The organism is Flavobacterium sp. 2755 (assembly GCF_031455715.1).
GTDB lineage: Bacteria > Bacteroidota > Bacteroidia > Flavobacteriales > Flavobacteriaceae > Flavobacterium.
On record NZ_JAVDTG010000004.1, the window covers coordinates 346,029 to 403,699 of the forward strand.

A 57,671-nucleotide genomic window follows, 5' to 3' on the forward strand; every position below is an offset into this window, starting at 1 on the left:
GTGAATTTTTAATCTTCTTCGGAATCATATTATTGTTTTTAACGCCTGTTTTCAGGGTTTTACTTTCTCTTTTCTCTTTTTTAATCGAGAAAGATTATTTATATGTTGTTATCACACTGATTGTTATTCTGATTATTATAACCAGTATTTCATTTGGGTTCTCACATTGATCGGCTGTAGGCTTTAAGCTGTAAGCTATAGGCTTTCCCAAAAAAGCTTAAAGCCTATTGTCTAAAGCTTAAAGCAAAAAAAATATTACTATACGCTTTATGCTGTAAGTTATACGCTTTTCAAAAAGCTTAAAGCCTACTGCCTAAAGCCTAAAGCTTTAAAAAAATTTATGGAAATAGGAATTGATAGTTTTGCTTCGGCAATGTACGGCGACAACAATACTTTGAGCAGTGTTGACGCGATGGAACAACTGCTGCAGAGAATTGAGTTTGCAGATCAGGTTGGATTGGATGTTTTTGGTATTGGGGAACATCATAAAAAAGAATTTCTGGATTCGGCAACAGCGGTAATTTTGAGTGCGGCTGCGGCTCGAACAAAAAATATTCGTTTGGCAAGTGCGGTAACAGTTTTAAGTGCTGCAGATCCTGTACGAGTTTATCAAAGTTTTGCCACTTTAGATTTAATTTCAAAAGGAAGAGCCGAAATTGTTGTGGGGCGTGGATCTGCTATTGAAGCTTATCCTCTTTTTGGATATGATCTTAAAGATTATGATGCACTTTTTAAGGAAAAACTCGAATTGCTTTTGCAGGTTAGAGATAATGAGTTTATAACGTGGTACGGAAAATTTCGTCCCGAACTGAATAATCTTCCGGTTTATCCGAGAGCTTTACAGGAAAAAATGCCGATTTGGCTTGGCGTTGGCGGAACTCCGGAATCTTTTGTAAGAGCCGGAAGTTTGGGCTTACCTTTAATGGTTGCCGTTATTGGCGGACAAACACACCGTTTTAGACCTTTAATCGATTTGTATCGTGAAGCCGGAAAAGATGCTGGTTTTAAACCTCACGAATTAAAAGTCGGATTGCATTCGCCGGGATATGTTTCGAATACAACCGAAAAAGCTATCGAAGAATATTATCCGGGTTATGCTGAATTGTGGACAAAATTAGGATATGAGAGAGGCTGGCCTCCAGTAACAAAAGGTAAATTTGATGGATTAATTGATGATCTTGGTGTTTTAATTGTGGGAAGTCCGGAAAGAGCTGCAGAGAAAATTTTACGTCACAGTGAAGCACTTGGAGGTGTTGAAAGATTTACGTTCCAAATGGACAACGCGGGATTAACGCATTCTCAATTAATGAACGCCATAGAACTCATCGGAACAAAACTAATTCCTTTGATTAAGAAAGGGTAATACTTTGTGTGTTTTTTTTGGCCACAGATTACACAGATTAAACGGATTTTCACAGAGATTCTTTTAACATATCGAAAAAATAAAACTGTGTAAATCCGTTTAACCTGTCAAATCCGTGGGCAAATTTTCAAAAAAACTTTGAACCTTTGCCGCTCTGAACCTTTGAACTTATAAAAAAGAAAGCATCCGTTTTAGCGGATGCTTTCTTTTTTAATTGTAATTTTTCAACTAGAACAATTAAATATTTTTAGAATTTGTATGTTACGCCAAATCTGAAGTTTCTCGGTTGTTCTGTCTGCCAATAGTAAGCATTAATATTAGTTGAAGCATAATAAGAACCACTGTAAAGATATTTATCTAAAATATTAAATACATTCGCTGTAAATTTCATTTTTCCAATCTCATAAGATAAACCACCATCAAGTTTAAAATATTCTGGAAGTCTTTCGAGTCCAGCAGCCCAAGTATCTGTTTGTCTTCCTGCAAGGTATGTACCTCCAATAGACGCTCCAAATCCTTTTAACTTACCATTTACAAGAGTATAATTTAGCCATGCATTTGCAACATGTTTAGAGAAACCCGGTACAGTAGAACCTTGTATAATACTTGGAACATTAGAATCTGTAACTATAGATTCTGTAAAAGCATAATTTGCAATTAAATCAAGACCGTCAATGATTTTTCCTCTAAGATCAACTTCTATACCTTGTGCTCTTTTTTCTCCTAATACAACTTTAAATACATCATTAGGTCCATTAGTAGGATCAGAAGTCAATTCATTTTCTTTCAAAATTCTATAAGCAGCAACTGTAGTACTCCATGATCCGTCAAACCAATCTTTTTTAATTCCAAACTCGATATTATTTCCAGTAAGAGGTTTAATTGGATCTCCATTTTGAATAATTCCTGATTGAGGCGTAAAAGCCTGATCATACAATCCGTAAACCGATGTACTTGGCGTTATAGAATAACTAATACCAACACGAGGTGTAATGTGAGTATCTTCTTGAACATCACCCCAGTTTGTCTGATTAATCCATGTATATCTTGCCGCAAGAGTCAATCTCAATTTATTTTCAAAGAAACCTAATTCATCCTGAATGTAAGCAGCCGTATATTTTGAAATCATACCTCCAAAAGATCTCTCCTTAAGCGGCGTATCACGATCAAAAACAGGCAGTCCGTTTGACGGCAATCCGTAATTTGGTGCAAAAATATTAAACGGATTATCGAAAGTATCTAAATCATGTGATTGGTAAAAATCTGCATAGTATTCTTTATTTCCTGCATCTATTCCTCCTAATACTTTATGAGAAACAGGTCCTGTATTGAATTTACCATTAACAAAAATCTGTCCTAAAAACATGTCGCTTTCCGCATCCCAAATACCAACATTTCGTATAATTTCACCATACCTAAGAGTTCCGTCAGGTATCTCATCATAATCTAAATCCACTGGTCCGGGCCCCACGCCTGTTGGCCATGAGCTGTATCCTTTTTGCAGATATTTAAAATATGATGTTTGTGCAGTAAGTTTCCAGTTGTCATCAAATTTATGTTCAAATGTAAAATATCCACTGTGATCATTCATTTTTGTATCTGGCAGACCCGGCTGTGTCATAGTAAAATTTCTTGGCAAAGTTGCGTATCCTCCAGCGTCAGCTCCAAAAATATAATAAGAACCAACCTCAGTCATATTAGCCATTTGGTAGTTGTACTCTAAAGTAACTTTTGTTTTATCATCAATTTGATACGAAAGTACCGGAGCAATTACATAACGATCATTGTGTTCAAACGGTCTGTGAGAACCTTTCTTTTGAAAAGCAGCATTAAAACGATATAAAAACTTCCCTTCTTTATCAAATTTTCCATCAAGATCAATACTTGCTCTGTAAAAATCAAAACTTCCTGCCATAACAGTAGCTTCTCCTTTGGTAATCCCTGTTGGTTTTTTAGTCACAACATTATAAAGTCCGCTTGGATCACCACTCGAAAGCATAAATCCTGCTGGCCCTTTCACAAATTCGATATGATCCACAAAACTCATATCTTCTGTCAATGGTCCCCAAAAAGAAGTAACTACATTAAATCCGTTACGGAAAGCCTGGATTTGTGAACCACGCATTGTAATATTCGTATACATATCTCCCCAGTGTTCTAAGCGTACAGCACCACTCACATTACGAATCACTCCATCGCTCATACTGATAATCTGCTGGTCTTTTAAAGTTTGTCCGCTTACGATTTGAATATTCTGTGGGATTTCAAGTACCGGAGTCTGAAGACGTAATGATAATGAAGGTTTGTCTTGTTTGTATTTATTTTTTGTAATGACAACTTCATCAAGATCTTCCTGACTTTCAGAAAGTGTAAAGTTTTTGATAGTAGTCTGTTTTGCCGTTACTACGATTGTGTTTTCAACGGCATGAATTCCAACTGCACGAACACTAATAGTGTAAGAACCCGGTTTAACATTTTTAATTTCATATTGACCGTTGTCATTTGTAACTGCCGAATATCTTGTTCCTTTTAGAACTATTGAAACACCCGGCACTGGTTCGTTACCGCTTAAAGAAATCTTTCCGTTTACTTTTCCTAATTCCTGACTTATTGCATTTATTGAAGTCAAAAGAACCATCAAAAAACAAACTTTCTTAATGCTATTTATACTCATTTTAGTAATTATTTAAGTTTTGTTTGGCAAAAGTAAACGGTAATACTGGGTTTTCCAAATTATTTTTAATTATTCTAAATAAATATAAAATATTAAGATCGTTTAGTGATATTTTTATACTTATAACTTTATAAACTTGAGGAGAAAGCAAATAATTGAGGAAGTATACTTATCTTTAATCCGCAAAATAAATTTCCACAACGAAAAACATAAATCAATGAATACCACAAAAACAGTTAGAAAAGTAGCTATTGTAGGTTATAATCGAATTCCGTTTGCAAGAGCCAATACCGCTTATGTAAATGTTGGAAATCAGGAAATGATGACCGCAGCCTTAAACGGGCTTATTGATAAATATAATTTAAAGGGACAATTATTAGGTGAAGTTGCTGGTGGCGCCGTAATAAAACATTCTTATGACATGAATATGATAAGAGAATGTGTTATGAAAACCGCTCTCGATCCCGCTACCCCAGCCTGCGATTTGCAGCAAGCCTGTGACACGGGAATTGAAAGCGCTGTTTATATTGCCAATAAAATTGCGCTTGGTCAGATCGAATCCGGAATTGCCGGAGGTGTCGACTCCATTAGTGACATGCCAATTGCGGTAAGTGAAAATTTGAGAAAAACATTGCTTAAAGCCAGACAGGCAAAATCATTGGGAGAAAAAATTAAGGCGTTTTTAAAATTACGTCCAAAAGATTTTTCTCCATTAGTTCCAAGAAATGAAGAAACACAAACCGGCCTTTCTATGGGCGGACATACGGAGATTACAGCAAAATATTATAAAATTTCAAGAGAAGATCAGGACAATCTAGCACTTAAAAGTCATTTGAATATGGCAAAAGCGTATGACGAAGGTTTTTTTGCTGATATGATAACGCCTTTTAATGGACTTGACAGAGATAATAACCTGAGAAAAGACAGCAATATAGAAAAACTGGCTAAACTAAATCCTGCTTTTGATAAAGCAAACGGAACTTTAACCGCTGGAAATTCAACTCCTTTAACTGACGGTGCATCCTGCATACTTTTAGCCAGCGAAGAATGGGCAAACGAACGCGGATTACCAATCCTGGCGTATATTACTTTTGCAGAAATTGCAGCGATTGAATATGTAAAAAATCAGCAGAATCTTTTATTGGCACCTTTATTTGCTGCCAGCAGAATGCTTGAAAAAGCCGAATTAAATCTACAGGATTTTGATTATTATGAAATTCACGAAGCTTTTGCCGCTCAGGTTTTGGCAACTTTAAAAATTTGGGAAAGTCCTGAATTAAGCGCCGAGTTAGGCTTGAAGAAAACGCTTGGTGCAATTGACAGGGAAAAACTAAATGTAAAAGGAAGCAGTCTTGCAGCCGCGCATCCTTTTGCCGCAACCGGAGGAAGAATAATTGGTGTTATGGCAAAATTATTAAATGAAAAAGGTTCAGGAAGAGGATTTGTTTCTATCTGCGCTGCCGGAGGACAAGGCGTTACGATGATTATTGAAAAATAATAAATTCAATATTTACACTTTACAACAAACCCGACAGGTTTTAAAAACTTGTCGGGTTTACTTATAAGATTTAGAATAGATAATTTTATATCTAATTAAAAAGCAAATTCTTCAACAGAAGATAAAGCTTTTGGTAAAGCTTTTTCGGCAAAGTCAGGAATTGCAGTTCCTTCCACACGGAAAGTCGTAACATCAGTCATTCCCAAAAAGCCTAATACAGTTCGAAGATAGGATTCAGAGAAATCGTAGCTTTTGTATGGCCCTTCAGAAAATATAGCTCCGGAAGCGATTGACAAATACACTTTTTTATCGGTAACTAATCCTTTTGCCCCTTCTGGACTATAGCTAAAAGTCTTTCCTGCTCTCGCAACCTGATCAATCCAACCTTTTAAAACTGCCGGAATTCCGAAGTTGTATAAAGGCACTCCAATCACGATTATATCCGATTCTAATAATGTTTTTATTGCTGCATCAGAATATTTCAATGCGTCTGTTTGTTCTGGCGTATGTGCTTCTGCAGGCGTATAAACGGCATTAATATGCGAACCCGTTAAGTAAGGTAAAGGTGTTTTTGTAAGATCAAGTGTTTGAACTTCTGTTTCTGTTTGTGTTGCTAATCTTTCAATAATAGCATTTGATAATTGATTACTAAACGAAGTATCTCCGTTTGTACTAGTAATTATGCGTAGAATTTTTTGGCTCATGATTTAAATTATTTGTTTTACGATACAAACTTATCTACATTTGCTATCTCTTTTATAGTACTATCCCCGAGGATAGCGCTACCCTTGAGGATAGTAATGTGATATATATATGGAAACAGAAGTAAAAACAGCAATAAGAACATTCAAAAAAGAAGATAAAGATTGTAAACCACAAGAATGTATGGCGGCTTTATTGCCTGTAAGAGATGCTTTAGAGGTTTTAAGCGGAAGATGGAAATTACCCATTTTAATTGCTTTATCGAACCGGCCAAAACGATTTAAAGAAATTTCTAAAGATATCAACGGAATTACAGACAAGATGCTTTCGAAAGAATTAAAAGATCTTGAAATAAATAAACTTGTTACCAGAACGGTTTATGATACTTTTCCGCCAACGGTCGAATATTCACGAACCCAGCACAGCCAATCTTTAGGAGACGTAATTATGGCTCTAAAAGACTGGGGAACTTTACACCGAAAAGAAATTATCGGCAAATAAAAGTTTTTTAGCCACAGATTAAAAGGATTAAAATGATTTTAAAATCTACTTAACCTGATCCCGATAATTATAAGGATTGTGTAAAAAAAACTTTGTGCCTTAGTGCCTTTGTGGCATTATCACTAAATCGATATCGTAAAGAAATTTTAGTAAACTAAATAATTATACAGAAAAAGTTTAAATTTGGTTACCCAAATCACTAAAAATTCTGAATAATTATGAGAAAAAATCTACAATTTAACATTAAAAATAAATTGCTTAGTCATCTAATAATAGCTTTTGCTTTATTGATTTCTTCACAATCCTATTCGCAATACATCACCCAAAACGTTGCTCCTACTGCAGTTATCAAAGAAGGACTTTCGCTGGAACAATCTTCTGATGGAAGGATTTTTATAGCAGAACGCGGCGGTATTGTAAAAGTGTTTCAAAACAATACGGTTACAAATGTATTTACCGTTCCTACCGTAACAGATAACGAACAAGGGTTACTGGGCTTAACCCTTCACCCTGACTTTGCAACAAACGGTTATATTTATGTTTTTTATTCTATAGAACCAGCAGGAGAAAAAGTCAGACATAAAATTGAAAGAATCAAAATTGACAATGCTAACCAAGTAGTAAGCAGACAGGAAATTTTACTTTTAGAGCCTATTGGAAACGGATTTCATAATGGCGGGGATTTAAAGTTTTTTAACGGTTTTCTTTATGTAACTGTTGGAGATAGTCAGGATAATACCAATTCGCAGAATTTAGACACTTATAAAGGAAAAATTCTTCGTCTTACAGAAGACGGACTTCCTGCACCGGGAAATCCATTTTACGGAAGCGGTTCTATACAAAGACAAAGCATCTGGGTTTACGGGTTTAGAAATCCGTGGAGATTGGTTCCAAATGCAAAAGTCAATAAATTATTTGTTTTAGATGTTGGAACTTCATGGGAAGAAATTAATGAAATAAGCAATCCAACCATTCGCAATTATGCCTGGGGACATCCGCAGGGAGGAGACGGAATGAAAACCCAAACGGATTTATTTACAAATCCAATATTTACCTATGCAACCGGAAGTATCGGAAATGCTTTAACCAATGGAGTTTTGTATAATCCAACGATCTCACGTTATCCTAATTTAGACGGAAAATTTATTATTAAAGATTTTGTTCGAAATGCCATTCGCTGGTTTGATCCCAATGTTGCGAATCCAGTTTCGACTGAATTTTATTCTGCACCACAATTTCAGGTATTGGGTATGATGTTAGGCAATGACGGCTATATTTATTACTGTGAATATGGAAATAACGGTTCTTTAATCAAATTAGACTATATAGCAACCGCTGCACCAACAATTGTAAATCATCCAGTTTCTCAAACCATAATGGAAACAGATCCGGTAACCTTTGCAGTTTCAGCAAGCGGAATAGGTTTAACCTATCAATGGCAGTTTAACAATGCTGATATTAACGGAGCAACCGGAGCGAGTTATACAATTCCTAATGTAACAAATGCAAATGCAGGCGATTACAAAGTTATTGTAACCAATACAGCCGGAAATGTAACCAGTAATCCGGCAACATTAACGGTAAAACCTTTCAGCAATAAACCAACAGTAACAATTGTTTCTCCGCTTCCATCATTAAAATGGAATGCTGAAGATGTTGTTCATTTTGAAGCCACAGCAACAGACGTTGAAGACGGAACTTTACCTGCAAGTGCCTTTTCATGGAGTATTGATCTTTTTCACGAAGATATTCCGGGAGCCGGACACTCGCATCCGGGTGCAAGTCCGCAAGGTGTAAAATCAGGAAACTTTACAGCATCTAACCAAGGTGAAAAAACGCCAAATGTTTGGTACAGATTTACGGTAAAAGTAACCGACAGCGATGGTTTAACCGCTACAACTTTTGTTGACATTAAACCTAATTTAGTTGATGTTACTGTGACAAGTTCACCAGTTCCTCTTAATTTAGAGTTCAATCAAAAACCTGTTACGGCGCCTTCTACAAAACAAGTTGTGGCAAATGCTGCGGTACAAACTTTAAATGCACCAACGCCTCAGTATATTGAAAATACGCGTTACGATTTTGACCATTGGAGTCAGGGCGGAGCTGCAAATCAAACTTTTACAGCACCAGCAACAGGAACGATTACTTATACGGCATTTTATACGGCAACTGTACTTCAAAATGCTCCATATCAAGGATTATTTGCTCAGATTCCGGGAACTATTGAAGCAGAAAATTACGATGTTGGCCCGGGTGCTTTTCTGGATAAAAACGGCGGTGGAGATAATGTTTACAGAGCTGGCGACGGCGTAGGAACTGAAGCTTGTAACGAAGGCGGATTTAACCTTGCGTATGTAGCAAAAGATGAATGGCTGAAATATTCTGCAAGAGTAAGTACCAGCGGAAATTACACGATCAATTTAAGAGTATCTACACCTTATCTTAACCGAAAATTACATCTTGAAGTAGACGGTGTAAACGTTACAGGAATTCTTAATATCCCAAATACTGGAGGTTTTCAGGCATGGCAGACTGTTGCAGTTCCAAATATTCCTTTAACGCAGGGTAATCATGTCATTACTTTATATTTTGATGAGAATGACATTAACGTAAACAAAATGGAATTTGTATTGTCTGGAATTACCAGCCCAGTCGCCGATTTTGAATTTACACCACAAATGGGATGCGAAAATGAACCTGTTACCTTCACTTCTGTTTCTATTGGTACAATTGATAATTATTTATGGAATTTTGGCGCTGGCGCACAACCTGCAACCGCAACCGGAGTTGGTCCTCACACTGTAACTTATTCTACAGAAGGTGATAGTGAAGTTTCACTTACCGTAAGCAATTCAGAAGGAAGCAACACGAAAACAGTTACATATATGGTTCACGACTGCCACCTTGGTGTTGAAAATCCAAATGCAGAACCAAATGCAATTGTAGTTTATCCAAATCCATCAAAAGGAGTATTTCATTTGTCAAAAGAACTGGAATGGACTGTGTTTTCTGCTGCGGGAAGTAAAATTAAACAAGGTAAAGGAAATGTGATTTCAATATCTGAACAAGCAACGGGAATTTATTTTATAAAAACTAATGCTTCGAGTAAAGCAATTCCAGTAAGCAAACAATAATTTTATTTTTTAAGTTTAGAAAATAATCTAAATAATAAACCCGACAGATTTTAAAAACCTGTCGGGTTTTACTTTTCAGGAAATAACAATTTTCTATTTATCTTCAAAAAAAGAGTTATCCCAAGAAGAATACTTTTCATTTTTGCGGGTTATATTTGTAGTTAACTATCCCAATACAATACCACGCAATTATGAGAAAAAGTCTAATGCTGCTTTTATTAGTAATTCCTTTCATTAGCAGTAAAATAACCGCACAAAGCAAAAACCAAAATTCAAAACCTAATATCGTTATTATCAATATGGATGATATGGGTTACGGAGATACTGAACCTTACGGAATGACGGGAATCCCAACTCCACACTTTAATCAGGTGGCGAAGGAAGGAATGCGTTTGACTAATTTTAACTCGGCTCAGGCTATTTGTACGGCATCTAGAGCGGCTTTATTGACAGGATGTTATCCAAACCGAATTGGAATGTCGGGCGTACTGCTTCCGGGGGCTAAACATGCCCTTAATCCAAAAGAAGAAACAATTGCTTCACTTTTGAAAAAATCAGGCTATAAAACCGCTAATTACGGAAAATGGCATTTGGGAAATAATTTACCGTACTGGCCTACAAATTATGGATTTGACGAGTTTTTCGGGATTCCGTATTCTCATGATGTATGGCCAATTGATTACGACGGCTATTCATTGGTAACAGATCCTAAAGATCTGCGTTCTACCTTTCCTCCTCTTCCATTAATCAGTAATACAACTGTTATAGATACGATTAGAAACATAAAAGAGGCGTCTAAATTAACTACACTTTTTACAGAAAAAGCAGTGGGTTTTATCAAGAAAAACAAAAAGCAGCCGTTCTTTTTATATCTCACACATCCGCTTCCGCACGCGCCTTTAGCTGTTTCAGACAAATTTAAAGGCAAAAGTGATTTAGGTTTATTTGGAGATGTTATTATGGAAATTGACTGGTCTATAGGCGAAATATTAAAGACTTTAGACCAAGAAGGATTGACCAAAAATACGGTTGTAATTGTAACCAGCGATAATGGCCCGTGGCTCTTTTTTGGTGATAATGCAGGATCTTCAGGAGGTTTTAGAGAAGGAAAATCAACTACTTGGGAAGGCGGAACCAGAGTTCCGTTTTTGATTCGCTGGCCCGGAAAAATAGAAAGCGGTACTGTAAACGGATCACTTATAACTAATATGGATCTTTTACCAACAATTGCAGACATAACTGGAGCTGCTTTACCTGAAAATAAAATCGACGGTCTGGATTTTCTTTCTTTACTGACAGGAAAAACGAATAAAGGCCCTAGAGATACTTTCTATTATTATTTTGGCGTTGGAAGCAATAATCTTGAAGCCATTCGTTACAAACACTGGAAACTGGTTTTCCCGCACAAAAGCACATCATACAATAAAAACCTTCCCGGAAAAGGTGGTTTACGAGGCAAAGGTGCTGTAGTTGAAGTTCCGCTTGCTTTGTATGATTTGGCGCATGATCCGGGCGAAGTTCGTGATGTTCAGGAATTATATCCTGAAATTGTAGCAGAGATTCAAAAAATAGCCGAAACCGCCAGAGAAGATCTTGGCGATGATTTGACTAATAAGATTGGAAAAAATGTTAGAAAGCCTGCGATTGTTGAATAAAGTTTCTTGGTAAAATCTTAGAAGTGCAATCTCTCGCAAAGTCGCAGAGTCGCAAAGTTTTTTAATTTAAGTATTAATTGCCTCCAGCTTTAGCTGGAGGTTTTTATTTAAATAGGAAAAAGGCTTTAGCCAAACTAGTAAAGTTTCGGCTAAAGCTTTTCTTTGCCTATATTTTTACATCCAGCTAAAGCTGGACGCCATTGATTACTTTTCATTAAACTAAAACTTTGCGACTCCGCGACTTTGCGAGATTAAAAACTTTGTTCCTTTGTATCTCTGCTCCTTTGCACCTCAAAAAGATCTAAACCACAAAATAAGGCGATAAAATATCTTCAAAATTATACAATCCCTTTTTCTTATCTTTTAAATTCTCGGCGACAAAAACAACACCATTTCCAAAAGCTTCCCTTGAAATCGATTCATGAATTAACCGAACCGTTTGATACGGAAAACCAAAGATAACTTCATGTTTTCCAACGATTCCTCCCGCCCTTACCGAGTTGATGTTTTCTGCTTCAACATCTAGCGCTTCGGCAATTTTTATGGCAGTTCCAGATGTTCCTTGTTTTTTCTTAAAATGCTCTTCGTTTACTTCGATATCAACCCACGGTGCAATTTTCTTTAAAAACTTAGCGGCAAACAATAAATAATTTACACCCAAAGTAATATTAGGAGACCAAAAAACAGTTGTTTTATCAGCCAGTTTTTTAAGCAGTTTCAGCTCTTTATCTTTATAATGCGATATGGCAGAAATAATCTTTACATTTTTCTTCGCAGCAGACTCTCCGTAAATATAAATTCCTTCATTTGAAGAAAAATCAATAATAGCATCAACAGGATGTTTCTCCAGCAAATCGTCAATACTTGTAGTTGAACTTGAATAAATTAAACCAGGTTCTTTAGACTCAATTCCAAAAAATTCCGGAACAGATCTGTGTTCTAAAACCTTACTTTGTCTTAAAACCCATTCCAGCGAGAATTTTTTATTTTCCAGTAATATTGATGCTACTGATTTTCCAGTCTTTCCGAATCCGATTAATCCTATTTTCATATTTTATTTTTTAATTTGAGTATGAAACTCGTTAGCAGAAATTGGGCATTGCCAGAAAGAAATACAATTGAAGAAATTGCTTAAAAAATATCCTGACAAATAACCCTGTTTCATAAAAATAGAAAAATTATAACAAGGCATCTAGTAAAAATTGGCATTTATAACATTTAATAAGCTTGTTAACAGGAAATATTTTGTTATTTGATTTTTTATCCGAATAAAATTTGGATGAACCTTTAAATTGCCGCTTTACCTTTTTGCAGCTAAATTTTTACGGTATTTTTTTCAACAATTTTTGTTCGTAATATTCAAAAAAAATAGCAGTAAAAAAAGGATTTAGTAATGTACAACTAAACATATTTTCTGTAGTTTTATGATCTGATACCCCCAAATCAATTAAGTAAAGAATGGCTTACAACAATAATGAATTACTTCGGTTTTTAGATGCTCAAAATAAATTGTATCTAACTGCTCTTAATGAAATTAAGAAAGGCAAAAAGGAATCTCCGTGGATGTGGTGTATTTTTCCGCAGATAAAAGGGATGGGTTCCAGCGACACATCAAAATTCTATGAAATTAAAAATGCTGATGAAGCAATCGCTTTCCTGGAGCATCCCATTTTAGGAAAACACCTTATAGAAATAACAGAAGAATTGGTCAAAAAAGACGAATTAGAAGCTGTAGATATATTTGGTACGCCCGATGTTGAAAATTTGCAATCGTGTATGACACTTTTTGCAAGCATTCAAAATACAGAACCGGTTTTTCAGGAAGTATTGCATAAATATTTCGACGGATCTTCTGATTTTCATACGCTGCAACTATTATACAGTAATTTGTAAAATCAGTAAATACACCGACTTTACAATATAATCAGCAAAAATATAAAGCTTAAATTAGTGCATTTCTAAATTAAGTATTTATATTTGCAACACTGTTGCGTTTATTTACTTCATAATTAAACAGTTAATATCGCAGCAGAAATACCACCGAATGAAAAAGAAAATCGTAGTTGTAAATTTACTGATGTCTTTTGCAGTATTGTTCGCCATGCTGTTTCAGACGGTTCACTCCTACGAGCATATTTTAAGGCAGGCTTCAGAGAAACACTGTGAGCATAAAACTACCGCCGGACAAAAGCAAATAACGCACAGCCATTCGGTCGATGCCAATTGTCATATTTGTCATTTTGCCTTTAGTACCTTTATTCCGAATTCATTTCAGGCATTATCATTTCATAAAATAACAGTTGAAACCTCTTATACATTCTTTTATTCGAAGGTTTATACAGCATTTTTTAAAGGCAGTCTCTTTGCACTGCGCGCGCCTCCCGCATTCATTTAATTTACTACATTTTACTTATTTAAATAAAAACAGCTTTTTACCTATATAATAAATTGGGTAAAAAGAAATACTGTTTTACAGCTATTTTGGTTCCTTTATTTGGAACTCAAGTAAGCCTTTTAACTCTTGTAGTAAATTACCACTTCTCAAAATTAGAAATTCATAATCAAGCCTTTACAAATCAAGTAAAAGCCTGGGACTTCCATATCATTTCCAAAATCAATTTACCCAAAACATAAAAACTATGCTTACAGCAAAAAATCTCACCAAAAAATATGGTGATAATATCGCTTTGAATTCTTTAAACTTAACCATAAACGAAGGCGAAATTTTTGCGCTTTTAGGACAAAACGGCGCCGGAAAAACAACTACAATTAATCTTTTTTTAGGCTTTATTGAACCAACATCGGGAGAATTGGAAATCAATAACATTTCGGTTACTCAAAACAATCAGGAAACAAAAAAACACGTTGCTTACATTCCCGAAACTGTAATGCTGTATCCCAATTTAACGGGTCTGGAAAACTTAAAATTCTTTTCGTCACTGGCCGGATTCAAATATTCTGCAGGAGAATTAACTTATTTTCTAAATAAAGCCGGTTTACAGGCAGCAGCGCACGATCAAAACTTAGACGGATATTCTAAAGGAATGCGCCAAAAAGTGGGAATTGCAATTGCGATTGCCAAAAAAGCTAAAGTGCTTTTATTAGATGAACCTACGAGCGGTTTAGATCCAAAAGCTTCTAACGAATTTTCGCAGATTTTAAAAGAGCTTTCTGCCGATGGAACAGCTATTTTAATGGCAACGCATGACATTTTCAGAGCCAGAGAAGTCGCTTCGCACATTGGCATTATGAAACAGGGAAATTTAGTCACGGTAATCGAAGCCGATAAAATCTCAGCAAACGAACTCGAAGACTTGTATTTACAAACCGTTTAAAGGAAAAAAATTTCCAACCAAAGTATAAAATGAAACCTATAATTCTCTTTTTATTTTTAATAATCGCCACACATTCCATACAATCGCAGACTAATAAAAGAAATACAGACAGTATTGTTCAGGACTCTGTTAAAATGGCCAGAACCGAATTACAAACCGTTGAAATCGTGGGGCGTTCGACAAAAAAGTACACCAGCGATTATTCATTTGCCGCTACAAAAACTGCTGCTTTAAATAAAGATATTCCGCAGTCTATCTCAACCATAACCAAAGAACTTATTACAGATAAAGGCGCTTTTTATCTTGCCGATGCCGTAAAAATGGCAAGCGGTGTGATTCCGGCAAGTTATTACAATCAATACACGATTCGAGGTATCAGCCAAAACGAAGAAGGTCAGATTATCAACGGAATGCGAACACGTCAATATTATTTTTTGCAGCCTTTAACAAGCAATATTGAACGTGTTGAAGTGATAAAAGGCCCGTCGAGTGCGACATTTTCATCTGTAGATCCGGGCGGAAGTATCAATATGGTAACAAAAAAACCTTTGGCAGTTGACCGAAAAGAAATCAGTATGAGCGTGGGCAGTTTCAGCACTTTGCGCGGAACACTTGATTTTACAGGCCCTTTAAACGAATCAAAAACACTTTTGTATCGTGTAAACGGTGCGTATCAGCAGGCAAAATCATTTCGTGATTTAGTGAATAATAAATCATTTTTGATTTCACCTTCCTTCAGTTATATCCCAAATGAAAAAACTGCCATTAATACGGAGTTGATTTTGAGCGATATGAACGGAAATCTTGACAGAGGCCAGCCAATTTTTGGTGCCGTTGCCGGAAAAACAAGTTTAAATAAAACTCCAATCAGCTTAAATCTGGGAGCTCCGAGTGATTTTTTTAAGTCGAAAGAAATGATTTTGATGACCAATTTTGCCCATAAATTCAGTTCAAAAATTGGTTTTAATGCATCATATATGAAACAAACCTGGACAGAAGATCTTCAGGAACACAGAACTACAAATGCATTTGCGGTCGATATAAACAATCAGCCTGTAACAAGTCTGGCGATGATGCAGTTTGTGCAGCGTCAGCAAAACTGGGATATCGACAATTTGAGTGCTTTTTTAAACTTCGATTTCAAAACCGGAAAGCTTAAACATAAATTACTAACAGGTTACGATTTAAGCAGCTGGAATAAAAATAAAGGCGGCGGACAAAATGCGGCGAGAGGTTATTTATTAAAAGATGGTACCGTTGCGAGTTCATTTGTTTTGGCGAATGCCTCAAATTACCAAACCATTACGGTTGACGGCGTTGTATTGCCAAAACCAAATGTCGAATATTTCAACTTAAACAATCCCATTTATAAAATCACAAGCCCCGAAGATTATACGCTGAATGTTCGAACTGCACTTCCATCGGCATTAACGACTACAAATGCGGTTTATATTCAGGATCAGATTCAATGGGAAAAATTCACTTTTTTATTGGGTTTGCGAAACGAATGGTTTGAGGATATTACGAACTACGAAACCAGCAACGAACTGAAAGTAAAAAAATCGGCTTTGCTGCCAAGAGTTGGAATTACTTATGCCATAAATAATGCTATAAATGTCTACACAACTTATCTCGAAGGGTATCAGCCGCAATCGAATACGGTTACTTTAATGCCCCAAACGGGTTCATTGCCAGCCGGAAGTTTGTTTGATCCGCTTGAAAGTGATTTGAAAGAAGTAGGAATAAAAACGACTTTTTTAGACAACTCGATGAGTTTTAATGCTGCAATTTATGAAATCAGACAGCGCAATATTTTGATGAATGCAAATGATCCTGTAAATCCGGATTTATTGGTTACAAGAGGCGCAGAACGAAGCCGTGGTTTTGAGTGCGATTTAGCAGGTTATATTACGCCTGACTGGCAGATAAATGCTTCGTACAGTTATATAGATGCCGAAATTATCAAAGACAATAACCCTGCTTTAATTGGCGCCAGAAAACAAAACACACCAAAAAACAGCGCCAATTTATGGACACGCTACAACTTTGCTTCGGATTCTGCTTTGCAGGATTTAGGAATTGGTCTTGGGATGCAGTATCAAAGCTCGAAAGTTCCATGGTTTACAAGAGATTTTACACTTCCTGATTTTACCATTTTTGACGCTGCTTTATTTTACAAACCAAGCAAAAGTAATGTGCAGATTGCTGTAAATGCCGGCAATTTATTAAACAAAACGTATTGGCTTGGCGCGCAGAATTACTTACGATTATTTCCCGGAAGTCCACGAAACGTAAGCCTTACCGTAACTTATAAATTTTAATTCGTTGATGTGAAAAACATTTAAACACATAGAAAAATAGGTTTTTTAGTAGTGAAAGAAGAATGTAAAAGAAACTAGTTTCCACACATAGTTACCACAATCTTGTCATTCCGAGGAACGAGGAATCTTCGCAAGAAACTCTACAAAGATTAACAACTCACTATGCGGAGTTACTTACGAAGATTCCTCGTTCCTCGGAATGACAAGATTGTGCAAGTGGAACGTTTTTTTTTGAGCCTTAAATTCTATGTTTCTATATGTTTAAACAATTACACTCAACAGATAAATTTTAATCAATATGAAATTATTACATAAAGAAATCCTTATAGCCAGGCATTTTAAAGATTCGGTTTTTAAAAATTCGGCAGTTTATATTATTACACTTTTTATTGGTGCGCTGCTTTTATTTGCTGCGTTTTCGGGTTGGGATAATTACAAAAGCCAAAACGAAACCAGTGAAAAATATCAGCACGAATCCCGCGAAGACTGGCTGAAAAATCCAGACAAAAATCCACATAGAATGGCGCATTACGGGAATTTCGCTTTTAGAAAAAGTACTTCTTTAAGTGTTTTTGAATTTGGGATGGAACCGTTTTTCGGAAATGCGATTTTTCTCGAGGCTCACAAACAAAATACAGCCAATTTCTCTGAAGCCGGATTCTCAAACAGTATGCTTCGTTTTGGAGAAATCAGTATTGCGATGGTTTTGCAGGTTTTACTGCCATTATTGATCTTTTTTGTGGGCTTTAATTCAGTCGCTTATGAAAGAGAAAACGGAACTTTAAAAATTCTTTTAAGTCAGGGAATTAACTGGAAACAGCTTTTGTTTGGTAAAATCTTTGGCATTGCAAGTGTTGTTATGCTGCTTTTCGTCCCTACGATTATTGTTTTGGTTTTGATTTGGTTAATTCTTCAGGACTTTAGTATTTCAGCAGATGAAACGATTAAAATGCTATTGTTTATTGGGTTTCATTTTATTTATCTGATGTTCTTTTGTGTCGTTGCTGTTTTGATTTCGGCATCAAGCAAAACTTCAAAAAAAGCTTTAGTTTCTTTAATTGGAATCTGGTTGATTTTGACCATTATTCTGCCGAGAACAACGCAGGCAATTGGAGCTTATTTATATGAAGCGCCTTCGAAAATCCGTTTTAACAGCGATATTGAAAAAGACATCCTGAAACAAGGTGACAGTCATAACCCAAATGATGTGCATTATAAAGCCATAAAAGATTCTTTATTACGTCTTTACAAAGTCGATTCGGTACAAAAACTTCCTTTCAATTATTCCGGATTTATTATGACCGAAGGCGAAAGAATCAGTTCAGATATTTATAATAAACATTTAGAAGATCTGCTGAAAATTTACGAAAGACAAAACAGTTTTTCTAAAGCAGTTTCGTTCGTAAATCCATATATCGCTATGAAAAACTTATCGATGGGATTATCGAATACAGATTACGATTCGTACATCGATTTTCAGCGGCAAGCCGAAAATTACCGCTACAATATGGCGCAGAAAATGAATGCGTTACAAATAAAATACATCAGTAACAAAAAACCCGAACCAAAGGATAAACCTTTAACAATTGACAAAAGACATTGGTCTATTATTGGAGAATTTCATTATGAACCAAAACCAGTTTGGGAAGTCTTAAAGGCCGAAATCACTGCTATCATCTCCATATTGCTATGGATAATTCTGCTGTTTGTTTTGATCAAAATTGCTGCTAAAAACCTAAAAGCCATTTAATATGTTAGTTCTCTTATTTAAAAATTTCATCCGCTCAAAAGGTACCAAAATTGGCTTACTTTTTTTATTAATCATTGGCTTTATAAGTCTTTTAATTGGCCGTCAGTATCAGGAAAAACAGCAAAATAATATTACCGAAGCGGCAGTTTACCAAAAAGAACATATTGCCAGAAATGCTGCTTTTCATAAAGACGAAATTGGACTCCTGCTCTATTACATAAAGTTTTCATTCGTCAATACTACTTTACCAATCAGCAGTTTAGCAATCGGACAGCGTGATGTAAATCCATCGATTCAAAGTGTTACCATTCGGGGTCTGGAAGCGCAGAAATACGATTCGGAACTCAACAACCCAAGTAACCTTTTATCCGGAAATATCGATTTTAGTTTTGTGCTTTTGTATCTGTTTCCGCTTTTGATTATTGCTTTTTCGTATAATATTATTTCCGAAGAAAAAGAATCAGGAACCTGGAAAATAGTGGCAACACAAAGTCCGAATACCTTTTTATATATTTTAAAACTGTTTTATGTTCGTATTTTAAGCTTAATTGGCCTTTTGTCTTTTATACTTTTAATTGCGGTTTTTCTTCTGCAAATTCCGATTGACAAAGCGTTTATCCTATTTTACGGAATCGCAGTTTTATATATCTTATTTTGGTTTGCGGTTTGTTTTTTTATTGTTTCTCTTCAAAAGAATTCAAACTTCAATGCTGTTATTTTATTAACGATCTGGCTATTTCTAATTATTATTCTTCCGGCTGGAATCAATACCTATATAATCAACAAATATAAAGTTCCCGAAGCTTTAGAATTAACGCTTACGCAGAGAAATGCCTACCACGAAAAATGGGATATGGATAAACAGCAAACGCTGGATAAATTCTACAAACATTATCCGCAGTTTAAACATTATAATTTACCGGAAACCGAATTCAGCTGGCTGTGGTATTATGCCATGCAGCAAATGGGCGATGATGAATCTGCTGTGCAGTCTAAAGAATTAGAGTCAAAATTAGAACAGCGAAATAATGCCAGCGAATTAATTGCGCAGTTTATCCCAACGCTTCATACGCAGATTCAATTGAATGAAATCGCAAAATCTGACTTGCGAAACCAGCTTTTATTTCTAAAAGAAACCAACCAATTTCATGAACAATTAAGGCTGCATTTTTATCCGAAGATATTTGATAATGCGGCAGTTAATCAGCAAAAATGGGAAATTTTTAAAGTAGAAACGTTTCATGATAAATCAGAAACAAGTTATGTGAAAGCGTTTTTACCGTTGCTGCTTTTTAATTTACTGTTGATTGGTTTTGGATGGAGGAATTTTAAACGCTAATTTTTTTTTATAACGCAGAGTTTTTTTAACGCAAAGAGCGCGAAGGATTTTCGCAAAGTTCGCTAAGGTTAATAAAAGAAAAAGTCTTTTTGCAAAGTTCACAAAGCTATATGTATACTCATAGCTTTGTGAACTTTGAGTTTGTAAAACTCTCCTATACAAAATCTTTGCATCTGCGAAAATGCTTTGCGCTCTTTGCGTTAAAAACTGCATTTCAATAAAAAACCTAGCGAACTTTGCGAAAAACCTTAGCGAACTTTGCGGTAAAATTTCATAAACCTAGCAATAAAAAATAACAGAAAAATATTTTCATTTTTTAAAGAAAGATGTTAGTATTTTACTATTTTTAGCGAAAATTTAGAAATAAAACTGTTAAATATAAGCCCCAAATTATAATTAATGAAAAAACTACTTTTAATAAGTATATTAGTTCTTGCTGTTTTTTATGCCTTTAGAGAAATCGTTTATAAACCCTATATGTGGAAAAAAGCGATGAACACCCCAGAACATCGATTGCAAATGGGAAGTTTCCTTTTTAGCAAACAAACGGGTTCAAATGGAAGCCAGAGTTCACAATTCAATTATCTTATTTTTAAAGTAGTCGAAATAAACGGCGATTATGTTCGTCTTTCTCCTATTCGGCAATTATCTGAAAAAGGAAAACTAAAATCTTCCGACTTTTCCTTTACAAGAGAAACTTACCGCAGTTTAAAACTAAACATTAAAAAACTTACGATAACGCCAATTTCCCGCAAGGATTTGTATAAAGAAGGTGCAACTTATACCGTAAACGATTATCTGTTAAACAAATATCCTTCCTTAAAAAAATCCCGTTATTATTACGAAGAACTTTCAGAATCTGAAAAAAATATCCATTTACCTGCGGAGTATTTTACGCTGGTTTATTCTAAAGAAAAAATTATAGAAAAGAAAAAACTAATTCCGTGGATTATCAATAACAGCGACAAACCTGAATTAGCGAAAAGCTTGTCTCAAAAAGTAAGTTTGATTCTTAATTAGATTTTAACCGCTGATTTTTTTAACGCAAAGTACGCTAAGTTTTTTTCGCAAAGTTCACAAAGCTATATGTATACACATAGCTTTGTGAACTTTGAGTTTATAAAACTCTCTCAAAAACTTAGCTAACTTTGCGAAAAACCTTGGCGTACTTTGCGTTAAAAATTAGTTTTACCTTAGTGAACTTTGCGAAAAAAACTTAGCGTACTTTGCATTAAAAACACACCAAACTAAACCTATTCCTAATAATTTTTACAGAATCATTCGTTATTTGAATTTTATTTAGAATTAATATAAATAAACTTTTATATTTGCCGCTTTCTTAGCAAATCGAAGTACTTTTTAAAATTTACTTATCTTGCTTTCCAAAGTAAATTTCCTTTAATGAACAACAATACCAGTTTTGAATTATCTCTGTTTAAATCCTTTAAGGAAGGAGACGAAACTGCGTTTAAGTTTTTCTACGACAAGTATTTTAGAAGAATCCAATCTTTTAGCGTTCAGTTTATTTACGATGCTGACGAGGCCGAAAATCTTGCTCAGGAAGCTTTATTGCATTTATGGCAAAGCAGAGAAAGTGTAGATTCTATAAACGGAATTCAGGCTTTTTTATTTACTTACGCCAAATCAAAATGTTTGAATTTAATTCGCCACAATAAGGTGAAAGATAAATTTAAAAACGACTTACTAAACCACAAAGAAAGAGAACTGAATATTGAAGTTTTAAATTCGGTACAATTTGATACTTTAGAATTAACCGAATTAGAACGAATTATTCAGGAATCTATCAGCGATCTGCCTCCAAAAACCAGAGAAGTTTTTATAAAAAAACGCTTTGAGAATAAAAAAAACTCAGAAATAGCCGAAGAAATGGGAGTTTCTTTAAAAGCTGTTGAAGCCCACATGACAAAGGCTTTGAAGATTTTAAAAACAAAATTATCCGACTATTTATTCCTAATTTTTATCCTTATTTATAACAATTAAGAATAAAACATAGGGTTTTTTATTTCTGAAGTGTACTAACTATAGTGAGAAGTTTTAAAACTCAAATATGACATCAGAAATAATCTATAAATATCTTTCTAATGAAGCTTCAGAACAAGAAGTTCAGGCACTTTTTGAATGGATTGAAGCATCAGAAGAAAACAAAAAACAATTTATTGCCGTAAAGAAAGCGTGGGTTCTTATCGGCTTATCTGAAAATATTTCGAGTCAATCTGTTTCGGTAATTCCAATTAAATCAAAAAATAAAATCAGGAAGTATTTAAGTTATGCTGCTGTATTTTTAGTGCTTATTGGTTTAGGAAAAACTATTTTATTATTTACCGATCAATCAAAAGCATCAAAAGAAATTGTTCTGGAATTAGGCGACGGTCGTTTAGAATATTTCTCTCCAAAAAATCAAACTACTTTAGTAAATGATAAAGGAGATTTAGTGGCCAAAAAATTTCCTGATGAAATCATTTATTTTGGTAAAACCTCCAATGATAAAATAGTTTACAACACGCTTAAAGTTCCGTATGGAAAACGTTTCAAACTTAAACTTTCAGATGGAACAATTGTGAGTTTAAATGCCGGAAGTTCATTACGTTATCCGGAACAATTTGGCCTTAACGGAAACAGAAATGTGTATTTAACCGGAGAAGCATTTTTTGAAGTTGCCAAAGACAAACAGCATCCGTTTATTGTAAACGTCAATCAGGTTGATATTAAGGTTCTTGGAACAAAGTTTAATGTGAGCGCTTATCCCGAAAACCCTACTGTTAATGGTACTTTGATTGAAGGAAGTATTCAAATGTCTGAAACGGCAAATCCTTCGAATGTTATTTTGCTGGAACCAAACCAAATGGCGACATGGCAGAATAATGCTAAAAAAATTACCATCAAAAATGTTGATCCTTCTTTTTATTCTGCCTGGACAAAAGGAGAATTAGCGTTTAAAGATACCCCGTTTTCTACTATCGCTAAGATTATTCAGCGCACCTACGACGTTGAAATTATCAATGAAAATTCTGATTTGGCCAAACAGAATTTTACGGGTACTATTAAAATCAGCGATTCAAGTGTCGAGAATATTTTAGATCTTCTAAAACGCGACACGCCTTTTAATTATTCAATTGAACACAAAACCATTACAATCACCAATCCTCGATAAATAAAATAAACATGACATTTACGATACCCCCCGTTTTAAGAAAAATTCTGTTTTTCTTAGCCCTGCTCATATCTGGATTTAAAGGATTTTCTCAAAATAAGCTCATCACATTACATGTAAAAAATAAACCTATAAGCTTAATTATCAAATCGATTGAAGAGCAGACTGATTTTAGGATAATTTATAATGCCCGAAAAATTGATGCCGATCAACTGGCCGATTTAGATGTAAATAATGCAACTCTTGAAACGGCTTTGACGCAATTATTAAGGGATAAAAATATTTCATTTTACATTCAGAAAAAACAGGTTTTATTAACGAACTCCGCTCCTGCTCCAACCGGCGCAGTAAATCAAAATGAAACCGAAAGAATTATAAAAGGAACCGTTTTAAGTGTCAAAGATAAAACACCGCTTCCGGGCGCAACAATTTTAGTAAAAGGAACCGGAATGGGTGCTGTAACGGATGCAAACGGAAAATTTATTTATAAATTAAACGGTAAAAACATCTCTAATACAATACTTGAAGTTCAGTATTTAGGAATGGTACCGCAAACGCAAAGAGCTGATAATAAAACCGAATTTATCTTTTATCTTGAAGAATTTACAGATCAATTGAGTCAGGTTGTGATTACTTCCTCTTACGGAACCAAAAAATTAAAGGAAGAAATTGTTGGAAGTATTTCGACTATTACTGCCAAAGATATTCCGGTACAGCAGGCTTCAGAAAGTGTGGATAAAATGCTCGAAGGCCAAATTGCCGGAGTTTTAATCGAAAATACCTCTGGAGTTGGCGGGTCTGTTAAAATCAACGTTCGCGGACAAGGAACTTTAAAATCGTTAGGCAATTCTATTTTAGGAACTTCAACTCAGCCTTTAATTATTGTTGATGGCGTAATTTTGAGTGAACAAGGCGGAATCGACAGTGAGTATTTTGACGGTGGAAGACTTGCCGAAGGGTTATCCAATCCGCTGGCTATGATTGGTGCTGATAATATCGAAGATTTTACAGTTTTAAAAGACGCCGCAGCCGTTGGTATTTATGGTGCTGACGGTGCAAATGGGGTAATTTTGATTACTACCAAAAAAGGAAAACCGGGAAAAACTAAATTTAGTTTTTCTAATCAGCTTGGGGTTTCTTCGGCCATTAATCAAATCAAATATTTAAACGGAGAACAATATACAGAACTACGAAATGATTATTTAAAAAATACTTCGCCCGGAAGTGCGCTTCTTCCGTACAATGGCGTCAATACAAACTGGTTTGATCTGCTTAACAAAACCGGAATTTATAATAAATATAATTTTAGTGTTTCGGGTGCTGATTCTAAGTTTTCATACCGAACAAGTTTAACCTATTTAAATATCGATGAACCACAGTTAGGCAACACAACCAAACAGTTTAATGGAGGAATTAATTTAGGATACAGACATTCTAAATGGAATATAAACTTGTCTTTAAATCCAAGTTTTATTAAAAAAGATGCTCCAAATATTTATTATGATTTTGCTTATCTGCCTACAATAGCACCGCGAAATGCCGATGGCTCTTATACTAATACAGGAGTTTCAGGAGGAAATACAGGAGGAAATCCACTCGCAGCAATTGAGCAAAACCGAAATATTACAGAGACTTTTGGAATTCTAGGAAGTTTGAATTTAGGCTACGATCTCAACGAAAACATAAAATTTGCTACTTTGTTTGGAATCGATTATGTGGATAAAGAACAGGATCGCTATTTTTCTGGAGAAAACGAAAGCGGACAAAACAACGGAACTTTTGTATTGGGCGGAAATACGTATCCTAACTGGGGAAGAAGGCTTTTTAATAACCGAAATTCGACCAAATGGAACTGGCAGGGACAAATGTTATTTGACAAAGAAATCAATAAAAACAATAAAATTGATGGGGTTTTAGGTTTCGAACTTTCCGAAGAAAAAGCCAATTTTGATTACGCCTCAGCTTCAGGTTTTGTGAACCCAAATGTGCTTAACAGAATTGAAGATGCCATTCAGGATGACAATACATCAACGCCAAATGTCGATGAATCAAAAGCCAGACAAGTTCGCGGGGCCGAAATAAGTTACAATTCCAGAGTTTCGGCATTTGCCCAGATCAACTACAATTACAAAAAGAAATATTATGCGTTAGCTAATATTCGTCGTGACGAAAGTTCTGTTTTTGGCGATGATACAAACGTTGCCTTCAATAGCGGTGCAGGTTTGGCATGGATTGTCAGCAATGAAAATTTCCTGAAATCTAGTTCGTGGGTAGATTTCTTAAAACTTAAAATCAGTTATGGTTCAACCGGAAATTCCAGAATTGGTTCTTACCGATCAAAAGGACTTTATACGGTTGTTGATAACGGATATAATGGTGATTTAAGTGCTTCATCCTCAACATCTCCAAATGGAAATTTAAGCTGGGAGAAAAACCTAAAGTTCAATACCGGATTTGATTTTAATGTATTCAATTTCGCAGAACTTTCTTTAGAATATTATTACGACAGCTTATCTGATTTAATTACGGCACGTGATATTCCAACAGAAACTGGATACAGTACCGTTCAGCTAAATGCGTCTGATATGTACAATAAAGGTTTTGAATTTACTACAAGATTAAAATGGTTTCAAAAAGGAAATTTTAAATGGAGTACTTCCTTTAATATCGCAACTGTAGACAATAAAGTGACGAATTTGGTAGGTTTAGGCAGTGATTATTCATTGGCTAATATTGCTTTGGCACAAAAAATTGGTTACAGTACTACAACAATTTGGGGTGTAAACTGGATAGGCGTTGATCCTGCAACGGGACGCGATCTTATCAAAAAAAATGGGCAGGTTTATGATGCCGTAACTTATAACCGTTTGTTTACCAATGCTGACTGGGAACCTATTGGAGATTCGCAGCCCAAAGCGTTTGGAGGTTTTAGCAACAGTATCACTTTTAAAGACATTACTTTATCTGTAAATGGTTCTTTTCAGCTTGGCGGCGATAAATTAGTTTCTGATGAAATTATATCTAAATACAGCATAACTTCAAACAGAAACATGTCTGTAAATGCATACGATTACTGGAGAAATCAAGGGGATGTTGCGACGCAGCCTGCTCCAAGCAACAATACGTTACTTTCAAACATGAGTAAATATGTTTATGATGCTACATATATCAAAATCAACAATATCAATTTGAGTTATAATGTTCCGGTAAAAAATACTTTTCTGGACACGCTGACCATTTTTGCCGATGTTTCGAATGCATTTTACTGGTACAAAGAAAAAAGTCCGTCGGGCATGAACGGTATCAGAGAGTTTAGCTACAATTATCCACAAGCCAGAACTATTTCATGCGGCATTAATACAAAATTTTAAAAAGATGAAATACTTTAAAAATATAATCCTATTTAAATTTCTTGCTGTTTTTGCTGTACTGTTTTTATTGCAGAGCTGCAGCGATTTTTTAGAACAGGAACCGGGACGACAAATTTCGATTACAGAACAGTTAAAAACAAAAGAAGGTGTTTTGCAGGCTGTTAACGGTATGTACAGAGTTTTAGAATCCAACTTACGCGGCAATAATTTTGCAGTTTATGCTGATCTTCAGGGCGGAAATTTAAAATTTACGCCTTCGCGAACAGAAAGTACAAAAGGACAAATCAGCGTTCCTACTACTGTATTAAACATTTATTCGTTTGATGATATTTCGAATACTTCAAACATGGCTTCTTTTTACAGCAATAGTTACACGGTAATCAATCAAAGTAATTTGATATTGGAATTTACAGATGCTTTAACAGATGCTACAGAAGCCGAAAAAAATCAAATAAAAGCAGAAGCTTTAACTGTGAGAGCTTATATGCACTTTTTATTAAGTGAAGTGTACAGTCAAAATTATGGTTTTACTGATAATGCTTCTCATCCCGGAATTGTTTACAATTTAGAATCTTTAAATGAAGGATTAAAATATCCTGCAAGAGAATCTGCTTCAAATACTTATAATTTAATTATTGATGATATTACAACAGCTTTAAATCTTTATTCTGATACTGCATTATTAAACGGTCCCGTTTATTCTTATTTTACCAAAATAAGCGCAAAAGCTTTATTGGCGAGAGTATATTTATCAAAAAAAGACTGGAAAAACGCCTACGATACGGCAAATGATATTATTACCAATTCTGGCAAAAGTTTAGTTACCAATGCTGATTATATTGCCCAATGGAATCAGCCCGATCTTCCGGTTTCAGAAATTCTGTTCGAATTGTCCATTCCAAGGTCAGATGACGGAACTGTCAGTGGTTCATTATCTGCTTTTTACGGTTATACTTCCTTAACTTCTTACGGAAATTTTGCGGCTTCACAGGATTTAATCGATTTATATGAAACATCAGATATCCGTAAACAGTTGTTTTTGGTTCAGCCTATTTCAACGATAGTTGATTTACAGCCTCAAATCCTAAATTATTATTTCACTAAAAAATTTCAGGGAAATCCCGGATATACTGCTTTTCGTTTAAGTGAACAATATTTAATTCGTGCCGAAGCTGCGCTTGAATTGAATAACACAGATCAGGCAAAAGAAGATATTAATACTATTAGAACCCGTGCAAATGCAAGTGTTTTACAAAATTCTGAAAACCTAAAAGAAGCTATCTTTTTAGAAAGACGAAAAGAACTTTGTTTTGAAGGACATTTACTTTTTGATATTGGCAGATACAAAAAAGACATTTCAAGAAACGATGGCTGTATTTCGCTGAACTGTAGTCTTACTTACCCTTCGCCTAAATATATTTTACCAATACCTCGCAGCAACATTAATGTTAACCCAAACCTGAAACAAAATGAATCGTATTAAAATTATATTCTTATTTAGTATTGTTACAGCACTTGTATCTTGTTCTAAGGACGATTACAGATTTGAATCTCAAAACATAGATCCGTACGTAAGGTTTAATTTTCTGGCAAGTTCAGCGGGCGTTCCATTAGAATATCCGGCAGTCAGCACTACAATTCAGCCTTCAGCGAGTTATGACAACAAATCGGTTAAAACATTAAAAGTCCCAGTTACTTTAACCTCTACAGCTTTAAAATCACCTGTTGTAGTTAATTTCAGCGCTGCGACTTCTGGAGATATTACAAGTTTCAGTCTTGAACCAAAAACCGAATTGACATTTGAGGGAACTAAACTTACGGATACTATTTTTGTTTCTTTTGATAGAAGATGGGCCGATAAACAGTCTATAACGCTAAAGTTAGAAAATGCATCAAATCCTGATATTCATATCGGAAACCTGAATACGTATGCACCAAACAATATATTTACTATCAATTTAAGAGAAATAAGCACTGTTTATACTTTTCCGGTAAAAGACTTAATTGTAAAAGGAGAAATAGGCGAAAAGATAGATTTTAAAGTAAATTTCCCTAACGGATTTATTCCGTCAGAAATTGAAAATGCTTCAATATTCAAGTTTCAAAATGGTTTTGAATATTCTTTAACGCATGATGATTTTGGAGATAACAGAAGTTCCATTACCTATCATTTAACGCTTTTAGAAGATATCCAGAATGATGATGCCCGTTATGAAACAAAAATTAATCTTATCAATATTCCCAATTATATTGCTACAGGAAATACAAGTTTAACTATTGTAAAACCAATAAAATCGCTAAGAGATATTCAGGCAAATCCTGCTTCAAAATTTACAGATCCAACAAATGCCTTTTATTTAACCTACGGCGAACACTGGTTTGACAAAGACGGCACTTGCACCTGGCAGACTTTCAACGCGTTAACTTTTCCGGTTGTTGTTACAAAAGACAATGAAAATGCTATACTTTACAGCGACAAAGGCACAGCAAACCCAAATGACGATGTGTATCATGATGCTTTTAAAATAGGTTTTAATGTTGCGAGCGGAACGAATACGGTAAATTCTTTTGGTTTAAAAAGATGGTTTTCTAACGAAAGCGGTTCTGCAGCAGTTTCTCCCGGATTTAATATTACATCAGCTTTAGAGTTTTTTCCTGAAAACGGAAACAGTAAAACACAGGGAACAGTTCTGGTTATTCCGCAAGATTTAACGATTGGATCGAATAAAGACAATACGCATATCATTGCTATTTCTGGCGAAGGAACTTACAAAGAAATCAGCAACGGCTTGTATGAGATTTCTTTTGAACTTAAACTGACAAACGATAAACTTTTTGGAGGAACCGTTTCAACGCAATACCGAATGTTTAATAACAGAGTATATCCGAAACCTGCGGCTTTAAGTATTAACTGCCCGAAAGAAGTTACTTTATAATTGTGAATGGTTAATTGTGAATTGTGAATGATTTCAGGTTCTGGACAACTTGAAACCTGAAGCTTGAAACTTTAAACAAATCAAAAAAAAATGAAAAAAATCCTCCCTATCCTATTCCTGCTTAGTTTAACGGCTTATAAAAGCATTGATCAGCCGGATTATATCGATATTCAGGAATTAAGAAAAGTATATTCCAGCGGCGATGTTTCGAAATGGCCAACTGCGGAATTGCATGAAAGTGTAGATAAATCTAAATTTCAGGATATTGGAGTACTTCCTGCTGTTACTTACCCCGATTATAATCCGTATTCGAAGGAAAAAGAAAGTCTGGGAAAGATTCTGTTTTTTGATCCGAGATTATCACTTAGCGGACAAATTGCGTGTGCTTCGTGCCATAATCCGGAATTGGGATGGACAGATAATTTGACGCGTTCTTTTGGTCACGACCGCCAAACCGGAAAACGTAATTCGATGACGATTTTAAACTCGGCGTATGCCACTTCTTTATTTTGGGACGGACGTGCGAAAAGTTTAGAAGATCAGGCGCAGTTTCCTATTGGTGATCCGCTGGAAATGAATGAAAAACTGACAATTGCCGTTGATAAAATTGCTAAAGTAAAAGGCTATAATTCCTTATTTACGGCTGCTTTTGGAGATAAAAAAGTTTCTTTAGAAAGAATTCAATATGCGATTGCCACTTTTGAAAGATCAATCAATAGTCCAAAAAGTAAGTTTGATCAATTTGTAAGCGGAAAATCAGACATTTATACAGACCAACAGGTAAAAGGAATGCATTTATTCAGAACAAAAGCACAATGCATTAACTGCCATAATACGCCTTATTTCAGCGATAATCAGTTTCATAATGACGGTCAGACTTTATTCGGAACAAAAAATGAAGATTTTGGACGTTTTAATGTGACGAAAGATGTAAAGGATATTGGCAAATTCAGAACGCCAACGCTTCGTGAAGTGGTAAACACAAGACCTTGGATGCATCACGGACATTTTCCGTCTTTGCTTGATGTCGTAGAATTATACAATTTAGGAAATCCTTCTCCTGTTCAGAAAAAATATTTGGGAACGGCTCGTGATTCTTTAATTCCAAAAGTCGATCCCGCACTTAAAAAACTAGATTTAAGCAAAGAAGAAATAAGCGATTTGTTGGCGTTTATAGAAACCTTAAGCACGCCGACACGCAGAATCATAATTCCGGAAATGCCGAAATAATGACAACTAAAATGATTTGTCTTTTTGCCCCAATAAAAACTCACAAATCGCCAAAGCCCTTTTCATTTTGAAAAGGGCTTTTTATTTTCACCAAAAACAAAATTAGTTTTATGCATTTAATCAGAAAATTAGTTTATTTGTATGTAAAGGAACAAACCTTTAATTCCCCTAAAAATCATTAATTTAAACTAAGATTTTATGACAACCTTTAAAACCTGGAAAGAAAAACCAACAGAGCTTGAAGCTCAAAATGCCGTTGAAGATTTTTTTGCTTATTTGAAAAAAGGAGAACTGGAAAATGCCAAAAATAGTGTAGACCATTTGTATGATGACTGGGAAGAATCCATTCATGTAATTTGGCGTGATCATTACTTAATTCATGAAATTGCGGAAGACGAATCTTTTGAAGGAAAAGAATGGCTCAACAATTTAGAATGGCTGGGAAATTTAGATATATTGGATGATTATATGTGGGCAGATGAAAATGGCAATTCAAGATATTTTGATGTGAGTTTAACTTATTTAGGAGAACCTTCAGGATTTGCTGCTCAGTTTTATGTAGTAAAAAACGACGATCATTATGTTATAAAAAGAGGATTGATCGATATGGCTTAAAAACAGCTTTCAGTATTATTATACAAGTTCATTTCATTCATTTGAAATGAACTTTTTTATTTAAAAAACATAAGCCTTTCCTCCATAACAATACTCTTTTTCTATATTTCTATTGAAGCATAAAATAGTCTGCTAATAAAACTAGGATTCTGATTTTCTAAATTTGTTTGAAACAGAAAAGAAGCTTTTCTTTTTATAAAAAATACGATCATGAAATTAGAACACATCGAGATCCAAACCAGCAATATAAAACAGACTGCCGCATTTTATCAAGATATTCTAGGTCTTTCGATTATAGAAAATGATTCAGAATCTATTAGCGTTAAAGCCGGAAATTCTATTTTAAAATTCATTGAAAATCCGCAATTCAAATCCATTTATCATTTTGCTTTCAACATACCAAAAAACAAACTTGACGAAGCCATTGAATGGTGCAAAAACAAAGTAAATTTAATTACTATTGAAAACCAAAATGTAATTACTCATTTTGAAAACTGGAATGCTCATGCTGTTTATTTCTACGATAATAATGGCAATTTATTAGAATTTATTGCCCGTCATGATCTCAATAATGCCCAGACGGAAGAATTTAGTTCTAAATCCATTTTGAATATTAGCGAGATTGGAATTGTAAATAAAAACCCGCTGGAACTGGGAAATCAATTAATCGCAAAACATGGATTAAGCTTTTTCTCTAAAAACAATAACAGCGAAGTTTTTGCAGCAATTGGCGATGATGAAGGTTTATTGATTTTGGTAAGACCAAATCGAAATTGGTATCCGACACAAACACCTTCTGAAAATAATAAAACAGTAATTGTTTTAGAGAACAATGAAAATATAATTGAATTGAAGTTTTAATACTCAAATGCAATATATTTACCAAGTGTTTTAAATTTGATAAAATACTAAAAAGTATATATACCACTGAGCTTAAAATGAAAAAACTATTTCAGCGAATTATCTTATTACTGCTTTTAACTAGCAATTTTACAAATGCGCAATCAAAAGATTTAACTTTACAAAAGTTAATCGACAATCAACTTATTAACCAAGAAGATGTTAGCGATTTTGAACTAAAACAACTCGACTTTAAGATGGAAAATAAAACTTCCTACTTATATGGATTGTTTCAGTATGAATTTAAAAAACTAAATGGTCACTTTTATTTTGAAGTTATAACTGATATGGTTGCGATTGAAGATAAACAACTTACTAAAGAAGAACAAAAAAAAGAAAATATCGAACTTAGCGATTATCTTTTCAAACTGAAAAAATGCGATCTAATTAATGAAAAACAATTCAGCTATTTTCAACAGCAAATAAATAATAATTCGTATAGTTATAAAATACAATTTTTAAAAGATATTACAAATAAGACCTTAAATGCAGATCACTTAGAAAGGCTTAAAAAATTTGCAAATTTTCTTAAAGAATACAAAATAGCAGATACCAAATATGAAAGTCTTATTGCTGCGATAGGTGAGGAAAAAATAAAAGAACATACTGATTTACTTTTGTATTGTGAAAAATCTATAACTATTGACACAAAGGATGATACAAATGAACCAAAAGAGTATTTAGAAGCCATTTATAAAAAGACAGCTTCTTTAGCCCCAGAATTAAATATTACTGATTTTGAGCTCAAAATTGTTTTTGATGCCAAAAATTTAGATAATGACGAAGATTATAAATTTTATGATTTTATTGTATCGTTAAAATCAGGTGGAAAAATTTACAGACAGAAAAGTTCTTATCGATTAGAAATAGTATCAAAAGACCACTTTTCAGCAAGAAAAATAGGTTTTAGAGATTATTATCAAATTTTCAATAAAATTTTGAATGATCAGCATTCTCCGTATAGACTTCATGAAATTAAATTTAATGTAGATGAAACTTACCCGGAAGTTCTTGGTATAATGATGTTAACACAAGAACAAGAAAAAGCACTGACGATACGCGAAACTTATATCATACCAAGTCAGGAGGATTACAAAAAGAAGTTTACAACTTCACAAATCGACAAAGTCATAGAAGAATATTCAAACATTGGGTTATTTTCAAATCTAAGTGCCGCTCAAATCAATCTGGGAAAAGAAAATGTTGCAGAGCAGGAAAACAATAATTATATCGAAATTCTTTCTGCTTTTCCAAACATCATATATTCAATTCCTAATAGCCTTCCAAATTTTAAAGATTCGTATGCTGAATTAACAAAAGAATACTCAAAGATTTCTCATAATCAATTTAATCCAACCAATATTTCAAACATTTTTGACAAAAAAACTAAAAAGTCAACGTTAAAATTTAAAGTCGGAAATAAATCTTATACTAAAGTTCTTAGGATAAGCGATTATTTTATTGATTCATACTTTTTTGAATTTATAGAACTTGTTGCAGCTGAAAATAAACTCAACGGGAAATTTTACGATTTACATACCGGAGGAGAAGGCTCAAAAGTTATCTTTCTCACAAAAAAACAATATGATTATATCAGAGCAAATAAGCTTTTATTATTTTTAGATCAAGAACCTGAATATGACGAATAAATTTTATTAAAAATGATTTGTTCTTTTAAAAACTATATCGTAATATTGCTATATTAAAATTAAAATAAAATGGGAGCAACTAAAACAGAACATTTTACAGATAAACAAAATCAGATTGCTACAATTGCTAAAGCTTTGGGACATCCGGCAAGAATTGCTATTATTGAATATCTTTTGAAAGTAAATGAATGCATTTGTGGTGATATTGTAAACGAACTTCCACTTGCCCAGCCTACTGTTTCGCAGCATTTAAAAGAATTAAAAAATGCCGGACTTATAAAAGGAAATATCGAAGGAAATGCTATTTGCTACTGTATTGACGAAAGTACTTTTGATATCTTAAAAGCTTATTTCTCAAATATTATTGCCGTTACAAAAGAACAGAAATGCTGTTAAACCTTTTTTTGAAAACCTATATCGCAATATTGCATTATAACTATTAAACAAAAAAAACAATGAAACTATCAGACATTAAAAACATTCTTCCAAATCTGGAAAATGTTGTATTTCAATTAGAAAACGGAGCTTTTGTTCCTGAACATTTTCATGTAACCGAAATTGGAACTACCAATAAAAAATTTATTGACTGCGGCGGCGTTATTCGCGATGAAAGTGCCGTTAATTTTCAGTTGTGGAATGCCAATGATTTTGAACACCGATTGAAACCAGGTAAACTTTTGAATATCATTAAATTATCAGAAGAAAAATTAAACATTCAAGATTTGGAAATTGAAGTTGAATATCAAAATGAAACCATCGGAAGATATGATTTAGAATTTAACGGAACTCATTTTATTCTAAAAAACAAAACTACGGCCTGTCTGGCACAAGAAGCATGCGGCGTTCCTGCATCAAAAGAAAAAATAGCTTTAACTGAACTTTACAAAAGTGAAAGTAATAGCTGCTCGCCAAATTCGGGTTGCTGCTAATCATGAAACATCAAATAATTAAATACAAGAAACCTATTATCATCACAACATCTGTAATTGTGCTGCAGCTTATTTTTGGCTTTGAGCCAAAATTCTGCATCATCAATATCATTTGGTTACTAGTTTAAATTATGACAAAAAACATTTTAGTACTCTGCACAGGAAACAGCTGCAGAAGTCAGATTGCCGAGGGTTATTTAAAACATTTTTCAGGCGATAAAGCCAAAGTTTACAGTGCTGGAATAGAAACGCACGGAGTTAATCCAAGAGCCATTATAACGATGAAAGAAGATGGAATTGACATTTCTAACCATACTTCAAATCATGTTGATGAATACCAAACTATAGATTTTGATTTTGTAATTACGGTTTGTGATAATGCAAAAGAGCGCTGCCCGTTCTTTCCGTCAAAAGCTCAAAAAATACATCAAAACTTTAGTGATCCCGCTAAAGCAGCAGGAACTGAAGAAGAAATTTTACAGGAATTTAGAACTGTAAGACAAACTATAAAAGAGTTTTGCGAACAGTTTTCGAAGGATAATTTTTAATTCTAATTTTAAAAAAAGCAGTGAATAAATCTTTAATCACTGCTCTTTTATATTAAAACTTCATTCTCTGAATTCTGACTGCATTTAAAATCGCCAGTAAAGCTACACCAACATCGGCAAAAACCGCTTCCCACATTGTGGCAAGTCCACCCGCGCCAAGAATAAGTACAAAAGCTTTTACTACGAAAGCCAAACCAATATTCTGCCAGACAATTTTTTTGGTTTGTTTCCCAATATTAATTGCCATTGCAATTTTACTCGGTTTGTCATCCTGAATTACAACGTCGGCGGTTTCGATTGCGGCGTCACTTCCTAAACCTCCCATTGCAATTCCTACAGTACTTAAGGCGATAACAGGTGCATCGTTTACGCCATCTCCCACAAAAGCTACGGTTTCGTTTTTAGCTTTAATTTCGTTTACTTTATTGACTTTATCTTCCGGAAGCAAATCTCCAAAAGCATTTTTTATTCCGAGTTTATCGGCCACAAACTGAACCACATTCGTTTTGTCTCCGCTCAACATCGTAACTTTTACACCTAATGCTTTTAGCTTCGAAACTGTTTCCTGCGCATCTGCTTTAATTTCATCGGCAATGGTTAAATAACCCGCAAACTTATTATCGTAAACAATGGCGATCGTGGTATAAACTACTGAACTTGGATCAATATCGTAAGAAATATTAAACTTATCCAGTAATTTGAAATTCCCAACATGCAGTTCTTTTCCGTTTACTTCAGCTTTTAATCCGTGTCCGGAAATTTCTTCAACATTTTTTAATTCGATAGAAGAATCAATCACACCAACGTAATTATGAATCGCCGTTGCCACGGGATGTGTACTTTTACCTTCTAAAACATTAACCAATTTCAGGATTTCCTCTTTATCAAAATCAGGTTTTATAATGACTTCCTGAACTTTAAAAACACCTTTGGTCATGGTTCCGGTTTTGTCCATAACCACATTATGAATCTTCGAAATACTATCGAGATAATTACTTCCTTTAAATAAAATTCCGTTTTTACTCGCAGCGCCAATTCCGCCAAAATAACCAAGCGGAATACTGATAACCAAAGCACACGGACAAGAAATAACCAGAAAAACCAAAGCTCTGTACAACCAGTCGCTAAAAACGTATTTATCGACAAAAAGCATTGGCAGTAAACAAATTGCAATTGCCAGATACACTACAATTGGCGTATAAATTTTGGCAAATTTGCGGATAAACAATTCGGCTGGCGCTTTTTTAGTTGTGGCATTCTGAACCAATTCCAGAATTTTCGAAAGTTTACTATCGTTGTAAGCCGTTGTCACTCTTACTTGTGCAATTGTGTTTCCGTTTATCATTCCGGCTAAGACCGTATCACCTTTCTTTTTCGTGTCAGGTTTACTTTCTCCCGTTAAAGCTGCGGTATTAAACGAAGCCGAATCTGACAATAATTCGCCGTCTAAACCTAGTTTTTCTCCCGCTTTAAGCTGAATAATATCGCCTATTTTAGCATCTTTAGCTTTTATTTTTACTGCAATATTATTTTCTAAAACACTAACCTCATCTGGACGCTGATCGAGTAAACTTTTAATATTCGATTTTGCTTTTGTAACCGCCATTCCCTGAAAGGTTTCTCCAATTGTATAAAATAGCATAACGGCAACGCCTTCGGGATATTCGCCAATTGCAAATGCTCCAATTGTTGCGATACACATTAGGAAAAACTCGGAGAAAACATCTCCTTTTACAATACTTTCATAAGCTTCTTTCAAAACCGGAAGTCCAACGGGAAGATACGCAATAGCATACCAAGCGATTCGAACATATCCTGAAAACCAATTTTGAGGGAAATAATGATCAAAACCAATTCCTATAAGTAATAATATAAAAGATATAATAGAGGGCATGAATAATTTAAACAAACTCCCTTCGGTTCCATGTTCGTGATCGTGACCGTGGTCATGTCCGTCATTATCAGAATGTACAGGTTCGTCGTGTGAACAACAGCAGGATGGTTTGGTTTTATTTTTAGTATTTTTTACTTCTAAATCTTGATGTATCATGGAGGAAAAGTTTCAAGTTTTATTTGTTTAAAGTTACAAGTTCAAACTTTGTCTAAATAATGCTCTAAATTTACAGCTTTGTGGTAAATGTTCCTAAGCAAAGTTTGTTTTTTAATCTTGCTTTTTTTGCCACAAAGGCACTAAGTTTTTTTAAGCTGAAGTGAAATAATCTCGCAAAGGCGCAGAGTCGCAAAGTTTTTTAAGTCTTTGGCTTGATTTAATTGCCTCCAGCTTTAGCTGGAGGTCATAAAAAGGTCAATTTCAAGGGCTTTAGCCAAACTTGCGCATTTTTGGCTAAAGCCTTTTCTTACTCCTGCTTAGAACCTCCAGCTAAAGCTGGAGGCAATTGAAAATAAACTTTGCGACTCTGCGCCTTTGCGAGATTATTTCACCCCAGCTTTTAAAAAAACTTAGTATCTCAGCAACTTAGATCCTAGAACCTCTAAAAAAATTAGTGCTCATGCTCGCCCCCGCCCTTCATTGCAGAGAGCAGATAAAAAGCCCCTTCTGTAACAATTTTAGCGTCAGGCTCAATTCTATCCACAAACTTAACTTCTGTAAAACCTAAATCGGTTGTACCGGGAATCACTTCTATCGCTTTAAAATGAATTTCTTTTTCTTTTGTTTTCTCGTTTTTATGTTCTTCTTCCTGTACAAAAACAAAGTATTTATCGGCATTTCGAACAACGGCGTCTTTTGGTAAAGCCGGAACTGTGGCATTTACAATATTGATATTTGCGGAAACATACATTCCTGAAATCAAATCTTTAGCATCGGCAGGATCAATTTTGGCGTGAACTGCAACGGTTTTACTTTCGTTAGAAAAAGATTTATTGATTCCGAAAATCTTTCCTTTAATGGATTTATTCGATTGGTTTGTCAACACAAAATCAATTACCTGACCAATTGAAATAGAACCTAAATCTTTTTCATAAACATTCAAGTCCAAATGCATCTGACTGTTATCTACAACCTCAAACAAAGAAACTCCCGTTTGTGCAAATGCGCCTTTAGCAATGCTGATTTTTCCAATATATCCGCTTATAGGCGCTACAATTGGCACTAAAGAGGAACTTCCTTTTGTGCCAACATGCAAGGCTTCCAACTTATTTTTTGCAGCCTGCGCACGGGCTCTTTCTGCGGCTAATTTGGCTTTTACTTCCTGAAATGTTTTCCTCGGGTTTACGTTTTCATCGCTCAATGTTTTCTGACGGTTGTATTCTAATTGCAGATATTCAACATTGGCTGTAGCCGAATGATAATCTTCCTGCATTTCAATTACTTCCAGATTTTGAATCGTTGCCAAAACTTTTCCTTTATTGACAAATGTTCCTTCTAAAACATAAATATCTTTTACTGTTCCGCCAATTAAAGTCGAAACCTCAGCTGAGTTTTGCGGCGGAACTGTAGTATAACCATTGGCTTTGATGATTTTGTTCAGGTTTCTTTCTTCTACAAATCCAGTTTCAATGCCAACGGTTTTATATTGAGATTCCGTTAATGTGGCTTCTGTCTGCGATTTTTCTTCTTCGTGCGTTTCTTCTGCTTTTTTCTCATTACAGCTTAGTAAGGTAACCGCAAAGAGCGCAAGGAAAAAGCGCAAAGCACGCAAGGAAATTAAACTTTGCGTTCCTTGCGAAACCTTAGCGCTCTTTGCGGTTAAGCTATTATCAAATATATTTTTCATTTTTAATTGTTTTTAATGGTTGGGAATTGGAGTTCAATGGCACTTTGATTAAAACTGTGCGTAGCTTCTGCAAGTTGTTTTTTGATATCAATTGCCTGATTTAAAAAACTGATGTACGACCAATAACTCATGTCGCCGTTGGCATAACTTTTTTGTGCCGTATCAATAATCTGGTTGGCGTATTGCAATCCTTCATTTTGATAATAATCTAAGTTTTTTTGCTGTTTTTGAAAGTTATTCTGCAATTCTTCTTTTTGCAGGTTCAGAATAATTTTGTTTTTATCGAATGCCAATTGCGACTGCGAAATACTAATTTCTGATGCTTTGGCTTTTGCTGTATTTACACCGCCAAAAATCGGAATCTGTAATCCGGCGGTGAAACCCTGAAACAACGATTCGGTATTGATCGTTTGTGCAAAATATCCTAAACCTAATTTTGGTGTTCTGTTGGCTTTAAACGTTCCTGCTTCTTTTTGGTAAACCGAAATCTGCTGTTGGTAAAAATCCGTTAATAGCGTTTCGGCTTTTGAATCTTTGTTTTCTATAAAGGAATATTGCAGTGAAGTTGTTTCATCTGGAACGATATTTTCATTCGTCTGCACAAAAAACTGAAGCTGTCTTTGGTAAATAGCCAAATCGTAATTTAATTGTTCCTTTTGCGTTTCGATTTCTTTTACTTTGGCTTTGGCACTTATTACTTCAATGTTTCCGCTTTCTCCGGTTTTAAAACGGAGTTCGGCGTTCTTTAGGAATTTGGTGTAAATCTCGTTTAATTCTGAGTTTAACTTTTGAATTGAAATTCCGTATAAATATTGATGATAGGCTAAAGTCACCGCTTTTTCAAGTTCGTAAGAGGATAAAGCTTTTCGTTTCTCTGCCAGTTTTGCGAGTTCTTCCTGTAATTGTATGTTTGCTTTTGTGACGTTTCCTAACGGAAAAAATTGCTGTACTGAAATATTGTGGTCGAAATCAACGCTGTTAAATTGTCCGCCTTGATATTGAATCTGCAACGGATCGGGTTGAAAAGCGGTTTTCTTTAAAAGGGTTTGTTTTTCGATTTCTTTATCGGCAATTTTTAAGTCGATGTTGTTTGATTTGGCAAGTTCTATTGCTTTTTCTAAAGATATTTTACTTTGTGCTGATATCGCTGTGCTTGCTAATAGGAATGCACTTAACCGCAAAGTTCGCAAGGGATGCGCGAAGTTCGCAAAGTTTATTATTCTTAAATTATATAGTAACTTTTTCATTTTCTTTAATTTTTTGTTTCACGCAGATTTAAAAGGATTTAAGCAGATATGCGCAGATTATTTATTTGTTATTTTTAAAAATTAAATCTATTTGATCTGCTTGAATCTGAAGAATCTGCGTGAAAAATCATTTTACTTTACGGCTAAACTTCTCTAACATTAAATACAAAATCGGTAAAACGATTAACGTTAATAAGGTTGCAGAGATTAAACCGCCAATAACTACGGTTGCTAAAGGTTTCTGTACTTCTGCCCCGCCGCTTGTGGATAATGCCATTGGCAAAAATCCTAAAGAGGCTACGGCTGCGGTCATTAAAACGGGACGTAATCTGGTTTTGGTTCCGAATATAACTCGTTGCAGCGGATCTAAAATTCCTTCTGATTTTAATTGATTGAAATACGAAATCAGAACAATTCCGTTCAAAACCGCGATTCCGAATAAGGCAATAAATCCAATTCCGGCCGAAATACTAAACGGCATTCCTCTCAGCGAAAGCGCAAATACACCACCAATGGCAGATAATGGAATTGCTGTAAAGATTAAAAGTGCCTGTTTATAGCTCTTAAACGTAAAATACAGTAAAATCAAAATCAAACCTAAAGCGATTGGTAAGGCAACCGAAAGTCGTTTTGTGGCTTCGATTAAATTTTCAAATTGTCCGCCATACGTTACATAATAACCCGCAGGTAGTTTGAAATCTTTGTCAAGTTTCTGCTGAATTTCTTCAACAACGGTTTTAATATCTCTGCCGCGGACGTTTAAGCCAACGGTAATTCGGCGTTTTCCGTCTTCGCGCGTAACCTGTACCGGGCCTTGTTCATAATCAACACTTGCCACTTGCGAAAGCGGTACTTGCTGTCCGTTTGGCAATGGAATAAATAAATTGCTCACATCCGTAATATCAGCCCGATTTTCCTGATCCATTCTTACTACAACATCAAAACGTTTGCTTTCTTCGTAGATTTTTCCGGCACTTTCTCCGGCAAACGACGAACGAATAATTTGATTGATATCTGAAATATTCAATCCGTATAAAGCGATTTTATTGTAGTCGTATTTAATTGTGATTTGAGGCAGTCCGGTTATCTTATCGGCTTTTAGATCTCCGATTCCATCGATACTTTTTATTTTCGAAATCAATTCTGATGCTTTTGAATCTAATATTTCAAGATCATCACCAAAAATTTTGATGGCAATATCGCTTCGGCTTCCGGTCATTAATTCGTTAAAACGCATTTGAATGGGCTGCGAAATTTCGATGTTAGCGCCCGGAATTACTTCCATTTCTTCTTTCATCGCATTTGCCAGTTCTTCCCAATTATGGTATTTGCCTTTCCATTCTTTTTTGTCTTTTAAAACAATAATCAAATCGCCGCTTTCTATCGGCATTGGATCAGTTGGAATTTCACCACTTCCTATTTTGGTTACGATGGTTTTAATTTCAGGGAATTTGGCTTTAAGAATTTGTTCGTATTTAGTTGTCGTTTCCACCATCTGCGTAAGCGAACTTCCTGTCATGATTGAAGCATTAATGGCTAAGTCTCCTTCTTCAATTGTTGGTATAAATTCTCCTCCCATATTATTAAAGACAATTAATCCGAAAGCGAATAATCCGAGAGAAATTCCTAAAACTACTTTTTTGAATTCTAATGCTTTGTTTAAAAATGGCGTGTATAAATTCTCAAACCAAAGCATCATTCTATCGCTGAAGTTTTCCTTATGTTCTGTTTTCTTCGAAAGAAATAATGCACTCATCATTGGCACATATGTCAGCGAAAGCATAAACGCTCCAATTACGGCAAAACCAACTGTCATGGCCATTGGTTTAAACATTTTACCTTCGGTTCCTATTAAAGCGAGAATTGGTAAATACACAATTAGAATTATGATTTCTCCAAAAGCGGCACTATTCCTAATTTTGGATGCCGAATTGTAGATTTCAACATCCATTTCTTCTTGCGAAAGTTCTTTGTTTCGTTTGAGTTTTTGCAGATGATGCATCGAAGCTTCTACAATAATAACAGCTCCATCAACAATAATTCCGAAATCTATCGCGCCTAAACTCATAAGGTTTCCGCTTACACCAAAGGCATTCATTAAAATAATGGCAAATAACATCGCCAGCGGAATTACCGATGCAACGATCAATCCGGCACGAAGATTTCCTAAAAATAGAATCAGTACAAAAATGACAATTAAAGCTCCTTCTAATAAATTTTTAGTGACAGTTCCAATGGCGTTATCTACGAGTTTTCCTCTGTCAATAAAAGCTTCTGCAACGACACCTTCAGGCAGGCTTTTATTAATCTGGATCATTCTTTCATGAATTCGGTTTACAACTGCGCTGGAGTTTTCGCCTTTCAGCATTAAAACTAAACCCGAAACGATTTCTCCTTTTCCGTCTTTTGTTGATGCACCGTAACGTAACGCAACGCCTTCGCGAACCTGAGCGACATCACGAACCAAAACGGGAGATCCGTTTCTGTTTTTAACTACGACATTTCCAAGGTCTTTTACACCTTTTGCCATTCCCACACCGCGAATGAAATACGCATATTGATCTTTTTCTATATAAGCGCCTCCCGTATTTTGATTGTTTTTTTCTAAGGCATCAAAAATTTCGGTAATCGTTACGCCCAGACTGTTTAGCGTATTTGGGTTTACGGCGATTTCGTATTGCTTTAGTTTTCCGCCCCAGGTACTTACATCGGCAACGCCTCTAATTCCCTGCAATTGTGGAATAATGATCCAATCCTGAATGGTTCTTAGTTTTACGGCGTCGTATTTGTTTTCGTAGCCTTTTTTGGCGTACACATCATATTGGTAAATTTCACCTAAACCTGTTGTAATTGGCGCTAATTCCGGAGAACCTGCATAAGCGGGAATGTTTTCTTCGGCTTGTTTTAAGCGTTGAAAAATTTGTTCTCGCGCCCAGTAAATATCGACATTGTCTTCAAAAACAACGGTAACGACAGATAACCCAAAACGGGAAATACTGCGAAGTTCTATAATATCTGGAACGGTTTTTACAGCTTGTTCCAGCGGATATGTTATTAACTGCTCTACTTCCTGACTTGCCAAAGTGGGCGCTGTGGTGATAATCTGAACCTGATTATTGGTAACGTCCGGCAAGGCATCAAGCGGTAATTGTTTAAGCGAATAACTTCCCCACGCTATTAAAACGAGGGTAAATAATAGTATAACGAATTTGTTTCGTATACTAAACTGAATGATTTTATCTAGCATTTGAAATATATAATGACATGAGAATTTAGACAAAAGTTTGCCTGATACATTTGTGGAAAGTCCACAGTTCTCTAACCCGATTTATCGGGATATCATTATGCTATTTGAGGGGGCTGCCAAATACTTCCGCAGAAATTAGAAGTAAATACAGAATTGTAATTGGGTAAAGGAATTGAAATTTTGGTGTAAGTCGAAGGAAATTCGAAGTTTGCAGCTATCTGGTAACTTAAAACCTGCGCACCGCAGCAATTGCAGGCGCAAAATGGAGAACATAAATCATTGTCTTTATCGTGCGAATGATTTTCTTCTGATGCAAACTGGGCGGTTTTATGCATAGCGCTGTTCACTTCCATATCTGCACAGGGCATATTTGAAAGTGCCATCAAATAAATTGACATTACAATTGCTATCCATTTCATGACTGTAAAAATAATATATTATTCTGTTTGCTATTCAATCTGGCTCTAAAAAACTCATAATAGATTGATTTTTAAGCATTTTTATTAAAAAATAGTGCTTCTTAAAAGAAATTTTAGTTAACTTTAACACTAATTAACCGATATTATCGCATATTATCCCTCTCAATACCCTCATTTTATACACCTCTAAAAACAAAAGATAAGCCGAAATTCCCTAAGAATACATTAGTACATCATTATTCAAGCAGTTTTATTTTAATCAATTAACACTCTAATCAATGAAATGTAAAAAACTAATATCAGCCCTTTTTTTATTATTTAGTGTTCCATTTTTCGGTCAGGTTTATACCGATAAAATCGTAGGAGAAAAAAACCAGGAATTAAAAGATAGTCTTAAAGTAGAAAAATATCCCTACGCTCTGCCTATTTGGGGAGAAAAAGTAGCTCAAAAAGGATATAATTTACCGTATTCTGCGGGATTATCTGTAAACTACTTTTGGCAGGATTCTGAGATTGTGATAAGCAATTTAGAAGTTGGTTTTAATAACGGCCCGCTTTATAATCTTGATGAAATAGTACGCTTCGATAAATCTTCTGTCGAAGCCGGCGCATTGACCATAAGACCGGATATTTGGTTACTTCCTTTTTTGAATATTTACGGAATTTTTGGCAAAGCCAATACAACAACAAAAATAAATGCCGGAATCTGGATTCCTGATGCTGACAATAATTGGTCTGAAGTGGCCAATTTTGGAACATCTGCCAATTTTGATGCTACTACTTTTGGTTTGGGTATGACGCCTACAATTGGTATTGGCGGCGGCTGGCTGGCATTAGATATGAATATGGCCTGGACGGATATCAGTGCGCTGGATAAACCTGCGTTTTCTTATGTTTTTGGTCCCAGACTGGGTAAAACTTTTAAGCTTAGTAAACCGGAACGAAATATTGCAGTTTGGGTTGGCGGTTTCAGGGTTCATATTAATGGCGGTACAAATGGAAATCTTGCTTTATCAGATATTTTCGATTTGAGTACGGCACAGGGTAAAGTAGATAACGGTTTGACAAAAGTATCTGAAAACCAAACAAAAGTCGACACCTGGTGGAATGGTTTAACTCCTGCACAGCAGGCAAATCCTGGTAATATTGCCAAACATAATACTGCCAATCGTGCTTTAGAAAGAGCTGGTACATTTTTAACCACTTTAGATGGCGCTTTGAGTACTGCAAATCAGTCTACAATTCAGTATTCGCTGCAAAAAAGACCTAAGGATATGTGGAATTTTATTGTGGGAACGCAGTTTCAATACAATAAACATTTTATGTTTAGGCTTGAAGCAGGTTTCCTGGCAAGTCGTACGCAGGCTTTGGCTGGTTTACAATATCGTTTTGGATTATAACCTATTTTTATGAAAAAAGGTTTATTATTACTCGTCACTTTTTTTTGTATGAATCAGGCGGAATCTCAGGTTTTGATTTCTTTGATTTTTGGTGATAAACTAAATTCTCCTTTTTTAGAGTTTGGTTTAGAAGGCGGTATCAATCTTTCTGATATTTCTAATCTGGAAAGTTCCGGATTGAATCCCGGTTTTAATCTTGGTTTTTATTTTGATATAAAATCAAAGCAAAATCCGGCCTGGATGATTAATACGGGTGTTATTGTAAAATCTCCTATGGGCGCACGGCAAATCCCCGTTTATTCTTTAGAAGATGAAAATCTGGACAATACTTTTGCGGGGGGAACTGTTGATCGTGAGATTCGATATTTTAATGTGCCTATTTTGATTAAGTATCAGTTCAAAAATCGAATTTATCTTAAAACAGGACCTCAGTTTGGACTTTTGGCTTCGGCTTTTGATAAGTTTAAAAATGAGATTAATGATAATGATGTGGTTTATAAGAAAAAAATCAGAGATCAGATTCGTGTTATTGATGCCGGAATTGCTTTTGGTACAGGATATCACATGAATGTGGGCAACGGATTAAACATAACTATTCAATATTATTACGGATTGGTTCCTGTTATGAAAGGTGATGGACCAAATGTATATAACAGATCTTTATATCTTACTGCCGGAATACCTATTGGGAAAGGAAAAGCTGCACAAAAACGTGCTGAAAAAGAGGCAGAACTGAACAAAGTTATTCTTCCTGAAGATGAAGTGCCTAAAAAATAATCAACGGTTTATTGAGTTGAGTAATGCCAATATTTCTTCATTAGTTAAAACATAATCCGGTGTTGTAAATAATATGGCATTATTGGGCATAAATGGCATATCTGCCGAAAGTGGATTTTGTACTACAATTTTTCCGCCGGCTTCCTGAATGGCTTGTAATCCAGAAGTTCCGTCTGTATTGGAACCTGAAAATAGAATTCCAACCAAAGAACTTCCGTAGATTTCTGCCGCCGATTCAAATGAAACGTCGATGCTTGGACGGCTGTAATTGATTTTTTCTGAGGTATCTAGTGCCAATGTATCATCTTTTTCAAATAATAAATGATAATTAGACGGCGCAATATATACAAAACCGGGTATAAGAATGGTTTTATCTTCTATTGGCTTTACGGGAATACTGGATTTTAAAGCAATTAATTCCTCTAAGGTCTGATCGTCTGTGCTTTTGCGGTGTACAACAATTACGATTGCATAATTATGCAGTGCCGTTAATTCGGGTAAAATTCGCATTAAAGCATTTAAACTCCCTGCCGATCCTCCTATTATTACTAATCTGCAGTTTGATATTATCTTATTTTCCTCCATATTTTCTCTTTTTCAAATTGTTTGTATTTGCCGGGAGAAATAGAATACTTTATTGTTTCTTTTGTGCCTAAGGCCAAAAAACCTAAAACGGCTAAACTTTCATCAAATAAATTAATAACTCTTTTTTGAAGTTCGCTGTCAAAATAAATCAAAACATTGCGGCACAAAATAATGTCAAATTCATTGAATGAAGTATCTGAAACTAAATTGTGCTGTGAATATACCATTTTTTGGGATAACTCTTCGTTGAATTTTGCAATGCCGTAATTGGCGGTATAATAACTCGAAAAATCTTCCTGCCCGCCTGCATCACGGTAATTTTGTGAATACTCTTTCATCATTCTGAGCGGGAAAATTCCTTTTTTGGCTGTTTCTAAAACTGTGGCATTAATATCAGTGGCATAAATAAGGGATTTATGCAATAAACCTGCTTCTTTAAGCATTATAGCCATAGAATAGACTTCTTCGCCAGTAGAGCAGCCTGCATGCCACAATCTGATAAAAGGTTTTGTGCCTAATAACGGTAAAATTTCGTTTCGCAAAATACCATAAAATGTCGGGTCACGAAACATTTCTGTAACATTGACCGTAATTTCGTCGACCATTTTTTTGTAATACTCAGGATCAGAACGAACTTTTGAGAGAAATTCGTGAAAATGATCAAATCCGCCTAATTGATATACCCTATATACGCGTCTTTTTAATGATGCTCTTGAATAACTTCCAAAATCAAAACCGTAGTATTCATAAACTTCGTTAATAAGTGTTTCTAATTCGATATCTTCAATCATAATCTAATACATTCAAATTTTGCTTAAAATAAGCAGTAACTTATCAACATCTACCGGTTTTGAGATGTAATCATCTGCCCCAGCCTCTAAACATTTTTCTTTGTCGCCTGTCATAGCCTGAGCTGTAACTGCAATTACGAAAGTTGATTTTCTTGACGGAATGGCTTTTATTAGCGGAATAGCTTCATAACCATCCATTTCGGGCATCATCATATCCAGCAAAACTGCATCAATAATTTCGTCCGTTTTCAATAACTTTATTGCATCTTCGGCACTTGAACAAGACAAACAATCGTATGACTTAACACGTAAGGTATGTGTTAATGCGAAAATGTTTCTAGGATCATCATCTACAATTAAAAGTCGTTTTTTACTCATATTGCTTTTATATTTTTTTTGCCACAGATTAAAAGGATTAAAAAAGATTTTTTTTATAATCTGTGAACATCCTTTTAATCTGTGGCATAACTTTTCTTTACTTTTTAAACTTTATCGTACAGCCAAACTCGCAATAACGATAATAACTGGTCAACATCTACCGGTTTTGTAATATAATCTGATGCGCCGGCTTTTATGCATTTTTCCCTGTCGCCTGTCATTGCTTTTGCGGTTACGGCTATTACAGGTAAATTTAAGAACTTCGGATTGGCGCGTATTTTTTCGGCAGTTTCGTAACCGTCCATATGCGGCATCATCATATCTAATAAAACGACATCGGTATCTGGGTTTTCGCTTAGAACTTTAATGGCGTCATTTCCGTCAAAAGCTGTAATGATTGTCATTTTAAATACTTCCAATGCTTTTGTAAGCGAATAAATGTTACGAACATCATCATCCACGATCAGTACTTTTTTGTCGTGCAGAATGTTATTTAGTAAATTTAGCTTTTTATGTCCTTCTTTTTGGTTTTTTCCTTCTTTTTTATCTTCTACTAAATGCAGGAATAACGAAACCTCATCTAACATTCTTTGATACGAATGAGCCGTTTTTACAATAATAGAATCAGCATATTTCTTAATTTTTACTTCTTCTTTTAATGATAAACTTTTTCCTGTAAAGACAATTACCGGAAGTTTCTCTAAGCCCGGATTTTTCTTAATGCCATCCAGAATTTGGTACGCTTGTTTATCCGGAATTCCCATATCCAGAATTACACAGTCAACTTCTGTTTTATTTAAGGCCTGAATTCCGTCGGCAACTTCGCTTTTTATCTCAGAATTGATATTGTACGTTTCTAAGAAATAAGACAATGCTTTGGCGTGTTTCGGGTTGTCTTCGATAATTAAAACCTTTTGCGCTTCTTTATTAATAATGTGTTCAATTCTTAAAAACACATCCGGAATTTTATCAAATGCTACCGGTTTATCTAAAAAGTCTACTGCACCTTTTAATAAACTTTCCTGTTTCAATTTATGTGATGACATAATATGAACGGGAATATGTTTGGTTTCGGCATGATTTTTTAATTCTTCCAGAACTTCCCACCCGCTTTTTACCGGAAGTTCAATATCTAATAAAACACCAGCGGGTTTATACAGCAAAGTAAAGTTTAAGGCATGATCGCCTCTTACGGCAACAATTCCTTTATAACCTTTGTTTCGTGAAAAAGCCAAAAGCGATTTTGCAAAATTGATATCGTCTTCAACTATTAAAATTACCTTATCTCCTTCTATTATTGCATTTCTATCATCATCTATTTCATCTGGAATAGTTGAGCTTATATATTTTTTTGCAGGCGTTCCTTCTTCTTTTTCAGGTTCTAATTCTACAAAATCTGTTGGAGGAATTTTGTCGACATTTACTTTATTAAGTGCAGATCCAAATACTGGCAGACATAACGTAAAGCTGCTTCCTTCATTAACTCTGCTATGCAGGATAATTTCTCCTTTAAGCAGTTTTGCCAATTCCCTGCTGATGGATAATCCTAAACCAGTTCCGCCATATTTACGTTTTGTTGAACCATCGGCCTGCTGGAATGCTTCGAAAACCAGCGGCTGTTTTTCTAACGGAATTCCAATTCCGGTATCTTTTACAATGAAGCAGATAATTTTATCATCGTCTGTATTGATTTTGATTTCGAGCGTAACTTTTCCTTTTTCAGTAAATTTAATAGCATTCGAAATCAGGTTTTTTAGAATTTGTTCTAAACGCATTTTGTCTGTTTTAATGACAATTGGCGCTTCTTTCGAAATAATTTCAAATTCAATTCCTTTTTCTTTGGCAACCAAATTAAAGAGATTCCAAAGTGTATCTGTGATTTCTTTAGTCGAAATATCTAAAAACTCTAATTCCATTTTACCGGCTTCAATTTTAGATAAATCGAGAATTTCATCAATTAAACCCAATAAACTGTTTCCTGAACTCTGAATAACTTTAGCAAATTCAATTTCTTCATTGTTCATACTTTTGTTATTATTCTCTGATAACAAACGGCTTAAAAGCAAAATTGAATTAAGAGGTGTTCTTAATTCGTGTGACATATTGGCCAAAAACTCTGATTTGTAGCGTGTTGTTAATTCTAAAGCTTCTGATTTCTTTTGAATTTCATTGTTTTTTTCTTCCAATAAAACACTTCTTTCCGAAAGTTCTTCATTGGTTTGTTCCAATTCTTCCTGCTGTACGCGTAATTCTTCTTCCGAAGCCTGTAGTTTTTCAGTCTGTGCTTCTAATTCCGCATTAATAGCTTCCAGTTCGCTGTGCTGTGTCTGAAGCTCTTCTGACTGCGATTTTGTTTCTTCCAGCAGTTCTAATACTCTTTTTCTGTTTTGAGTTGATTTTAAGGCGATTCCAATGTTATTGGCTACATTTCTCAAAAACTCTAAATGCAGTTCAGAAAAACCGTAAATACTTGCTAATTCAACTGCTCCTTCAATTTTGTTATCCTGCAGCGGAACCGCCACAATATGTGTAGGTTTAACTTGTCCTAAAGCATAATTTATTTGAATATCATCTGCAGATAATGTTTTTAATTCTAATATTTTTCCAGATGAAATGGCCTGACCAATTAAACCTTCGCCTTTTCGAATGCGTTCGCGGTTTTTGCTCGGTATATAGCTATATCCTCCAGAAGATACTAATTCGTTTTCTTCAATAATATATAAAACTCCGGCGCTGCTGTTTGTATATTGGCATAAAAACTCAATAACATCTTTAGAGAGTTTCTGCATTGTTTTTTCGCCCAGCATAGCATTATTTAACTCTGCAATTCCAGTTTGAAGCCATTCTTTTTGAGACAGAAGTTCAAATGAGCTTTTAAGGGAAATTCCCATTGTGTTCAAAGATTCTCCTACACTTCCAAGTGCATCGGCTTTTGTATCGTCTACACGAATATCGTAGTTTCCTTTTGAAATATTGGTTGCTATGTTACTGATTGCTTCAATTCTCTGCGCTGTTTCAAAATCTTTTTTCTCAAGCTCTTTTTGCAATGCAGAACGTTCGTTATAATCTTTTAGAATTCTGATCAGGAAAACTATTGAAATAATAAAAGCGATGAAAAACGCCACTATAATTAAAATTAAACTATAATTACCGTAACGTTCTGAGCTTGCATTTCGTTCTTCCAGCAGTTTTTGTTCTGTGTTTTCTATCTTTTTGATAACCGCTCGAATATCGCCCATCATTACCCTGCCTTCATTTAAGTCGAAAGCCAGTGTTTCCTTGTTTAAACGCTTTTTTACGATTTGATTATTGAGGTATTTAAAGAACCCGGAACGCTTTGATGCTAAATCGTTTAACAGTTTTTGCTGTGAAGGATTATCAATAGTAAGCTCTTCCAGCTTTTCAAAATAAGTATTTGATTTAGCTTCAGATTCATTAAATCGGTCTACAAACTGTTCGTCACCGGTTAATAAATAACCGCGCATACTCGTTTGAGCTTCTGTAATAATGGCCGAACCTTCGTTTAGGTTATAAATAACATCCTGAGTATGGTTTACCCAAAAATTACTGGATAACAAGCTTTTAATGCTGATAAACGATGCAACAGAACTAATAGTAAGCACTAATAATGAAACTAATGAACTGATTAGCAGATTTCTTTTAAAGTTACCATTCATGGTTTTCGATTGTATTTATTCGTATTTTAGGGGAAGAACAATAATAAAGCTGGCACCTTTGCCTACTTCACTTCTTGCCGTGATTAATCCGTTGTGTTTTTCTATGATTTTTTTTGCAATTGCCAGACCAATTCCGGTTCCTTCATAAGTCTGTCGGTCGTTTAAACTCTGGAAAATAATAAAAATTCGGTCCAGATAAATTTCATCAAAACCAATTCCGTTATCTTTTACCACAATCCTGCAATACTTACCTTCTGGAGCGGTTGGACTGTCAAAAGATTTATCGGCAATTAATTCAGAGGTTATTTCGATTAAAGGCGGTACGTCACCACCCGAGAATTTAAGAGCATTTCCAATTAAATTCTGAAAAACCTGCCTTAACTGACTCGGAATACTGTCTATTGTGGGGAGTTCTGTAGCTTTTACAGTCGCATTTTTTCTTTCAATTAAATAATCAAAATCGGAAAGAACTTCCTGTAAAACTACATTAAGATCTGTAACTTCCGGTTTAACCTGCGCTGATAATCTGGAATATGCGAGAAGATCTGTAATAAGGGTCTGCATTCTTTCGGCAGATTTTATGGTCCTGTCGACATAATCAATTCCCTTTTCATCTTCTTTCAAATAAAGTTCCTTGATTATTTTAATAAAGATTTGGATTTTCCTTATAGGTTCATTTAAATCGTGCGAAACTACCCAGGCAAACTGCTGTAATTCGTGGTTTTTCATCTCTAATTCTTCGTTTTTCAAAACCAGTTCTTTGGTTCTTTCCGCGATTTTAATTTCGAGATTATCCTGAGCTTCTTTTCTAATTTTGATTTCTTTAGAAAGAAGGTCTTTTATGCCTTTAAGCTCATTTTGCTGTTCATAGATTTTGATGAAGGTTTTTACCTTCAGCATTAATAAATCAGTATCAACAGGTTTTGTAATGTATTCTACCGCACCGCTTTCATAACCTTTAAAAATGTATTTTTTTTCGATGTTTAATGCCGAAAGAAAAATTACAGGAATGTCTTTGGTTCGTTTGTTTCCAGAAAGAATTTTTACTACTTCGAAGCCGTCAAGACCGGGCATCTGAACGTCCATAATGATAAGACAGTAGTTGGTTTTTAAAATTTTCTTCAGGGCTTCTTCACCAGACTCGGCAGTATCTACGTCAATATTGTGAAGTTCTAATGTTTTCTTTAAGGCAATAATATTTACCTTGATATCATCAACAATTAATACCATGCTGTTATGGGGAATAAAGCGTTACGAGTTAAAAAATATTGAATCATTGGTTTGAAAGAGTTCTTATTTAAAATATCTGATCCTATTTTAAATATAGTTGGTGTAACTTTCAAATTTAGAAAAAAAAGGAGCATTCACTTTTCACATCCGTATCTAATTCGTTACATAATTCCCATGTATTATTGCGTAACTTGATTGAATTTATGAAACTCAGCGTATTAAAAATTCTATCATTTGAGGAAAACTTAAAATAATTATAGCTTTTTTCTTTCTTTTTAATTTATTGAGGTAATCAAAAAATTGTTACAGCCTCTTTTTCCTTGGTCATTCCGCTAACTTTAATAGTTAAAATTTGTTGTTTAAAATTACATGTTATGAAAAAGCCTAAAACATTCCCCGAGCAAAAACAAGAGCTTCCGGGAAACGAACATAAAATGAATCCCGAACCGGAAATTATAAGAGAAAACTACACCGGAAGCGGAAAACTTCTGGGCAAAACTGCTTTTATAACCGGCGGCGACAGCGGAATTGGCCGAAGTGCTGCTGTACATTTTGCGCGTGAAGGTGCCAATATTGCCATTGTTTATTTAAAAGAAGATAAAGATGCGAAGGAAACCAAAGCGATGATTGAAAAAGAAGGACAGCAATGTCTGCTTATAAGCGGAGATTTGAAGGATGAGAAATTCTGTAAAGAAGCTATTAAAAAGTGTATTACGGCTTTTAAAACTATAAATGTGTTGGTGAATAATGCTGCTATTCAATTTCCGCAAAATGAACTGGAAAAAATTACCGCAGCGCAATTGCATAAAACATTTGAAACTAATATTTATCCGTATTTCTATATTACTAAAGCAGCACTTCCGTATTTAAAAGAAGGCGATACGATTATTAATACTAGTTCTGTAACTGCGTATCGCGGCAGCGAGCATTTAGTAGACTATTCGAGTACAAAAGGCGCTATTGTAAGTTTTACAAGATCATTATCGACGATGCTTGCCAAAAGAAAAATCAGGGTAAATGGCGTTGCGCCAGGACCAATATGGACGCCTTTGATCGTGGCAAGTTTTGACAAGCTTTCTGACTTCGGAAAAGATAATCCGATGGAAAGAGCCGGACAGCCCTCTGAAGTTGGACCTGCGTATGTTTTCCTGGCATGCGAAGACAGCAGTTATATCACCGGCCAGTTTATTCATATTAACGGCGGAGAACTTGTTGGTGGATGATAAGATTGCCCACAGATTTTACGGATTAAACAGGATTACGCTGGTTATTTGTCATTTCGACGGAGGAGAAATCGCACGCGAGAATCCGCAAAGTAAGGCTCTTCATCATTCCTTCGCCAGTATAACAAAAAAAGAAATCCGTGCAAATCCGTTTAATCCGTAAAACCCGTGGGCAAAAAAACTCAGAACCTTAGCCTCTCAGCCCCTTAGAACCTTAAAAAAAATGAACTACATAGACATCATAGGATTATTTGCGGGAGCTTGCATTACACTCTCCACAATTCCACAGATTTTAAAGGTTTGGAAAACCAAGAAAGTAAAAGATATTTCGCTTAAAACTTTCAGCATTCTGACTTTCGGAATCGTAGTTTGGATTATTTACGGGGTTTTAAAAAATGATCTCCCTATAATAATTACAAACAGCGTTTCGTTGTGCCTGAATCTCGTTATGGTATATTTTATTATTTATTATGAAAAAGAGTAATCTGAGATGCTGAGTTTTTTTGCCCGCGGGTTTTACTGATTTAAAAGGGTTTTCGCAGATTTAATTTAATTTGGTTTGTGTTGAGTTTTAATCTCGCAAAGGCGCAGAGACGCAAAGTTTTTTAAGTTAATAGCGTCCAGCTTTAGCTGGATGGAAAAATAATTAACGCATAAAAGGCTTTAGCCAAACCTCAATATTTTGGTTAAAGCCTTTTTAAAATTCTATTCTAAAACCTCCAGCTAAAGCTGGAGGCAATTCAAAAAATCCTTTAATCTTTATAATGTGTGACAAAAAAAACTTTGCGTCTCTGCGCCTTTGCGAGATTAAAACTCAGCGTAAACCCTTTTAAATCAGTAAAACCCCTGGGCAAAAAAACTTAGAATCTCAGCATCTCAGAACCTTAGAACCTTTAAATAAAAAAAACAGCTTCTTTAGGAAAAGCTGTTTTTTTTCGTAATAGTAGTAGTTAATATATATAATGCTTGTCAGCTAGCTAATTTTTGATTGTATGGTTTAAATGAAAAATGATATTTTGCTCTAAAATGTCTTGCTGCGGCAAGTATTTCAGAAAAATTCATGGTTGAAATTCGTTTGATTTCATTAATCGGTTTCATTGCCAGATTAACAACAGGATCAAATGTGCTTAGGTAATTAAAACTGTGCTGTTCTACCTCTATTTCAACAATATTTTTTAGAATACTTTTTTTAAGCAGTGTTCCAACAAGTCCTTTTTGTGGAACGGTTTCGTATTCTTTTATTCTTTTTGAGATCCTGGAATTCTCTTTTCCTATGTAAATATAATTTCCTGAATCGTTTGTAAAATGCTGCTTAACCTGAGTAACCAATTCTGTATTTTTACTTTCAATAGTCGGCATTCCCAGTAATGTAAACTGAATGCGTTTGTGGCTTTCAAAATACAAAACACTATTGATAACCGAAGAATTACTTAAAACAGCCGATTGTTTTTTGCTTAAAACCTTCTTTTCTCCATTGGCACCAAAACTATGGCTTATGTTTCCGTTTTCACAGTAAACAAAAAATACAGGCGCTGTTTTAAAAGATTCGATACTTAAACTAACTTCCTGATCAAATTCAAGATCAAAATGCATGAACAGAACTTTATCATCAAATCGGTTTCCTTTAATGGAACCTTTTGTCCATTTTGATTTAATCTCTAAATTATATTCATTGTTGTTAGCAGTAAGTTCTCCGCTAAAGCTGTCTTTTAAGTCGTTAAAAACGGCATCAAATCCTCCAGTATTTATGTAAAGTTTTTTCATTTGCTTTGGTTTTAAAAAAAGTTGTTTTTGTACTTATTTCTGTAATCAAACAACTTATGGTTCTTTCCTCATTTTCTATAAACCAAATTTCGTACTTATTGCAAATCAAATCCTTATACAATTTCAATCAGAAATTTCATAATTTTTAGCTGCGTAGGGACAAAGGTTCAAAGTTGCAAAGTGACAAAGGTTCTTCTCTCAATATCTTTAGAAAAGACGCACTGCAGTGCGTCTCTACAAAAACCTTTGTCACTCTGTCGCTCTGTCGCTTTGAACCTTCGAGCGAAGCTCAAAAAAAGAAAAAACAGCTGCTCCAGAATAAATCTGGAACAACTGCTCCTCAGCAAAATAAAAATACTTATCTATTTTATTTTAGGTAAGTTCACTAATGTCTGCGTTTTTTGAATAATTTTTCTTTGGGATATCTTTAAAAAATTCAGCTTCTTCTAAATCTGCTGTTGGGCCGTATCCTAATAAATGTGTTCCTTTTTCCTGATCTTTTGTTTCAATAACATATAAAATGGACATATCATCCGGATCGCTCATTCCTTCATAACGGTGATGTGCTACAATATAAATTTCTTCTGGTTTGTAAGCGTATTTTGTTTCTGCATCAATTAAACAGCCATTATCGAATAAATAATTCTTTGTATAGCCTTCATCCTGATATTTTTGTATATAGTCGGTTTCGTGTTTTTGTTCTCTTTTCATGATTTTACTGATTTAAGATTAGTTCATAATCTTTGTTAATTCAAATTTCATCATTAAAATCAATGAAAATTAACTCTATTAATTTTAATGTTAGCTCATTCAAAAAACAGAAAACAAATCAAATTTTATTTTTATAATTTTAGGTTTTCAACTGAAAAACTTTAAAAAATTCTATATCTATTACATAAAATTTATTGTTTCAATCAAAACAAAAACAAATTTTTAATGAACAATACAAACCAAGATTTCCTGGCAAAAGGAGGCGAAATGGGCGCATTAACCCGTGCCAAAGACTGGAGTAAAACTCCTGTTGGAGCTGTCGACACATGGCCGCAGAGTCTTCGTACTACTTTAGGGATTCTTTTAAACTCAAAATTCCCCATGTTTTTGTTTTGGGGACCGGAACATATTTGTTTTTATAACGATGCTTATCGTCCAAGTCTTGGAAATGATGGAAAGCATCCCGCAATATTAGGTCAGAAAGGAGCTGAATACTGGACGGAAATCTGGGATTTTATTGGTCCGCTGATTGATCAGGTTTTAACAGAGGGCGAAGCAACATGGCACGAAGATTTATTACTGCCCATTTACCGAAACGGAAAAATGGAAGATGTTTACTGGACTTTCAGCTATAGTCCCGTAACAAATGATGATGGTAAAATTGACGGTGTTCTGGTTATCTGCAATGAAACTACAGATAAAGTAAACATTCGTAAAAATTTAGAAGAAAGCAATAAACGCTACCGAAATAATATCCTGCAGACGCCAAATGCGATGTGTATTTTAAGAGGAAATGATTTTGTGGTCGAAATTGCAAATGAACTTATGCTTGAAATTTGGGAACGCAAAGAGGATGAAGT

46 protein-coding genes (2 of these 46 cut by a window edge) are annotated in these 57,671 nt (G+C 34.8%); 31 read left to right on the plus strand and 15 right to left on the minus strand.

Annotation, left to right across the window (positions count from 1 at the left end; genetic code table 11):
- Positions 1-170, plus strand: the 3' portion of a protein-coding gene (locus J2Y38_RS11765) for a DUF1634 domain-containing protein (protein ID WP_309842626.1). It extends 238 nt beyond the left edge of the window; 170 of the gene's 408 nt are visible here — the last part of the coding sequence; its start codon lies off the left edge, out of view; it ends in the stop codon at positions 168-170.
- A gap of 170 nt (positions 171-340) precedes the next feature.
- A complete protein-coding gene (locus tag J2Y38_RS11770; RefSeq protein ID WP_309842629.1) occupies positions 341-1,363 on the plus strand; it encodes an LLM class flavin-dependent oxidoreductase in 1,023 nt (340 codons plus the stop codon).
- Between the two features lie 247 nt (positions 1,364-1,610).
- On the opposite strand, the gene J2Y38_RS11775 is transcribed toward J2Y38_RS11770, so the two are convergent.
- On the minus strand, positions 1,611-4,037 hold the full coding sequence (locus tag J2Y38_RS11775) for a TonB-dependent receptor (RefSeq protein ID WP_309842632.1): 2,427 nt from the start codon (positions 4,035-4,037) through the stop codon (positions 1,611-1,613).
- Positions 4,038-4,254: 217 nt separating this feature from the next.
- Between J2Y38_RS11775 and J2Y38_RS11780 the strand changes: the two genes are divergently transcribed.
- Positions 4,255-5,535: an acetyl-CoA C-acetyltransferase gene (locus J2Y38_RS11780; protein WP_309842634.1), complete on the plus strand. Its 1,281-nt coding sequence runs from the start codon at positions 4,255-4,257 to the stop codon at positions 5,533-5,535.
- A 95-nt stretch (positions 5,536-5,630) separates the two neighbouring features.
- On the opposite strand, the gene J2Y38_RS11785 is transcribed toward J2Y38_RS11780, so the two are convergent.
- Positions 5,631-6,239, minus strand: a complete 609-nt coding sequence (locus J2Y38_RS11785; RefSeq protein ID WP_309842636.1) for an NAD(P)H-dependent oxidoreductase — start codon at positions 6,237-6,239, stop codon at positions 5,631-5,633.
- 109 nt (positions 6,240-6,348) lie between these two features.
- On the opposite strand from J2Y38_RS11785, the gene J2Y38_RS11790 reads away from it, so the two are divergent.
- The 3 genes from J2Y38_RS11790 to J2Y38_RS11800 all read left to right on the plus strand — a co-directional run bounded on the left by J2Y38_RS11790 (position 6,349) and on the right by J2Y38_RS11800 (position 11,530).
- Entirely contained in the window at positions 6,349-6,738 is a 390-nt protein-coding gene (locus tag J2Y38_RS11790) for a helix-turn-helix domain-containing protein (protein ID WP_309842639.1), read from the plus strand.
- Positions 6,739-6,956: 218 nt separating this feature from the next.
- Complete coding sequence (locus J2Y38_RS11795; protein ID WP_309842641.1) at positions 6,957-9,875, plus strand: PQQ-dependent sugar dehydrogenase; 2,919 nt, start codon at positions 6,957-6,959, stop codon at positions 9,873-9,875.
- Positions 9,876-10,066: 191 nt separating this feature from the next.
- Positions 10,067-11,530 (plus strand): sulfatase, encoded by a 1,464-nt coding sequence (locus J2Y38_RS11800; RefSeq protein ID WP_309842645.1) that lies wholly within the window; start codon positions 10,067-10,069, stop codon positions 11,528-11,530.
- Between the two features lie 301 nt (positions 11,531-11,831).
- On the opposite strand, the gene J2Y38_RS11805 is transcribed toward J2Y38_RS11800, so the two are convergent.
- Positions 11,832-12,581 (minus strand): dihydrodipicolinate reductase C-terminal domain-containing protein, encoded by a 750-nt coding sequence (locus tag J2Y38_RS11805; RefSeq protein ID WP_309842646.1) that lies wholly within the window; start codon positions 12,579-12,581, stop codon positions 11,832-11,834.
- A 407-nt stretch (positions 12,582-12,988) separates the two neighbouring features.
- Between J2Y38_RS11805 and J2Y38_RS11810 the strand changes: the two genes are divergently transcribed.
- The 20 genes from J2Y38_RS11810 to J2Y38_RS11905 all read left to right on the plus strand — a co-directional run bounded on the left by J2Y38_RS11810 (position 12,989) and on the right by J2Y38_RS11905 (position 35,625).
- Complete coding sequence (locus J2Y38_RS11810; protein WP_309842647.1) at positions 12,989-13,423, plus strand: DUF1810 domain-containing protein; 435 nt, start codon at positions 12,989-12,991, stop codon at positions 13,421-13,423.
- Positions 13,424-13,574: 151 nt separating this feature from the next.
- Positions 13,575-13,925, plus strand: a complete 351-nt coding sequence (locus tag J2Y38_RS11815; RefSeq protein WP_309842649.1) for a hypothetical protein — start codon at positions 13,575-13,577, stop codon at positions 13,923-13,925.
- A gap of 244 nt (positions 13,926-14,169) precedes the next feature.
- Positions 14,170-14,865, plus strand: coding sequence for an ATP-binding cassette domain-containing protein (locus J2Y38_RS11820; protein ID WP_309842652.1), 696 nt, complete (start codon positions 14,170-14,172; stop codon positions 14,863-14,865).
- A gap of 29 nt (positions 14,866-14,894) precedes the next feature.
- Positions 14,895-17,186 (plus strand): TonB-dependent receptor domain-containing protein, encoded by a 2,292-nt coding sequence (locus J2Y38_RS11825; RefSeq protein ID WP_309842655.1) that lies wholly within the window; start codon positions 14,895-14,897, stop codon positions 17,184-17,186.
- Between the two features lie 298 nt (positions 17,187-17,484).
- The gene (locus tag J2Y38_RS11830; protein ID WP_309842658.1) at positions 17,485-18,936 is read left to right on the plus strand and encodes a DUF3526 domain-containing protein; all 1,452 of its coding nucleotides are present in this window, start codon (positions 17,485-17,487) and stop codon (positions 18,934-18,936) included.
- Between the two features lies 1 nt (position 18,937).
- A complete protein-coding gene (locus tag J2Y38_RS11835) occupies positions 18,938-20,275 on the plus strand; it encodes a DUF3526 domain-containing protein (protein ID WP_309842661.1) in 1,338 nt (445 codons plus the stop codon).
- Between the two features lie 399 nt (positions 20,276-20,674).
- Entirely contained in the window at positions 20,675-21,295 is a 621-nt protein-coding gene (locus tag J2Y38_RS11840) for a hypothetical protein (protein ID WP_309842663.1), read from the plus strand.
- Positions 21,296-21,676: 381 nt separating this feature from the next.
- Positions 21,677-22,276, plus strand: coding sequence for an RNA polymerase sigma-70 factor (locus tag J2Y38_RS11845; protein ID WP_309842666.1), 600 nt, complete (start codon positions 21,677-21,679; stop codon positions 22,274-22,276).
- Positions 22,277-22,343: 67 nt separating this feature from the next.
- On the plus strand, positions 22,344-23,447 hold the full coding sequence (locus J2Y38_RS11850) for a FecR domain-containing protein (RefSeq protein ID WP_309842669.1): 1,104 nt from the start codon (positions 22,344-22,346) through the stop codon (positions 23,445-23,447).
- Positions 23,448-23,458: 11 nt separating this feature from the next.
- Complete coding sequence (locus J2Y38_RS11855; protein WP_309842671.1) at positions 23,459-26,818, plus strand: SusC/RagA family TonB-linked outer membrane protein; 3,360 nt, start codon at positions 23,459-23,461, stop codon at positions 26,816-26,818.
- Between the two features lie 4 nt (positions 26,819-26,822).
- The gene (locus J2Y38_RS11860) at positions 26,823-28,301 is read left to right on the plus strand and encodes a RagB/SusD family nutrient uptake outer membrane protein (RefSeq protein WP_309842674.1); all 1,479 of its coding nucleotides are present in this window, start codon (positions 26,823-26,825) and stop codon (positions 28,299-28,301) included.
- Positions 28,288-29,754 carry a hypothetical protein gene (locus J2Y38_RS11865; RefSeq protein WP_309842677.1) on the plus strand — a complete coding sequence of 489 codons (1,467 nt, stop codon included), beginning with the start codon at positions 28,288-28,290 and terminating at the stop codon, positions 29,752-29,754. The genes J2Y38_RS11860 and J2Y38_RS11865 overlap by 14 nt, the downstream gene beginning before the upstream one ends.
- Before the next feature lie 90 nt (positions 29,755-29,844).
- Entirely contained in the window at positions 29,845-30,984 is a 1,140-nt protein-coding gene (locus tag J2Y38_RS11870; RefSeq protein ID WP_309842679.1) for a cytochrome c peroxidase, read from the plus strand.
- Positions 30,985-31,182: 198 nt separating this feature from the next.
- Complete coding sequence (locus J2Y38_RS11875; RefSeq protein ID WP_309842682.1) at positions 31,183-31,599, plus strand: hypothetical protein; 417 nt, start codon at positions 31,183-31,185, stop codon at positions 31,597-31,599.
- A gap of 210 nt (positions 31,600-31,809) precedes the next feature.
- Entirely contained in the window at positions 31,810-32,460 is a 651-nt protein-coding gene (locus tag J2Y38_RS11880) for a VOC family protein (protein WP_309842685.1), read from the plus strand.
- 77 nt (positions 32,461-32,537) lie between these two features.
- Positions 32,538-34,148 (plus strand): hypothetical protein, encoded by a 1,611-nt coding sequence (locus J2Y38_RS11885; RefSeq protein WP_309842687.1) that lies wholly within the window; start codon positions 32,538-32,540, stop codon positions 34,146-34,148.
- A gap of 69 nt (positions 34,149-34,217) precedes the next feature.
- On the plus strand, positions 34,218-34,544 hold the full coding sequence (locus tag J2Y38_RS11890) for a helix-turn-helix transcriptional regulator (protein WP_291144305.1): 327 nt from the start codon (positions 34,218-34,220) through the stop codon (positions 34,542-34,544).
- A gap of 59 nt (positions 34,545-34,603) precedes the next feature.
- Positions 34,604-35,077 carry a DUF6428 family protein gene (locus J2Y38_RS11895; RefSeq protein WP_309842690.1) on the plus strand — a complete coding sequence of 158 codons (474 nt, stop codon included), beginning with the start codon at positions 34,604-34,606 and terminating at the stop codon, positions 35,075-35,077.
- Between the two features lie 2 nt (positions 35,078-35,079).
- The gene (locus J2Y38_RS11900) at positions 35,080-35,205 is read left to right on the plus strand and encodes a hypothetical protein (RefSeq protein ID WP_309842693.1); all 126 of its coding nucleotides are present in this window, start codon (positions 35,080-35,082) and stop codon (positions 35,203-35,205) included.
- Between the two features lie 3 nt (positions 35,206-35,208).
- A complete protein-coding gene (locus tag J2Y38_RS11905; RefSeq protein ID WP_309842695.1) occupies positions 35,209-35,625 on the plus strand; it encodes an arsenate reductase ArsC in 417 nt (138 codons plus the stop codon).
- A 52-nt stretch (positions 35,626-35,677) separates the two neighbouring features.
- Here J2Y38_RS11905 and J2Y38_RS11910 read toward each other — a convergent pair whose 3' ends face one another.
- The 5 genes from J2Y38_RS11910 to J2Y38_RS11930 all read right to left on the minus strand — a co-directional run bounded on the left by J2Y38_RS11910 (position 35,678) and on the right by J2Y38_RS11930 (position 44,275).
- Entirely contained in the window at positions 35,678-37,675 is a 1,998-nt protein-coding gene (locus J2Y38_RS11910) for a heavy metal translocating P-type ATPase (protein WP_309842697.1), read from the minus strand.
- Positions 37,676-38,126: 451 nt separating this feature from the next.
- On the minus strand, positions 38,127-39,362 hold the full coding sequence (locus tag J2Y38_RS11915) for an efflux RND transporter periplasmic adaptor subunit (RefSeq protein WP_309842700.1): 1,236 nt from the start codon (positions 39,360-39,362) through the stop codon (positions 38,127-38,129).
- Positions 39,363-39,364: 2 nt separating this feature from the next.
- On the minus strand, positions 39,365-40,609 hold the full coding sequence (locus J2Y38_RS11920) for a TolC family protein (RefSeq protein ID WP_309842702.1): 1,245 nt from the start codon (positions 40,607-40,609) through the stop codon (positions 39,365-39,367).
- A 127-nt stretch (positions 40,610-40,736) separates the two neighbouring features.
- Positions 40,737-43,856 carry a CusA/CzcA family heavy metal efflux RND transporter gene (locus tag J2Y38_RS11925; protein WP_309842704.1) on the minus strand — a complete coding sequence of 1,040 codons (3,120 nt, stop codon included), beginning with the start codon at positions 43,854-43,856 and terminating at the stop codon, positions 40,737-40,739.
- A 95-nt stretch (positions 43,857-43,951) separates the two neighbouring features.
- On the minus strand, positions 43,952-44,275 hold the full coding sequence (locus tag J2Y38_RS11930; protein WP_309842706.1) for a DUF6660 family protein: 324 nt from the start codon (positions 44,273-44,275) through the stop codon (positions 43,952-43,954).
- A gap of 278 nt (positions 44,276-44,553) precedes the next feature.
- Here J2Y38_RS11930 and J2Y38_RS11935 point away from each other — a divergent pair, with 278 nt between their 5' ends.
- Together J2Y38_RS11935 and J2Y38_RS11940 are read left to right on the plus strand one after the other, a co-directional pair.
- Entirely contained in the window at positions 44,554-45,675 is a 1,122-nt protein-coding gene (locus tag J2Y38_RS11935; RefSeq protein WP_309842708.1) for a hypothetical protein, read from the plus strand.
- Positions 45,676-45,684: 9 nt separating this feature from the next.
- Positions 45,685-46,452, plus strand: coding sequence for a porin family protein (locus J2Y38_RS11940; protein ID WP_309842710.1), 768 nt, complete (start codon positions 45,685-45,687; stop codon positions 46,450-46,452).
- Here the strand turns inward: J2Y38_RS11940 and J2Y38_RS11945 are convergent, their stop codons facing one another.
- From J2Y38_RS11945 to J2Y38_RS11965, 5 genes are all read right to left on the minus strand, one after another.
- Positions 46,453-47,037 (minus strand): chemotaxis protein CheB, encoded by a 585-nt coding sequence (locus J2Y38_RS11945; RefSeq protein WP_309842712.1) that lies wholly within the window; start codon positions 47,035-47,037, stop codon positions 46,453-46,455.
- Positions 47,019-47,828 carry a protein-glutamate O-methyltransferase CheR gene (locus J2Y38_RS11950; protein ID WP_309842714.1) on the minus strand — a complete coding sequence of 270 codons (810 nt, stop codon included), beginning with the start codon at positions 47,826-47,828 and terminating at the stop codon, positions 47,019-47,021. Before J2Y38_RS11950 ends, J2Y38_RS11945 begins: the two co-directional genes overlap by 19 nt.
- 12 nt (positions 47,829-47,840) lie before the next feature.
- Positions 47,841-48,206: a response regulator gene (locus tag J2Y38_RS11955; RefSeq protein WP_309842716.1), complete on the minus strand. Its 366-nt coding sequence runs from the start codon at positions 48,204-48,206 to the stop codon at positions 47,841-47,843.
- A gap of 104 nt (positions 48,207-48,310) precedes the next feature.
- Positions 48,311-51,883, minus strand: coding sequence for a response regulator (locus J2Y38_RS11960; RefSeq protein ID WP_309842718.1), 3,573 nt, complete (start codon positions 51,881-51,883; stop codon positions 48,311-48,313).
- Between the two features lie 15 nt (positions 51,884-51,898).
- Positions 51,899-53,113: a response regulator gene (locus J2Y38_RS11965; protein ID WP_309842721.1), complete on the minus strand. Its 1,215-nt coding sequence runs from the start codon at positions 53,111-53,113 to the stop codon at positions 51,899-51,901.
- 374 nt (positions 53,114-53,487) lie between these two features.
- On the opposite strand from J2Y38_RS11965, the gene J2Y38_RS11970 reads away from it, so the two are divergent.
- Together J2Y38_RS11970 and J2Y38_RS11975 are read left to right on the plus strand one after the other, a co-directional pair.
- Positions 53,488-54,336, plus strand: coding sequence for an SDR family oxidoreductase (locus J2Y38_RS11970; protein ID WP_309842724.1), 849 nt, complete (start codon positions 53,488-53,490; stop codon positions 54,334-54,336).
- Between the two features lie 223 nt (positions 54,337-54,559).
- Positions 54,560-54,820 (plus strand): SemiSWEET transporter, encoded by a 261-nt coding sequence (locus tag J2Y38_RS11975; RefSeq protein ID WP_309842726.1) that lies wholly within the window; start codon positions 54,560-54,562, stop codon positions 54,818-54,820.
- Between the two features lie 485 nt (positions 54,821-55,305).
- Here J2Y38_RS11975 and J2Y38_RS11980 read toward each other — a convergent pair whose 3' ends face one another.
- On the minus strand, positions 55,306-56,100 hold the full coding sequence (locus J2Y38_RS11980; protein ID WP_309842728.1) for a hypothetical protein: 795 nt from the start codon (positions 56,098-56,100) through the stop codon (positions 55,306-55,308).
- A gap of 372 nt (positions 56,101-56,472) precedes the next feature.
- A complete protein-coding gene (locus J2Y38_RS11985; protein WP_309842730.1) occupies positions 56,473-56,811 on the minus strand; it encodes a hypothetical protein in 339 nt (112 codons plus the stop codon).
- A 225-nt stretch (positions 56,812-57,036) separates the two neighbouring features.
- On the opposite strand from J2Y38_RS11985, the gene J2Y38_RS11990 reads away from it, so the two are divergent.
- Positions 57,037-57,671 carry the 5' end (the start) of a PAS domain-containing protein gene (locus J2Y38_RS11990; RefSeq protein WP_309842732.1) on the plus strand. Its footprint extends 2,572 nt past the window's final position, so 635 of the gene's 3,207 nt are visible here — the first part of the coding sequence; its start codon is at positions 57,037-57,039; its stop codon lies off the right edge, out of view.

Bases quoted from the DNA above. Each gene is read 5' to 3' on its own strand.
- J2Y38_RS11770 (WP_309842629.1), top strand. From the start codon at position 341: ATGGAAATAGGAATTGATAGTTTTGCTTCGGCAATGTACGGCGACAAC.
- J2Y38_RS11775 (WP_309842632.1), bottom strand. From the start codon at position 4,037: ATGAGTATAAATAGCATTAAGAAAGTTTGTTTTTTGATGGTTCTTTTG.
- J2Y38_RS11780 (WP_309842634.1), top strand. From the start codon at position 4,255: ATGAATACCACAAAAACAGTTAGAAAAGTAGCTATTGTAGGTTATAAT.
- J2Y38_RS11785 (WP_309842636.1), bottom strand. From the start codon at position 6,239: ATGAGCCAAAAAATTCTACGCATAATTACTAGTACAAACGGAGATACT.
- J2Y38_RS11790 (WP_309842639.1), top strand. From the start codon at position 6,349: ATGGAAACAGAAGTAAAAACAGCAATAAGAACATTCAAAAAAGAAGAT.
- J2Y38_RS11795 (WP_309842641.1), top strand. From the start codon at position 6,957: ATGAGAAAAAATCTACAATTTAACATTAAAAATAAATTGCTTAGTCAT.
- J2Y38_RS11800 (WP_309842645.1), top strand. From the start codon at position 10,067: ATGAGAAAAAGTCTAATGCTGCTTTTATTAGTAATTCCTTTCATTAGC.
- J2Y38_RS11805 (WP_309842646.1), bottom strand. From the start codon at position 12,581: ATGAAAATAGGATTAATCGGATTCGGAAAGACTGGAAAATCAGTAGCA.
- J2Y38_RS11810 (WP_309842647.1), top strand. From the start codon at position 12,989: ATGGCTTACAACAATAATGAATTACTTCGGTTTTTAGATGCTCAAAAT.
- J2Y38_RS11815 (WP_309842649.1), top strand. From the start codon at position 13,575: ATGAAAAAGAAAATCGTAGTTGTAAATTTACTGATGTCTTTTGCAGTA.
- J2Y38_RS11820 (WP_309842652.1), top strand. From the start codon at position 14,170: ATGCTTACAGCAAAAAATCTCACCAAAAAATATGGTGATAATATCGCT.
- J2Y38_RS11825 (WP_309842655.1), top strand. From the start codon at position 14,895: ATGAAACCTATAATTCTCTTTTTATTTTTAATAATCGCCACACATTCC.
- J2Y38_RS11830 (WP_309842658.1), top strand. From the start codon at position 17,485: ATGAAATTATTACATAAAGAAATCCTTATAGCCAGGCATTTTAAAGAT.
- J2Y38_RS11835 (WP_309842661.1), top strand. From the start codon at position 18,938: ATGTTAGTTCTCTTATTTAAAAATTTCATCCGCTCAAAAGGTACCAAA.
- J2Y38_RS11840 (WP_309842663.1), top strand. From the start codon at position 20,675: ATGAAAAAACTACTTTTAATAAGTATATTAGTTCTTGCTGTTTTTTAT.
- J2Y38_RS11845 (WP_309842666.1), top strand. From the start codon at position 21,677: ATGAACAACAATACCAGTTTTGAATTATCTCTGTTTAAATCCTTTAAG.
- J2Y38_RS11850 (WP_309842669.1), top strand. From the start codon at position 22,344: ATGACATCAGAAATAATCTATAAATATCTTTCTAATGAAGCTTCAGAA.
- J2Y38_RS11855 (WP_309842671.1), top strand. From the start codon at position 23,459: ATGACATTTACGATACCCCCCGTTTTAAGAAAAATTCTGTTTTTCTTA.
- J2Y38_RS11860 (WP_309842674.1), top strand. From the start codon at position 26,823: ATGAAATACTTTAAAAATATAATCCTATTTAAATTTCTTGCTGTTTTT.
- J2Y38_RS11865 (WP_309842677.1), top strand. From the start codon at position 28,288: ATGAATCGTATTAAAATTATATTCTTATTTAGTATTGTTACAGCACTT.
- J2Y38_RS11870 (WP_309842679.1), top strand. From the start codon at position 29,845: ATGAAAAAAATCCTCCCTATCCTATTCCTGCTTAGTTTAACGGCTTAT.
- J2Y38_RS11875 (WP_309842682.1), top strand. From the start codon at position 31,183: ATGACAACCTTTAAAACCTGGAAAGAAAAACCAACAGAGCTTGAAGCT.
- J2Y38_RS11880 (WP_309842685.1), top strand. From the start codon at position 31,810: ATGAAATTAGAACACATCGAGATCCAAACCAGCAATATAAAACAGACT.
- J2Y38_RS11885 (WP_309842687.1), top strand. From the start codon at position 32,538: ATGAAAAAACTATTTCAGCGAATTATCTTATTACTGCTTTTAACTAGC.
- J2Y38_RS11890 (WP_291144305.1), top strand. From the start codon at position 34,218: ATGGGAGCAACTAAAACAGAACATTTTACAGATAAACAAAATCAGATT.
- J2Y38_RS11895 (WP_309842690.1), top strand. From the start codon at position 34,604: ATGAAACTATCAGACATTAAAAACATTCTTCCAAATCTGGAAAATGTT.
- J2Y38_RS11900 (WP_309842693.1), top strand. From the start codon at position 35,080: ATGAAACATCAAATAATTAAATACAAGAAACCTATTATCATCACAACA.
- J2Y38_RS11905 (WP_309842695.1), top strand. From the start codon at position 35,209: ATGACAAAAAACATTTTAGTACTCTGCACAGGAAACAGCTGCAGAAGT.
- J2Y38_RS11910 (WP_309842697.1), bottom strand. From the start codon at position 37,675: ATGATACATCAAGATTTAGAAGTAAAAAATACTAAAAATAAAACCAAA.
- J2Y38_RS11915 (WP_309842700.1), bottom strand. From the start codon at position 39,362: ATGAAAAATATATTTGATAATAGCTTAACCGCAAAGAGCGCTAAGGTT.
- J2Y38_RS11920 (WP_309842702.1), bottom strand. From the start codon at position 40,609: ATGAAAAAGTTACTATATAATTTAAGAATAATAAACTTTGCGAACTTC.
- J2Y38_RS11925 (WP_309842704.1), bottom strand. From the start codon at position 43,856: ATGCTAGATAAAATCATTCAGTTTAGTATACGAAACAAATTCGTTATA.
- J2Y38_RS11930 (WP_309842706.1), bottom strand. From the start codon at position 44,275: ATGAAATGGATAGCAATTGTAATGTCAATTTATTTGATGGCACTTTCA.
- J2Y38_RS11935 (WP_309842708.1), top strand. From the start codon at position 44,554: ATGAAATGTAAAAAACTAATATCAGCCCTTTTTTTATTATTTAGTGTT.
- J2Y38_RS11940 (WP_309842710.1), top strand. From the start codon at position 45,685: ATGAAAAAAGGTTTATTATTACTCGTCACTTTTTTTTGTATGAATCAG.
- J2Y38_RS11945 (WP_309842712.1), bottom strand. From the start codon at position 47,037: ATGGAGGAAAATAAGATAATATCAAACTGCAGATTAGTAATAATAGGA.
- J2Y38_RS11950 (WP_309842714.1), bottom strand. From the start codon at position 47,828: ATGATTGAAGATATCGAATTAGAAACACTTATTAACGAAGTTTATGAA.
- J2Y38_RS11955 (WP_309842716.1), bottom strand. From the start codon at position 48,206: ATGAGTAAAAAACGACTTTTAATTGTAGATGATGATCCTAGAAACATT.
- J2Y38_RS11960 (WP_309842718.1), bottom strand. From the start codon at position 51,883: ATGAATGGTAACTTTAAAAGAAATCTGCTAATCAGTTCATTAGTTTCA.
- J2Y38_RS11965 (WP_309842721.1), bottom strand. From the start codon at position 53,113: ATGGTATTAATTGTTGATGATATCAAGGTAAATATTATTGCCTTAAAG.
- J2Y38_RS11970 (WP_309842724.1), top strand. From the start codon at position 53,488: ATGAAAAAGCCTAAAACATTCCCCGAGCAAAAACAAGAGCTTCCGGGA.
- J2Y38_RS11975 (WP_309842726.1), top strand. From the start codon at position 54,560: ATGAACTACATAGACATCATAGGATTATTTGCGGGAGCTTGCATTACA.
- J2Y38_RS11980 (WP_309842728.1), bottom strand. From the start codon at position 56,100: ATGAAAAAACTTTACATAAATACTGGAGGATTTGATGCCGTTTTTAAC.
- J2Y38_RS11985 (WP_309842730.1), bottom strand. From the start codon at position 56,811: ATGAAAAGAGAACAAAAACACGAAACCGACTATATACAAAAATATCAG.